Origin of the sequence: Streptomyces galbus, assembly GCF_005280195.1 — a bacterium.
GTDB classification, from domain to species: Bacteria; Actinomycetota; Actinomycetes; order Streptomycetales; family Streptomycetaceae; genus Streptomyces; species Streptomyces galbus.
The window spans coordinates 667,161-722,434 of the sequence record NZ_SZPR01000012.1 but is presented as its reverse complement, the minus strand read 5'-3'; the positions used below and the strand labels follow the sequence as shown (position 1 = coordinate 722,434).

54 protein-coding genes (2 of these 54 cut by a window edge) are annotated in these 55,274 nt (G+C 73.4%); 28 read left to right on the top strand and 26 right to left on the bottom strand.

The features are described from left to right. From E4U92_RS16295 to E4U92_RS16245, 11 genes are all read left to right on the top strand, one after another. Window positions 1-738: the 3' portion of a 3-deoxy-7-phosphoheptulonate synthase gene (locus E4U92_RS16295; protein WP_137301081.1), read on the top strand. 384 nt of this gene lie to the left of the window's left edge; the window shows 738 of its 1,122 coding nt (coding positions 385-1,122); its start codon lies beyond the left edge, outside the window; it ends in the stop codon at window positions 736-738. Window positions 739-794: 56 nt separating this feature from the next. After that, entirely contained in the window at window positions 795-2,213 is a 1,419-nt protein-coding gene (locus E4U92_RS16290; protein WP_137301080.1) for an aldehyde dehydrogenase family protein, read from the top strand. Then, complete coding sequence (locus E4U92_RS16285) at window positions 2,210-3,532, top strand: phenylacetate--CoA ligase family protein (RefSeq protein ID WP_137301079.1); 1,323 nt, start codon at window positions 2,210-2,212, stop codon at window positions 3,530-3,532. Before E4U92_RS16290 ends, E4U92_RS16285 begins: the two co-directional genes overlap by 4 nt. Then, window positions 3,529-5,262 carry a prenyltransferase/squalene oxidase repeat-containing protein gene (locus tag E4U92_RS16280; protein WP_137301078.1) on the top strand — a complete coding sequence of 578 codons (1,734 nt, stop codon included), beginning with the start codon at window positions 3,529-3,531 and terminating at the stop codon, window positions 5,260-5,262. The genes E4U92_RS16285 and E4U92_RS16280 overlap by 4 nt, the downstream gene beginning before the upstream one ends. 105 nt (window positions 5,263-5,367) lie before the next feature. Beyond that, on the top strand, window positions 5,368-5,844 hold the full coding sequence (locus tag E4U92_RS16275; RefSeq protein WP_137301077.1) for a hypothetical protein: 477 nt from the start codon (window positions 5,368-5,370) through the stop codon (window positions 5,842-5,844). Continuing rightward, window positions 5,831-6,106, top strand: a complete 276-nt coding sequence (locus tag E4U92_RS16270) for an acyl carrier protein (RefSeq protein ID WP_137301076.1) — start codon at window positions 5,831-5,833, stop codon at window positions 6,104-6,106. Before E4U92_RS16275 ends, E4U92_RS16270 begins: the two co-directional genes overlap by 14 nt. Further along, complete coding sequence (locus E4U92_RS16265; RefSeq protein WP_137301075.1) at window positions 6,103-7,149, top strand: class I adenylate-forming enzyme family protein; 1,047 nt, start codon at window positions 6,103-6,105, stop codon at window positions 7,147-7,149. The genes E4U92_RS16270 and E4U92_RS16265 overlap by 4 nt, the downstream gene beginning before the upstream one ends. Window positions 7,150-7,176: 27 nt before the next feature. After that, window positions 7,177-7,926 (top strand): SDR family NAD(P)-dependent oxidoreductase, encoded by a 750-nt coding sequence (locus tag E4U92_RS16260; protein ID WP_168725130.1) that lies wholly within the window; start codon window positions 7,177-7,179, stop codon window positions 7,924-7,926. 44 nt (window positions 7,927-7,970) lie between these two features. Beyond that, window positions 7,971-9,023, top strand: a complete 1,053-nt coding sequence (locus E4U92_RS16255; protein ID WP_137301073.1) for an acyl-CoA synthetase family protein — start codon at window positions 7,971-7,973, stop codon at window positions 9,021-9,023. Between the two features lie 35 nt (window positions 9,024-9,058). Further along, window positions 9,059-10,738 (top strand): HAL/PAL/TAL family ammonia-lyase, encoded by a 1,680-nt coding sequence (locus E4U92_RS16250; RefSeq protein WP_137301072.1) that lies wholly within the window; start codon window positions 9,059-9,061, stop codon window positions 10,736-10,738. Between the two features lie 17 nt (window positions 10,739-10,755). Next, window positions 10,756-11,238, top strand: a complete 483-nt coding sequence (locus E4U92_RS16245; protein WP_137301071.1) for an allene oxide cyclase barrel-like domain-containing protein — start codon at window positions 10,756-10,758, stop codon at window positions 11,236-11,238. 70 nt (window positions 11,239-11,308) lie between these two features. Here E4U92_RS16245 and E4U92_RS16240 read toward each other — a convergent pair whose 3' ends face one another. Continuing rightward, window positions 11,309-12,181 carry a helix-turn-helix transcriptional regulator gene (locus tag E4U92_RS16240; protein ID WP_137301070.1) on the bottom strand — a complete coding sequence of 291 codons (873 nt, stop codon included), beginning with the start codon at window positions 12,179-12,181 and terminating at the stop codon, window positions 11,309-11,311. A gap of 178 nt (window positions 12,182-12,359) precedes the next feature. Between E4U92_RS16240 and E4U92_RS16235 the strand changes: the two genes are divergently transcribed. Together E4U92_RS16235 and E4U92_RS16230 are read left to right on the top strand one after the other, a co-directional pair. Next, complete coding sequence (locus E4U92_RS16235; protein ID WP_137301069.1) at window positions 12,360-13,757, top strand: MFS transporter; 1,398 nt, start codon at window positions 12,360-12,362, stop codon at window positions 13,755-13,757. Between the two features lie 238 nt (window positions 13,758-13,995). Next, window positions 13,996-15,591, top strand: a complete 1,596-nt coding sequence (locus E4U92_RS16230; protein WP_137301068.1) for an FAD-dependent monooxygenase — start codon at window positions 13,996-13,998, stop codon at window positions 15,589-15,591. Window positions 15,592-15,658: 67 nt separating this feature from the next. On the opposite strand, the gene E4U92_RS16225 is transcribed toward E4U92_RS16230, so the two are convergent. Next, window positions 15,659-16,723, bottom strand: a complete 1,065-nt coding sequence (locus E4U92_RS16225) for a helix-turn-helix transcriptional regulator (protein WP_137301067.1) — start codon at window positions 16,721-16,723, stop codon at window positions 15,659-15,661. A 228-nt stretch (window positions 16,724-16,951) separates the two neighbouring features. Between E4U92_RS16225 and E4U92_RS16220 the strand changes: the two genes are divergently transcribed. From E4U92_RS16220 to E4U92_RS16210, 3 genes are all read left to right on the top strand, one after another. After that, window positions 16,952-20,965, top strand: coding sequence for a type I polyketide synthase (locus E4U92_RS16220; RefSeq protein ID WP_137301066.1), 4,014 nt, complete (start codon window positions 16,952-16,954; stop codon window positions 20,963-20,965). Window positions 20,966-21,163: 198 nt separating this feature from the next. Beyond that, entirely contained in the window at window positions 21,164-21,793 is a 630-nt protein-coding gene (locus E4U92_RS16215; protein WP_137301065.1) for a TetR/AcrR family transcriptional regulator, read from the top strand. A gap of 166 nt (window positions 21,794-21,959) precedes the next feature. Beyond that, complete coding sequence (locus E4U92_RS16210) at window positions 21,960-22,544, top strand: TerD family protein (protein WP_137301064.1); 585 nt, start codon at window positions 21,960-21,962, stop codon at window positions 22,542-22,544. A 31-nt stretch (window positions 22,545-22,575) separates the two neighbouring features. Here the strand turns inward: E4U92_RS16210 and E4U92_RS16205 are convergent, their stop codons facing one another. Together E4U92_RS16205 and E4U92_RS16200 are read right to left on the bottom strand one after the other, a co-directional pair. After that, entirely contained in the window at window positions 22,576-22,974 is a 399-nt protein-coding gene (locus tag E4U92_RS16205) for a hypothetical protein (RefSeq protein WP_137301063.1), read from the bottom strand. 171 nt (window positions 22,975-23,145) lie between these two features. Next, window positions 23,146-23,733 carry a TetR/AcrR family transcriptional regulator gene (locus E4U92_RS16200; RefSeq protein WP_137301062.1) on the bottom strand — a complete coding sequence of 196 codons (588 nt, stop codon included), beginning with the start codon at window positions 23,731-23,733 and terminating at the stop codon, window positions 23,146-23,148. Window positions 23,734-23,851: 118 nt separating this feature from the next. Here E4U92_RS16200 and E4U92_RS16195 point away from each other — a divergent pair, with 118 nt between their 5' ends. After that, a complete protein-coding gene (locus E4U92_RS16195; RefSeq protein WP_174863881.1) occupies window positions 23,852-24,859 on the top strand; it encodes an NADP-dependent oxidoreductase in 1,008 nt (335 codons plus the stop codon). Between the two features lie 59 nt (window positions 24,860-24,918). On the opposite strand, the gene acs is transcribed toward E4U92_RS16195, so the two are convergent. After that, complete coding sequence (gene acs, locus E4U92_RS16190) at window positions 24,919-26,943, bottom strand: acetate--CoA ligase (protein ID WP_229862093.1); 2,025 nt, start codon at window positions 26,941-26,943, stop codon at window positions 24,919-24,921. Continuing rightward, a complete protein-coding gene (locus tag E4U92_RS16185) occupies window positions 26,940-27,587 on the bottom strand; it encodes an acetate uptake transporter (RefSeq protein ID WP_137301061.1) in 648 nt (215 codons plus the stop codon). Before E4U92_RS16185 ends, acs begins: the two co-directional genes overlap by 4 nt. Window positions 27,588-27,789: 202 nt before the next feature. Between E4U92_RS16185 and uppS the strand changes: the two genes are divergently transcribed. Next, window positions 27,790-28,608, top strand: coding sequence for a polyprenyl diphosphate synthase (uppS, locus tag E4U92_RS16180; protein ID WP_137301060.1), 819 nt, complete (start codon window positions 27,790-27,792; stop codon window positions 28,606-28,608). Between the two features lie 98 nt (window positions 28,609-28,706). Beyond that, complete coding sequence (locus tag E4U92_RS16175) at window positions 28,707-30,119, top strand: oxygenase MpaB family protein (RefSeq protein WP_229862150.1); 1,413 nt, start codon at window positions 28,707-28,709, stop codon at window positions 30,117-30,119. A 57-nt stretch (window positions 30,120-30,176) separates the two neighbouring features. On the opposite strand, the gene E4U92_RS35925 is transcribed toward E4U92_RS16175, so the two are convergent. Both E4U92_RS35925 and E4U92_RS16165 read right to left on the bottom strand, forming a co-directional pair. Further along, a complete protein-coding gene (locus E4U92_RS35925; protein WP_168725129.1) occupies window positions 30,177-30,641 on the bottom strand; it encodes a DUF3566 domain-containing protein in 465 nt (154 codons plus the stop codon). A gap of 441 nt (window positions 30,642-31,082) precedes the next feature. After that, window positions 31,083-31,667: a helix-turn-helix domain-containing protein gene (locus E4U92_RS16165; RefSeq protein WP_137301058.1), complete on the bottom strand. Its 585-nt coding sequence runs from the start codon at window positions 31,665-31,667 to the stop codon at window positions 31,083-31,085. A 175-nt stretch (window positions 31,668-31,842) separates the two neighbouring features. Between E4U92_RS16165 and E4U92_RS16160 the strand changes: the two genes are divergently transcribed. Together E4U92_RS16160 and E4U92_RS16155 are read left to right on the top strand one after the other, a co-directional pair. Continuing rightward, on the top strand, window positions 31,843-32,487 hold the full coding sequence (locus E4U92_RS16160) for an FMN-binding negative transcriptional regulator (protein WP_137301057.1): 645 nt from the start codon (window positions 31,843-31,845) through the stop codon (window positions 32,485-32,487). 65 nt (window positions 32,488-32,552) lie between these two features. Continuing rightward, window positions 32,553-33,260 (top strand): B3/B4 domain-containing protein, encoded by a 708-nt coding sequence (locus E4U92_RS16155; protein ID WP_137301056.1) that lies wholly within the window; start codon window positions 32,553-32,555, stop codon window positions 33,258-33,260. Window positions 33,261-33,303: 43 nt separating this feature from the next. Here the strand turns inward: E4U92_RS16155 and E4U92_RS16150 are convergent, their stop codons facing one another. The 4 genes from E4U92_RS16150 to E4U92_RS16135 form a co-directional block, all read right to left on the bottom strand. Then, on the bottom strand, window positions 33,304-34,086 hold the full coding sequence (locus tag E4U92_RS16150; protein WP_137301055.1) for a DUF899 family protein: 783 nt from the start codon (window positions 34,084-34,086) through the stop codon (window positions 33,304-33,306). Between the two features lie 144 nt (window positions 34,087-34,230). Next, on the bottom strand, window positions 34,231-34,845 hold the full coding sequence (locus tag E4U92_RS16145; protein WP_137301054.1) for a TetR/AcrR family transcriptional regulator: 615 nt from the start codon (window positions 34,843-34,845) through the stop codon (window positions 34,231-34,233). Window positions 34,846-34,876: 31 nt separating this feature from the next. Beyond that, window positions 34,877-35,803: an SDR family NAD(P)-dependent oxidoreductase gene (locus tag E4U92_RS16140; RefSeq protein ID WP_137301053.1), complete on the bottom strand. Its 927-nt coding sequence runs from the start codon at window positions 35,801-35,803 to the stop codon at window positions 34,877-34,879. A 44-nt stretch (window positions 35,804-35,847) separates the two neighbouring features. After that, complete coding sequence (locus tag E4U92_RS16135) at window positions 35,848-36,594, bottom strand: SDR family oxidoreductase (protein ID WP_137301052.1); 747 nt, start codon at window positions 36,592-36,594, stop codon at window positions 35,848-35,850. A 179-nt stretch (window positions 36,595-36,773) separates the two neighbouring features. On the opposite strand from E4U92_RS16135, the gene E4U92_RS16130 reads away from it, so the two are divergent. Then, on the top strand, window positions 36,774-37,226 hold the full coding sequence (locus E4U92_RS16130) for a hypothetical protein (protein ID WP_137301051.1): 453 nt from the start codon (window positions 36,774-36,776) through the stop codon (window positions 37,224-37,226). Between the two features lie 428 nt (window positions 37,227-37,654). Here the strand turns inward: E4U92_RS16130 and E4U92_RS16120 are convergent, their stop codons facing one another. The 5 genes from E4U92_RS16120 to E4U92_RS16100 all read right to left on the bottom strand — a co-directional run bounded on the left by E4U92_RS16120 (window position 37,655) and on the right by E4U92_RS16100 (window position 41,312). Continuing rightward, window positions 37,655-38,737 carry a hypothetical protein gene (locus tag E4U92_RS16120; protein ID WP_137301050.1) on the bottom strand — a complete coding sequence of 361 codons (1,083 nt, stop codon included), beginning with the start codon at window positions 38,735-38,737 and terminating at the stop codon, window positions 37,655-37,657. Between the two features lie 239 nt (window positions 38,738-38,976). Continuing rightward, window positions 38,977-39,225 (bottom strand): DUF5133 domain-containing protein, encoded by a 249-nt coding sequence (locus E4U92_RS16115; protein WP_067238715.1) that lies wholly within the window; start codon window positions 39,223-39,225, stop codon window positions 38,977-38,979. A 425-nt stretch (window positions 39,226-39,650) separates the two neighbouring features. After that, window positions 39,651-39,998: a VOC family protein gene (locus E4U92_RS16110; protein ID WP_137301049.1), complete on the bottom strand. Its 348-nt coding sequence runs from the start codon at window positions 39,996-39,998 to the stop codon at window positions 39,651-39,653. A gap of 131 nt (window positions 39,999-40,129) precedes the next feature. Further along, window positions 40,130-40,855, bottom strand: a complete 726-nt coding sequence (gene lexA, locus E4U92_RS16105) for a transcriptional repressor LexA (protein WP_174863879.1) — start codon at window positions 40,853-40,855, stop codon at window positions 40,130-40,132. Between the two features lie 187 nt (window positions 40,856-41,042). Further along, window positions 41,043-41,312 carry a hypothetical protein gene (locus E4U92_RS16100; protein WP_137301047.1) on the bottom strand — a complete coding sequence of 90 codons (270 nt, stop codon included), beginning with the start codon at window positions 41,310-41,312 and terminating at the stop codon, window positions 41,043-41,045. A 189-nt stretch (window positions 41,313-41,501) separates the two neighbouring features. On the opposite strand from E4U92_RS16100, the gene E4U92_RS16095 reads away from it, so the two are divergent. The 3 genes from E4U92_RS16095 to E4U92_RS16085 all read left to right on the top strand — a co-directional run bounded on the left by E4U92_RS16095 (window position 41,502) and on the right by E4U92_RS16085 (window position 45,880). Beyond that, window positions 41,502-43,019: an MFS transporter gene (locus tag E4U92_RS16095; RefSeq protein WP_137301046.1), complete on the top strand. Its 1,518-nt coding sequence runs from the start codon at window positions 41,502-41,504 to the stop codon at window positions 43,017-43,019. Between the two features lie 159 nt (window positions 43,020-43,178). Continuing rightward, window positions 43,179-44,738 carry a serine/threonine-protein kinase gene (locus tag E4U92_RS16090; RefSeq protein ID WP_137301045.1) on the top strand — a complete coding sequence of 520 codons (1,560 nt, stop codon included), beginning with the start codon at window positions 43,179-43,181 and terminating at the stop codon, window positions 44,736-44,738. A gap of 257 nt (window positions 44,739-44,995) precedes the next feature. Then, window positions 44,996-45,880 carry a hypothetical protein gene (locus E4U92_RS16085; protein ID WP_137301044.1) on the top strand — a complete coding sequence of 295 codons (885 nt, stop codon included), beginning with the start codon at window positions 44,996-44,998 and terminating at the stop codon, window positions 45,878-45,880. 39 nt (window positions 45,881-45,919) lie between these two features. On the opposite strand, the gene E4U92_RS16080 is transcribed toward E4U92_RS16085, so the two are convergent. Together E4U92_RS16080 and E4U92_RS16075 are read right to left on the bottom strand one after the other, a co-directional pair. After that, a complete protein-coding gene (locus E4U92_RS16080; protein ID WP_174863877.1) occupies window positions 45,920-46,708 on the bottom strand; it encodes a thioesterase family protein in 789 nt (262 codons plus the stop codon). 70 nt (window positions 46,709-46,778) lie between these two features. Next, a complete protein-coding gene (locus E4U92_RS16075) occupies window positions 46,779-47,210 on the bottom strand; it encodes an ATP-binding protein (protein ID WP_137301043.1) in 432 nt (143 codons plus the stop codon). A 212-nt stretch (window positions 47,211-47,422) separates the two neighbouring features. Between E4U92_RS16075 and E4U92_RS16070 the strand changes: the two genes are divergently transcribed. Further along, window positions 47,423-47,845: a DUF6003 family protein gene (locus E4U92_RS16070; protein ID WP_137301042.1), complete on the top strand. Its 423-nt coding sequence runs from the start codon at window positions 47,423-47,425 to the stop codon at window positions 47,843-47,845. Window positions 47,846-47,896: 51 nt separating this feature from the next. On the opposite strand, the gene E4U92_RS16065 is transcribed toward E4U92_RS16070, so the two are convergent. The 3 genes from E4U92_RS16065 to E4U92_RS16055 form a co-directional block, all read right to left on the bottom strand. Continuing rightward, entirely contained in the window at window positions 47,897-48,565 is a 669-nt protein-coding gene (locus tag E4U92_RS16065; protein ID WP_137301041.1) for a LamG domain-containing protein, read from the bottom strand. Window positions 48,566-48,719: 154 nt separating this feature from the next. Beyond that, window positions 48,720-49,037, bottom strand: coding sequence for a hypothetical protein (locus tag E4U92_RS16060; protein ID WP_137301040.1), 318 nt, complete (start codon window positions 49,035-49,037; stop codon window positions 48,720-48,722). 68 nt (window positions 49,038-49,105) lie between these two features. Then, window positions 49,106-49,360, bottom strand: coding sequence for a hypothetical protein (locus tag E4U92_RS16055; RefSeq protein ID WP_137301039.1), 255 nt, complete (start codon window positions 49,358-49,360; stop codon window positions 49,106-49,108). A 247-nt stretch (window positions 49,361-49,607) separates the two neighbouring features. Here E4U92_RS16055 and E4U92_RS16050 point away from each other — a divergent pair, with 247 nt between their 5' ends. Beyond that, entirely contained in the window at window positions 49,608-50,522 is a 915-nt protein-coding gene (locus tag E4U92_RS16050) for a DMT family transporter (protein ID WP_137301038.1), read from the top strand. Window positions 50,523-50,537: 15 nt separating this feature from the next. On the opposite strand, the gene E4U92_RS16045 is transcribed toward E4U92_RS16050, so the two are convergent. The 3 genes from E4U92_RS16045 to E4U92_RS16035 form a co-directional block, all read right to left on the bottom strand. Next, the gene (locus E4U92_RS16045; RefSeq protein WP_137301037.1) at window positions 50,538-52,190 is read right to left on the bottom strand and encodes a sigma-70 family RNA polymerase sigma factor; all 1,653 of its coding nucleotides are present in this window, start codon (window positions 52,188-52,190) and stop codon (window positions 50,538-50,540) included. 508 nt (window positions 52,191-52,698) lie between these two features. Continuing rightward, the gene (locus E4U92_RS16040) at window positions 52,699-53,589 is read right to left on the bottom strand and encodes an SDR family oxidoreductase (RefSeq protein WP_137301036.1); all 891 of its coding nucleotides are present in this window, start codon (window positions 53,587-53,589) and stop codon (window positions 52,699-52,701) included. A 108-nt stretch (window positions 53,590-53,697) separates the two neighbouring features. Then, window positions 53,698-54,357 (bottom strand): CBS domain-containing protein, encoded by a 660-nt coding sequence (locus tag E4U92_RS16035; protein ID WP_137301035.1) that lies wholly within the window; start codon window positions 54,355-54,357, stop codon window positions 53,698-53,700. A gap of 208 nt (window positions 54,358-54,565) precedes the next feature. Between E4U92_RS16035 and E4U92_RS16030 the strand changes: the two genes are divergently transcribed. Further along, a complete protein-coding gene (locus tag E4U92_RS16030; RefSeq protein ID WP_137301034.1) occupies window positions 54,566-54,991 on the top strand; it encodes an iron chaperone in 426 nt (141 codons plus the stop codon). A gap of 25 nt (window positions 54,992-55,016) precedes the next feature. On the opposite strand, the gene E4U92_RS16025 is transcribed toward E4U92_RS16030, so the two are convergent. Next, window positions 55,017-55,274, bottom strand: the 3' end of a protein-coding gene (locus E4U92_RS16025; protein ID WP_137301033.1) for a SpoIIE family protein phosphatase. 2,205 nt of this gene lie beyond the right edge of the window; the window shows 258 of its 2,463 coding nt (coding positions 2,206-2,463); the start codon falls outside the window, past its right edge; the stop codon is at window positions 55,017-55,019.

Below are 55,274 nucleotides of genomic sequence, written 5' to 3'. Positions count from 1 at the left end.
GCGCTCGACGGCACCCTGGACCTCGACCGGGGGCTGCGCGCGTCCCGGGCGCTCATGCTGGAGATTGCCGAACTGGGGCTGCCCATCGCGACGGAGTGGCTCAGCCCAGCCGCTCCGGCGTACCTGGCCGACCTGATCTCCTGGGGCGCCATCGGCGCGCGGACCGTGGAGAGCCAGGTGCACCGGCAGCTGGCCAGCGGCCTGCCGATGCCCGTCGGTATGAAGAACGGCAGCGGCGGGTCGCTGTCGGTGGCCGTGGACGCCGTCCGGTCGGCCGCCCGGCCCCATGCCTACTTGGGCCTCGGCCGGGACGGCAGGGCGGCCGTCGTCCGCACCAGCGGCAACCCCGACTGCCATGTGGTGCTGCGGGGCGCCACTGGCCGGCCCAACTACCGCCCCGAGGACGTGCGCGAGGCGGCCCGGTTGCTGGCCGCGGCCGCGCTGCCGACCGGTGTGGTCATCGACGCCAGCCACGGCAACAGCGGCAAGGACCACGTGCGGCAGGCGGTGGTCGCGCGGGAGATCGGCGATCAGGTCGCGGCCGGGGACACCGACATCCGCGGGGTGATGCTCGAAGGCTTCCTGGTGCCCGGACGCCAGGAACCGGGAGCCGAGGAGGCCGTGTTCGGCCAGAGCATCACCGACGCCTGCATGGGGTGGGAGACCACGGCCGACGTCCTGCATGACCTGGCGGTCGCGTCGCGCCGGCGCCGCGCGGCGCGGGGCCGCAGGCCCTGACCCGCCTGCCTCCGCCCTCACGTCGCCACTCGCCGAAAGGAAACAGGAGAGCGAGCATGCTGGACATACCCGCGCTGGGTCCGTCGGGGCCCTACCGGACGCGGAACCGCACGACCGTCGCGGACGCCTCGGGCGTTCCGGCCCTGGAGCTGGCACTGGTCCCCGGGCTGGTCGTCTCGCACTGGATGGACCAGTTGCGCGAACAGTCGCCGCTGCCCGTGGCGGAGACGGCGGACGCGCTCAGGCGGGCGGCCGACCTCTTCGAGGCCGAGGACGTCCTCGGAGACGGGCTGGACGCCCACGAGCGGCGGATCGCGCAGCTGACGGGCACCCCGCTCGCGGTCGTCCGCGACTGCGACGCGCTCATCACGAACACGCTGCGCGACGTGGGACGGGCACCGTCGGCGGCCCGGCCCGCGGGCTGCGCCCCGGCCGGCGTCCCGGTGTCGGAGGCGCCGGCCGAGGGTGCCGTCTGGTGCCGCACCGGCGACGTCTTCGCCGTGCACGCGGCGGGCAACAGCCCCGGCGTCCACGCGATGTGGCTGGAGGCACTGGCACTCGGCTACCGGGTCGTCGTCCGCCCCTCCCAGCGTGACCCGCTCACCCCCTTCCGCCTGGTCACGGCACTGCGCGGTGCGGGGGTGCCGCCGACGCAGCTGGTCCTGGTGCCCTGTGACCACGCGACGGCGGACCTCGTCGTCGAGCGCGCCGACCGCGCGCTGGTCTACGGCGGTCAGGACGTGGTGGACAAGTACGGCGGCCGCGCCGACGTTCGGTTGCAGGGGCCGGGCCGTTCGAAGCTGGTGGTGACCGCCGGGGCGGATCGCGGCGCCGCGCTGGACCTCGCCGTCGCGGGCGCGCTGTACCACGCGGGCACCGCCTGCACCGCCACGACGGGCGTGCTGGTCGAAGAGGACCCCGCCGGCTTCGCCGCCGAACTGGCCGCCGTCCTCGGCAAGGTGGCCGCGGCCCCGCCCGTGGACGAGGAGGCCGTACTGCCGTGCATGCCGCGGGCCGCGGCGGAGCGGCTGACGTCGGCGGTCCTCGGCCGGGCCGAGGACGCGGTCGTCCACCTGGCGCCGCGGGCCGAACCGCTCGACGGCGCGGGAGCCCTGACGGCGGTGACGCCCGCGGTGGTGGAACTGCCGTCGCCGCGGCACCCCTCGCTGTCGTACGAGATGCCGTTCCCCTGCGTGTGGGTCGCCCCCTTCGAGCGCGCCGCCGTGGACGTGCTCGACGGCTCGCTGGTGCTGTCGCTGCTCACCGAGGACCGGGAGCTGGTCTCGGCGGCCACCGCACTGACGCGGGTCTCCAACGTCTACCTGGGCCGGCCGACGTCGTGGACGCACCCGGACGTCCCGCACGACGGGTTCCTCGGCGAGTTCCTGATGCGCGCCAAGGGATCGGCCCGCAACGCCCCGCTGCCGGAGCGCGCCGGCGCCCCGGCCCGTCCGCGATCGAGGAGTGACGTATGAAGATCAAGTCCCGGAGCGACCTCGAGCACCTGGAGCAGATACAGCGTGAGGTGACCGCTCACCGCGGTGCCGCGTCCGACGAGGCGTTCTACACCGCGAAGCTTGCCGAGGTGTGGCAGCGTGCCGCGCGCACCGCCGCCTACCCCTCCCTCGGGCCGTTCTCGATGCGCGCGTTCCTGGACCTGCCCGTGACGTCCAAGGACGATCTGAAGGCCCGGCCGCTGGAGTACCTGCGGGTGCCGGTCGGTCAGGGGCTGAAGTACTACCAGACCACGGGTACGACGGGGACCCCCACGCCCACGCCCCGCACGGCCAAGGACATGATCGCCAACACCGTGTCCGTCGCGGAAGCCTGGCGTCCGCTGCTGGCGGACCAAGGTCACCGCGCCCTGATCCTGCTGCCCTCGGACATCGTGCCGGTCGCGGATCTGATGGTCGGGGTCTGCGAGTTCCTCGACATCCCGCATGTGAAGGCTTATCCGTACACGACGGGGATCTCCGACTGGGACCGCATCATCGCGCTGTGGGAGGTGTTCCGGCCGACCGTCGTGTTCGTGGCGCCCGGTGTGCTGCTGCAGTTCTCGCAGATCCTGAAGCGGCGGGGCCTGCTCCACGAGCTGCGCCGGCCGGTCGAACGCCTCATGCTGCTCGGCGAGGTGAGCACCCCCGAGCTGCGGGCCATGGTCGGGCGCTGGTGGGACGCCCGCGCCTGTGACGCGAGTTACGGCAGCACCGAGAGCGGCACCCTCGCGGCATGCTGCGCCCGAGACCGGCTGCACCTGCTGCGCCGCGCGAACTACTTCGAGATCGCCGGCGAGGGCGGCGTCGTGCCCGCCGAGGCGGGGCGTGAGGGCCGGCTCGTCGTCACCCCGCTCAACAACGACGCCCGCCCGCTCCTGCGCCTCGACATGGGTGACGAGGTGTCCGTGACCGACCGGTGCCCCTGTGGTGCCGACGGCCCGGTGGTGACGGTGCACGGCCGGGGCAGTGACGGCACCGCCATCAAGAGCAGCCGCGTCCGCACCCGGGACCTGGAGGGCATCGTCTACGCCGACCACGACGTGCTCGGATACCTCATCGAGGTGGACGGGCGCGGCGCCTGGGCCAGGCTGCTGCTGGAGCGGGACCCCGGTGCCGACCGCGCCGGCGAGCCCGCACGGCAGGAGCTGATCCAGCACCGTACGGACGAGCGCCTCGGCTTCCGCTGGGACGAGGTGCGGTTCGTCAACCGGCTGCCGGTCACGACGAAGAGCGGCGGCTCCCAGAAGAGCTGGAAGCGCTCGAACATCAGGGTCGTCGACGAGGTGGTTCCGGCATGAACCACGACGTGCTGCTGAGGTCGTCCGGGGTGGTCTCCGGCGAGTCCGACCTGTGGTGCACCTACGCGGCGGTCCGCACGCTCTCCTGGCTCGGCCGGACCGGCGACCTGCCCTCCCCCGAGACCGTCGCCGGGTTCCTCGCCTCGCGGCGAAACACCGACGGCGGGTTCGCGTGGTCGGCCGGCATGACCTCCGACGCCTGGGCCACCTACTACTGCACGCAGGCGCTGGCCGAGCTCCCGGCCGACGTCCGCGGAACGACGGGCGAGGCGAGTTCGGCCTGGGTGTGGAGCACCCTGCACGCGGACGGCGGGTTCGCGATGACGCCCGGTCAGACCTCCGACGTGTGGGCGACGTACTACGCCGTACGCACCCTGGTGGAGATCTACGGCGAGCGGCCGCCCGAGGCGCTGTTCGACTGGCTTGCGGCGCTGCAGGCCGAGGACGGCGGGCTGGCGTGGAGCCCGGCCCACGCGAAGAACGGCACGTCCGATGTCCGGGCCTGTTACTACGCCGTCACCGCGTGGAGCACCGCCACCGGCGGGCGCGGGCCGCTGCCGTGGAACCGGGAGCGGCTCACCGCGTGGATCCGGGCCCGGCAGAGCACGGCCGGCGGCTTCACGTTCCAGGCAGGCGACACGACCGACTGCCTGTGGGCGACGTTCCGGGCCACCGGTGCGCTGGCTCGCCTCGGCGAGCGTCCCCGGGACCCGGAGGGCTGCGTCGCGTGGATCCGTCAGCGGCTGCACCCGGACGGTTCGTTCACCCGGTGGCCGGGCTATCCGGTGCCGGACGTGTGGGCCGCGTTCTGCGCGGTCGGTGCTCTGCGGGAGCTGGGCACCGACCTCGACGAAGTGGCGGACGGGGTGGTGCGTACGGTGCTGTCCTTCCGGACGCCGCAGGGAGGCTTCACCTACCGCGCACCCGGGTTCGCCTCGGACGTGCTGACGACCTCCGCCCACCTGCTGGCGGGCCGTTTCACGGACGCCGGGGCACGCGACGCGCTGCGGTGGACGGAGAGCTGCGTCCTGCCGAACGAAAGCGGCGTCATGTATATGCCCGGTCGGGGCAGTGAGGTGCGGTGCACTCTGTGGGCACTGTCCGCCGGGGCGTTCCGGGACGACGCGCCGGCCCGTGCCGCGGTCGCCGACTGGCTCACCGATGCCATCCAGAACCCCGACGGAGGGTTCGGCTACTGGGAGGGCCGCGCGTCGGACATGGTGTCGACGTGCGCGGCCGCGGAGGTCCTGCGCTTGACCACCGGCGAGCCCCCCGCGGCCGCCCTGCACGGCATCGCCGGCTACGTGGCCTCGTGCGAGACGGAACCCGGCCGGTACGCCAACGTCCCCGGCGGCCGGTCCACGCTGCGCGCCACTCTCCAGGGGCTCAGGGCGCTGCACCGGGCCACCGACAGTGCCGACGGCGCCCGGGTCGCCGACGCGCTCGCCCGGCACCGGGTCCGCGGCGGCGGGTTCGCCAACGAGGGCAACCGCGTCCCCGACCTGCTGAGCACCTACGAGGCCGTGCTGACGGCGGACGTGTTCGGCTTGCCGCTCGACGCCGGCCACCTCGCGGCGTTCCTGGACAGCGTGCGCACGGCGGACGCCGGGTTCGCCTGGACCCCCCTGATGGCCACGAGCGGCGGTCCGCTCGCGGACTGCCTGGGACGGCGCCTGGAGCTACGGCTGTCGTCGGCACGGCACGCGCTGCCGCCGCTGGCCCTGTCCTGAGGAACACCCGTCGCGACAGGCCGGGACCGTCGTGACAGACCGGCAGGATCCCGTCGTCACAGGGCCGGACCCGGTGACGGCCCGTATCTCGAAAGGCGCCGAACCTTGCCCACCATCGAAGTGTCCAGTACCCCGCTGACCCCCTCGGCCCGGCTGCGGGCCGCCGTGCGCCTCACCAGGTGGCTGGCCGCGCACGGCTCGCGGGCCGCGCACGTCGTGGTCACGTTCCGGACCGTGGAACCGATGGCGTACTTCTGCGGTGGGGTGCCGCTGACGACCTACGCGGACACCGCCGCGGACGGCGCGACCGCCGACGGCACCGGCGAGAGCGCCACCGTTCGGTGGGCGTCCGTCGTGTGCCGCGTCCATCCCGACCGCGACCATGCCTACCGGGCGGAGCTGGCCGAGGAGATCCGGGAGGCGCTCGGTCTCGACGGGGACGGCGCCCACCTGACGGTCCGCTTCGAACCCACCCAGCCCGAGCGGGTGTTCTACCTGGACTCGGGGTCGATGACGAGCGGCGGCCCGGCGGCGCCGGCCGGCCGCGCCCAGCAGAAGGGAATCGATCATGCCCACCACTGACCTCACCCAGATCCACGACCGGGTCCGGACGGTGCTGGAGAAGCGCTTCGGCGACGCCGCCCGCGCCCTCGCCCCGGACGCCGAACTGTCCGCCGCGCTGCCGGGCTTCGACAGCCTCGCCGCTCTGGAGTACGTCAGCGCCGTGGAAAGCGAGTTCGGCATCGAAGTCGACTTCGTCGCGGACGACGTGCGCTACTGGTTCAGCACCCTCGACCGCACCGCCACGTACCTGCGCGAGCGGATCGAGGACCAGGCGGCATGACGGCGACCGCCGGCACCGCCTCCCCCTCCGCTGCACCGCGCGGCGCGCTCGGCTTCGAGACCTCCGGCAGCACGGGTGCCGCGCGCCGCTGGTTCCGGCTCCCCGAGCAGATGGAACGCGAGGTCGAGCTGATCGGCGGGCGGCTGGTCGGCCCCGTCGACCACGTGGTCAGCTACGCTCCGCCGCGGCACTTGTTCGGTGCGCTCTTCGGTGAGTGGCTGCCGCGCCGGGCCGGGGCGCGCGTCCACCAGGCGTGGGCCGATCCGTTCGCGCCGCTGCCCGTCTCGCCGGGAGAGCGGGTGCTGGTCGTCTGTGTCCCGATGGCCTGGGAGCTGCTGCACCGCGCCTGGCCGGCGCTGGAGCGGGCCGCCTCGGTCGTCGCCCTGCACAGCTCGGCGGCACCGCCGCCCACGGCCCACGGGCTGATCCGGCGCGCCGCCGGGCGGCTACGGGCCCACGAGATCTTGGGTTCGACCGAGACCGGGGGCATCGCCCACCGGCCGCTGGGGCCCGAGCCGGACGACGGAGGCTGGCAGGCCTTTCCCGACGTGACCTTGCTCCGCGACGCCGGCGCACCGGCCGACGGCACGGAGGACTTGGTGGTCCGCGGCCCGCGGCTGGCCCGCCCGGCCGTCACGCGCCGGCCGCCGGACCGGTGGGCCACCGGCGACCTGGTGCGGTTCACCGGCCCGCGCACGTTCCGCCTCGTCGGCCGCAGCGGCTCCCTGCTCAAGGTGAACGGGAGGCGGGTCCACCTCACCCGGGTCGAGGAGCGGCTGCGGGCCGCTCTGCCGGGCACGGAGTGCGTGGCCCTGCCGCTGCCCGGCGACCCGCTCGCCGGGGAGGGATACGCCGTCTTCTGGGCCCGCCGCGGCGGCCGGGCCGGCGTGGCGGAGATCAGGGCGGCCCTGCGGGACTTTCCCGCTCCGTCGACGGTGGTGGAACTGGCGGCGGTGCCGAGGACCGCCACTGGTAAACCCGATCACCGGTCGTTGGTGGCCGCGCTCGAACGGCTGCCCTCCGGACCTCGTCGCACCCGCTGATCGTGTCAGTACGTCGAAGGAATCACTGTGTCCAGGTTGATCGTGGTGACCGGTGCGAGCGCCGGCATCGGCAAGGCCACGGCGAAGCGGTTCGCCGAGAACAAGGACAAGGTGCTGCTGGTCGCCAGGGGCGAGCAGCGGCTGCACCGGGCGGCCGAGGAGATCACGTCGGACGTGCCGGGCGCGGACGTCGAACCGCTCGCCCTCGACATGTCCGACGCCGGGGCGGCGCACGCCCTGCGCGAGCGGGTCGGGGCGGCGGGGCTGCCTCCCGGCGCGCTGCTGTGCTGCGCGGGAGCGGTTCCCGCATCGGGCGGCGAGGACGTCTCTTCAGTGCTGACGGAGTGGCAGGAGGCGTACCGCTCGAACGTCCTGACGTCCGTCATGGCCGTGGAGAGTCTGCTGCCGCTGATGGCGGACGGCGGCAGCATCGTGCTCTACAGCTCCATCGCCGCCTACCGGGGCTCCGGCGGGACGGGGGCGTACGGCGCCGCCAAGGCGGCCCTGCACTCGTACGTCCATGTCCTCGCGACGCGTCTCGGGCAGCGCGGCATCAACGTCAACGCGATCGCGCCGGGTTATGTGGCGGGCACCGACCTGTTCGGCGACGGCTTGCCCGGTGCCCGGGAGTCGATGCTCGTCCGGCAGACCGCGCTGGGACGTGCGGGTGACCCGGCGGACATCGCCGAACTGGGCTTCTACCTCTGCTCGCCGGGCGGCGCCTACGTCACCTCGCAGATCCTCCAGATCAACGGCGGCTCGCAGCACGGCGTGTGAGCCCCCCTCATCGTCACCTCCGACCGAGAAGGCAGGCAGCAACCATGAACGCCCGTGAACAGGCGGACGCCCACGTCCGCGCCATGATGCGCTGGCACTTCGACCCGGCCACGGGATCCCGCTTCTGGCTGGAGCGCCGGGACCGGCTGGGGTTCGACCCGGTCGAGGACGTGCGGTGCGTCGACGACCTGCTGAGGTTCCCCAACCTGGTCGACGAGCTGCGGGACGTGCCGGTCGAGGACCTCCTCCCGCGCGGCCTGGACGCGACGGAGAAGGTGTTCGCCGTGTACGAGAGCGGCGGCACCACCGGCGCCCCCAAGCGGTTCGTGATGTTCGAAAGCTGGTTCGACCAGTACATGGCCTGGGAGAACGCTCACTACCCCGACGACGGTCAGGGTCACACCCTCGCCGTGGCCCCCAGCGGTCCCCACATGCTCGGCGAGTACTCCCGGAGGATCGCGCAGGCCAGGGGCGGGATCCGGTTCTCCATCGACCTGGACCCCCGCTGGGTGAAGCGGCTCATCGCCGCGGGTGACACCGCCGGCGCCGCCGCCTACGTCGATCACCTCGTCGACCAGGCCGAACTCGTCCTGCGGTCGCAGGACATCGCCTTCCTCATCACGACGCCGCCGCTGCTGACCCGGCTGGCGGAACGGGCCCCGGTCCGCGAGCTGATCCAGGAGAAGGTGCGCCTGATCATCTGGACCGGAGCGCACATGGATCCCGACACGCTGGACTACCTGTCCACGGAGCTGTTCCCCAAGGTGCGGTTCCGCGGGTCCTACGGCAGCACTTCCGTCCTGAGCGGCACGGTGCAGCGTCCCGACCCGGAGGGCGCGGGTGACGCGGTCTTCGACTCGTACGCCCCCTTCGTCTTCTATCGCGTGGTCGACCCCTCCTCGGGGCGGCCTGTCGAGTTCGGCGCGGAAGGGGCCGTCGTCATGAACTACCTGACGAAGTACGGCCTCGTGCCCAACAGCCTCGAACGCGACAGGGCCACGCGGGTGCCCAGCCCCACGGGCGTCGGGGACTCCCTGCGCGACATCCACCCGGTGGCCGAGGCGGGCGGCCGCAAGCTCATCGAAGGCGTCTACTAGGCACCGCCCAGCCGGTGCCGGGAGGAGCAGGACACATGACGCACGGGCCCACGGCCGGGCACCTCGAACTCGACGGGTCCGGCCTGTCGCCCCTCGCGGTCGCCGCGGTGGCGCGCCGCGGCGGCGCGGAGAGCCGGGTGACGGTCGGCGCCGCGGCCACCGAACGGATGCGGGCCTCCGTCGACCTCAAGGACGCGCTGCTGGAAGAGGAGATACCCGTCTACGGCGTCACCACGGGATTCGGGGACAGCTGTGTCCGGCAGATCGCACCGGACAAGGCGCACGAGCTCCAGCGCAACCTCGTGCTGTACCACCTCAATGGTGTGGGGCCGGTGGCCACTCCCGCGGTGGCCCGGGCCACCATGATCATCAGGGCGAACGCGCTGGCGAAGGGGGTCTCGGCGGTCCGTCCACAGGTGGTGTCCACGCTGCTGGAGTGTCTGCACCGGGACATCCTGCCGCTCATCCCCGAGCGCGGTTCGGTCGGTGCCAGCGGTGACCTCGTACCGCTGTGCTACCTGGCCGCGGCGCTGATCGGCGAGGGCCGGGTGCTGCACCGGGGCACCGTGCGCCCGGCGGCGGACGCGCTGCGCGAGGAGGGCATCGAGCCGCTGCGGCTCGCGCCCAAGGAGGGCATCGCCCTGATCAACGGGACGTCCTTCGCCGCCGCGTACGCCGTGCTCGCGGCGTGGGACGCGCGGGAGCTGGCGTTCGTCGCCGAACTCGCGACAGCCATGACGGTCGAGGCGCTGGGCGGCAACGCGTCTGCCTTCCACCCCTTCGTGCACGGCAGCAAGCCGCACCCGGGACAGGTGCGGTCCGCGGAGGTCGTCCGGACGCTGCTGGACGGCTCCCGGCTCGCCACGTCCTTCGAGAACATCCTGGTGCGCCGGCGACGGCTGGAGGGACGCAGCTGCGTCCGGCTCGACGAGCGGGTCCAGGACCGGTACTCGGTGCGCTGCGCGCCGCAGATCATCGGCATCGCCCGGGACACGCTCGCCTGGGCGGAGGACTGGCTCACCACCGAGATCAATTCCGCCAGCGACAACCCCCTGTTCGATGCCGACGGTGGCGGTCTCCACCTCGGCGGCAATTTCTACGCGGGCCATGTCGGACAGGCCATGGACAGCCTGAAGACGGCGGTGGCCGGCCTCGCCAACCTCCTCGACCGGCAGCTCGCGCTCGTCGTGGACGAGAAGTACAACGAGGGTCTGCCGCCCAATCTGGTGGCCGCGCGGACGCCGGACCATTCCGGGGCGGGCTTGCACCACGGGTTCAAGGGGATGCAGATCGCCGCGTCGGCGGTGACCGCCGAGGCCCTCAAACAGACCGGGCCGGTCTCCGTGTTCTCGCGGTCCACGGAGGCGCACAACCAGGACATCGTCAGCATGGGCACCATCTCGGCCCGTGAGGCGCGCACCATCAACGGCCTGGTCCGCGACGTCGCGGCCATCCATCTGCTGGCGCTCGCCCAGGCGCTCGATCTGCGGGGCGTCGGGCAGGCCTCGCCGGCCGTCCGGGCGGTGCACCGGCTCATCCGCGAGCACAGCGCGTTCGTCTGTCGTGACCGGCGGCTGGACGAGGACATCGTCGCGGTCGCCGACCTGATCGAGACCGGGGAACTGCGGCGGGCCGCCGGTCTCGACGACGAGGAGTTCGCCGGTCCCGTCGGGACCGGTGCGGCCCGCCGGACCGATCACACCGCTCTCACCTGATCAGGAGTTGAAAACCCATGTCTCTTCCTGTGCGCAGGACACGCCTCGCCCTGTTCGCCGCCGTCGGCACCGGGGTGCTGGCGCTGGGCCTGTCCTCCCTGCCGGCGTCTTCCGCGCAGGCCAGGTCCGAGAAGGTCATCGAGCTGGCCGTGGGCAATGACGGCGTGGTGCAGACCGACGTCGGCGCTCCGGGGGTCAGCGTCGGGGACGAGTTCGTGTACGCCGACAAGCTGTTCCGGGACGGCGAGCAGGTCGGCGAGGACGGCAGTTCCTGCCAGGTGACCAAGGTGGACGGCCCGAAGACCGTCACCAACTGCGTGCTGTCGGTCCGGCTGCCGGAGGGCCAGCTCACCGCCCAGTCGCTGTGGGTCAAGGGCACGGACACCGTACGGATGGCCATCACCGGGGGCACCGGCGCCTACCGCGGCGCCACCGGTGAACTCACCTGCCTCGACATCCAGACCCCGCACGAGACCTACCGCATCTCGCTGGACGGGTGAGCGGGTTGCGGCCGGTACCGGTGGCGCTACCGCTGGTCCCGCCCCGCGCGGGCCGCGTCCTGACGACCGGTCAGTCCGCCGGACGGCCCGTGTCCGCCGTTTCCGTCACGTCGGCCATGTCCAGCAGCAGCAGCGCGTCGTGGTCCGGGGTACCCGGTACCGCCTGGTAGGAGACCAGACGCTGGCCGTCCGTGCGGAGGATGTCCATCACCTCGTAGCCGAGGCACATCGAGCCGACCTCCGGGTGCTGGAAATGCTTCTGGCCGCCGCCCCGCGTCTGCACCTCGTACCGCTCCCAGAGGCGGGCGAACTCCGGGCTCTTGACGACGAGTTCGCCCACGAGCTGGGCCAGCTCCGGCAGGTCCGGCTCGGCGCCCGAGATGGCCCGCAGGTGGGCGGCGCTGTGCGCCGCCATCGTCTCCCACTCGCGGTACAGCCTGCGGGCCATGGGGTGCAGGAACATGTAGCGGGTGAGGTTGCGACGCTCGGGCGGCCAGTCGGTGAGGCCGGGGAACAGGCGCAGCCCGGGCCGGTTGGCGGCCAGCAGGTCGTTGGTACGGCTCACCACGTACGCCGGCGACGGGCGCAGGGCCTCCAGCATGGTGCGGACCGACGGGCGTACCGTGCGGCTCGGTCCGGGGGACGGGGCCGGTGCCTGGCCCGCCGCGAGGGCGACCAGTTCGTGCAGTCGGCGCAGCGCCTCGGGGGACAGCCGCAGGGCCTCGGCGAGGGCACTGACCACGGCGGGCGAGGGCCGGGTCTCGCGGCCCCGCTCCAGCCGCGTGTAGTAGTCGACGCTGACCCCGGCCAGCGTCGCCAGCTCCTCGCGGCGGAGCCCCGGAGTGCGGCGGGTGCCCGTTCCCGCGGGCAGGCCCACGTCCTGCGGACGGAGCTGCCCGCGCCGGGCACGGAGGAAACGACCCAGTTCCGTTCCTTCGCTCATCCGACCAGTATCACAGGCCGTGACGCGCTGAGGGAGGCCGTGCCAAGGCCAGGAACGGCGCTCCCCCGCACGGCCCGGCCTGCCTGCCGGCGCGCGCGCCGAGCACTCTGGTGACGATGCCACCACGATGCCACGTATATGTCCTGACAAACTTCGCAGCAGTAAGGAGCAGTGCGCGATGAGCGTGACGAAGGCAGGTACCGGCGCCCGGCCAGAGGAGCGGGAGGCCCCGCGGGCGGGCGGGCAGGCAGGCTCCGCCACCGCGGCCCTGACCGCCGCCGTCCTCGGCTTCTTCGTGATCACTCTGGACGTCTCCGGTGTCAACGTGGCCCTGCCCGCCGTCGGGCGCGACCTCGGCGGCTCGCTGTCCGGGCTCCAGTGGGTCGCGGACAGTTACACCCTGATGTTCGCGGCGCTGATGCTCTCCGCCGGCGCCCTCTCGGACGCGGTCGGCGCGCGGCGGGCGTACGCCTGGGGGCTCGGTCTGTTCACCCTCGCCTCGCTCGCCTGCGGGCTGGCGCCGACGGTCGGGGCGCTGACGGCGGCGCGGGTGGTGCAGGGCAGCGCGGCGGCGGTGATGGTGCCCGCCTCGCTGGCGCTGATCCGGCAGGCGTTTCCCGATCCGGACGAGCGGGCGCGCGGCATCGCCCTGTGGACGGTGGGCGGCGCCGTGGCCATCGCCGCGGGCCCCGTGCTGGGCGGGCTGCTCACCACGGAGTGGAACTGGCGCACGGTGTTCTTCCTGAACGTGCCCGCCGGGCTGGCCGCCCTGGCGACGCTGGCGCGCGCGGCCCGCTCCGCCCGGCAGCCTGTGGTGTTCGACCTGCCCGGGCAGGTGACGGCGGTCCTGGCGCTCGCCGCGCTCACCTTCGCCGTGATCGAGGGCGGGCACCACGGGCTGACCACCACCGTGCTGTCCGCGGCCGCGGTCGCGGTGGTGGCCGGGGTGGCCTTCACCGCCGTCGAGGCGCGGCGGCGCGCACCGATGCTGCCGCTGGAGCTGTTCCGGCAGCGCGGCGTCAGCGTGCCGGTCGTCGCGGGGTTCGCCTGCAACGCCGCGTTCTACGGCGGGGTGTTCGTGCTGAGCCTCTACTTCCAGGAGCAGCGCGGGCAGTCGGCGTTCTCCGCCGGGCTGATGTTCGTGCCGATGGCGGTGATCACCGCGCACTTCAACTACTTCTCCCCCAAGGGGGTCTCCCGTTTCGGACCGCGGTCCGTGGTCGTCGCGGGGCTGCTGACCGGCGCGGTGGGCTGCGGCGGGCTGGCTGCCGTCGGCACGGGCACGCCCTGGTGGGTGACCGCCGCGCTGATGATCCCGCTGGGGATCGGCGGCGCCCTGGCCATGCCGGCGCTGACCTCGCTGATGCTCGACAGTGTCGCGGCTGAGCGGGCCGGTACGGCCGCCGCGCTGCTCAACACCAGCCGGCAGGCCGGCGGGGCTCTCAGCATCGCCGTGTTCGGTGCCCTCCTCGCGGGTGACTTCGCCCGCGGCATGGCGGAGAGCCTCGCGCTCGCCGCCTGCCTGCTGGTGGCCAACGCGCTGGGCGCGGCCGCGCTGCTGCCGCGCCGCCGGTAATGCCGCGCCCTCGGCGAAAAGCTACCGCGCGCCGGTACATTCCGGCCCGCGCGATATCGCCCGTCGGATACCGGGCGCGGGTTTCTCTTTCCACTGCCGGTAATTCCTTGTCCTGACTCACCGATGCAGGAACCTGCCCGACAAGTTGCTGCACTCCCGGGACGGTGGCCCGCTGCCCCGACACGTCGTCAAGCTGGTCGCCGAGTCCTTTTCCCGGATCAGCCGAAAGGCAGATGCCATGTCAGTCCAGCGAGTTCCCGTCCTTGTCGTCGGGGGTGCCTACACCGGGCTCACCACTGCGCTGAGCCTCGCCGCGCGCGGTGTGCGCCCCCTGCTGGTGGAGCGGCGGCCCACCGTCTCCACCCTGCCGAAAGCGTGGGGGCTCAACACGCGTTCGCAGGAACTGCTCAACACGCTGCCCGGCGTGGCGCGCCGGATCCGTGTCGCCGTCGCCGGTACGCAGTGGCCCCGTATGAGCCACGGCCTCTCCCTGGCCGACCCCGGGCGCCGCTACCTGGATCCGCCGGAAGGGCCCGACCCGAGCGAGCTGTCCGCCGTACCGCCGCTGGCCTGGATATCCCAGGCGCAGGTGGAGGAGATCCTCCGGGTCAGCGCCGAGGAGGCCGGCGCGGACATCCGACTCGGCACCGAGATGACGTCCCTCGTCCAGGACGACGACAAGGTCACCGCGACGCTGCGGGAAGCCGCCACCGGACGCACGTACTCGGTCGAGGCGGACTACCTGGTGGCGGCCGACGGCAACATGAGTCCGACGCGGGACATGCTCGGCGTCGCCGTCGAAGGCAGCGGCGTCATCGGCCACATGTACATCATCACGTTCGAGGCCGATCTGACACGCTACGTGAAAAAGGGCGCGGTCGAGGTCATCGGAATGCCCGGCAGCGGATCCAGTTTCATTCTGGACGGGTCCGACCGGCATACCCTGTGGGTCGATTACTTCCCCGAACGGGGTGAGACACCACAGGACTTCTCCGAGGAACGCTGCCTCGAACGGATCCGCCGGGCCATCGGCGATCCGGAGATCGACGTCACCTTCGTCAACGCCCGTTTCTTTCCCATCAATCACAAAATGGCGGAGCGGTTCCGCGAGGGCCGCGTCTTCCTGGCCGGTGACTCGGCACACGCCTGCCCGCCCAACGGGGGGCAGGGCGGCAACCTCGCCATCCAGGACGCCTACGACCTGTCCTGGCGGCTCGCCCTCGTGCTGACCGGTCAGGCGGGCCCCGCCCTGCTGGACACGTACGAGACCGAGCGGCGCCCGCTCATCGACATCACGTTGCGCCGTGAGGTCGAGCTGGCGAAGATCTCCGAGGGACGGGTGCCGGCCAGCTACAACCCGGCCGACCCGAACGCCCCGGTCCCCATGCCCAAGGAGTTCCTCGGCTTCCGGTGCCACTCGGTGGCGGTCCGCACCGAGGCCGGCGACGACGGCAGCCTCCAGGAGGATCCGTGGCACCCCACCGGCCGTCCGGGCGGGCGCGCCCCGCACGTGCCGCTGAGCGACGGGCTGCGGGAGTTCTCCACCCACGACCTGTTCGGCCGGGGATTCGTGCTGCTGGCCGGGTACGAGGCGCCCGAGTGGGTCACAGCCGCGGAGCGGGCCGCCCGTCGGCTGGGGATCACCCTCACCGCGTACCGTCTGGGTGACCGGTTCAACGACAGCGACGACCTGTGGTGCCGGCGGTACGGCGTCGGGCCGAGCGGGGCTTCGCTGGTCCGGCCCGATGCCGTTGTGGCCTGGCGCAGCAGGGGGGCTGCGGACGATCCGCAGGCCGAGCTGGAGGCCGCCCTCAGCGCGGTGCTGGCCCGCTGACCGCGGCGTGCCGCACCCGCCTGTGCCCCGCGGCACCTCGGCGCTCCCGGGGCACAGGCGGGGCGGCTCACGCCGCGGTGTGATCCCCGACGGGCTCCTCACCGGTCGGGCGCACGGCCCCGTCGCCGGTCATGAGCATGCGGTCGCGCACCATCCACCCTGCCTGGAACCGGCTGTGCGCGCCCAGTTCGTCGAACAGTTCGGCGATGTATTTCCGGCAGGTCCGCACGCCGATCCCCATCCGCCGGGCGATCACTTCGTCCTTGTAGCCGGCGGCGAGCAGCTGGACGATCGCGCTCTTCGTCTCCTGGGTCAGCGACTCGGGGATGCGCTTGTGGCCCCCCGCGCACTGGAAAGGCGCGCTCGTCGCCCAGGCGCTCACCACGGTGTGCACGATGAAATCGACCAGGGCGGGGTGCTTCACGAGGTGTGCCCCGGCCGTCTCCTCGCCCTCCAGCAGGACGGCCACGGAGCGGTCGAAGACGAGCAGTGCGGGCAGGGAGACCGCCGTGGTGCGCACCTCGCCGCCGGACGCCGCGATCCGCTCCACGCAGTCGCGCACTTCCGCGTCGTAGCGGGACAGGTGGGGAAGCAGTACCCGTAAGCTGACGTCCGGGCCGACCGGTGCGCAGTCCCGGCAGACGACGTCCCGGGCGAAGTCCGGCGTACCCCGCCCCAGGGGCTGCACGGCGAGTACCTCCTCGGTGCACCCCGAGGCGTAGTCCCTCAGCGCATCACGGATGTCGGCCGCGTCCTCGACCGTCACCACGGAGCCCAGGCCCGCGTCGTGCGCTCCCTCGCCGCACAGGCCGGACAGGCCGGACAGGGCGTCGAGCTGGTGACGGAGCTGCTCCAGCTGGGCCTGCCACACGTCGATGGCGCCCGAGAGCGGCTTGGCGTACTGGAGCCGGACCGTCTCCGGGTGCACCGCTGTCCAGGCGCTGCCGCCCTGTGCCCCGAAGCGCGCGAGTCGCATCTTCCGCAGCCGCGACAGCACGCGCTCGGTGCGGCCCGGTCCCCAGCCGAGACTCCGGGACAGTCTTTCCAGGCTGGCACCCCCCGTGGTCGCGAGGAACCGATAGGCCGTCCACTCCTCGTCCCCGATGAGCGGAACGATCTGGCCGATGTCCACAGCATTCCCCTCCTGCCTCTTCGGCTATCGCAATGCAAGAATAGACATGGACTCAAGTTTGGATGCAAGTAGAACTTTAGGCAGGACCTCCAGGCCGCCACAGTGACGCAGGGGTGGAGAAAGGGGACGTATCGACCACTAGGCCGGTCGAACAATGGGCCTTGGTGTATTTTTGGATCGCTCTTGACGATCAGCCTGTTCAGCCCTGCATGAAGCCTGGAGTTCTCCATGCACGCACAGGAGTTACCGCCCGCCCCCGTCGCGATCGTCGGCATGGGGTGCCGCTTCCCGGGGATCGGGAGCGTGGACGAGCTGTGGGAGGTGCTCGTCGCCAACACCGAGACCGTCACCCCCGTCCCACCCGACCGTTTCGATGTCGGCGCGTACTACGACCCGGCCCCCATGACCCCCGGCCGGACGGTGTCCCGGCACGGCGGCTTCCTCGCCGATCCGTTCGGCTTCGACGCGTCGTTCTTCGGCATCTCCCCCGTCGAAGCACGCTCCATGGACCCCCAGCAGCGGCTCCTGCTGCACGTCGTGTGGGAGGCCCTGGAGTCGGCCGGGATACGTCCCTCGCTGCTGGCGGGCAGCCGGGGCGGCGTCTTCGTCGGGCAGGCCACGGCCGAGCACGCGGACACCGACCCCCGACCTCACGCACCCGATGTCCGCGGCATGGTGGGCAGCCGGCTGCGCGCCGTCACCGCCGGCCGTGTCTCCCACGCTCTCGACCTGCGCGGACCGAGCGTGGTCCTGGACACCGCCTGTTCCTCCTCGCTGGTCGCCGTGCACGCGGCCCGGCAGAGCCTGCTCACCGGCGAGAGCGACCTGTGCATCGCCGCCGGGGTCAACCTGATCATGTCCCCGCACGACGCGGTCGCCTACTCGCAGGGCGACATGCTCTCCCCCGGCGGCCGCTGCCGGTTCGGCGACGCCCGCGCCGACGGGTTCGTCCGCAGCGAGGGCGTCGGCGCGGTCGTGCTCAAACGGCTCGACGACGCCCTCAGGGACGGCGACCCCGTGCACGCGGTGGTGTTGGGCAGCGCGGTCACCAACGACGGCGCCGCGAGCGGGCTGCTGGTCCGTCCGTCCGTTGCGGGCCAGGCCGACGCGCTGCACCAGGCTTGTGCGGCCGCCGGCGTCAAGCCCTGCGAACTCGACTACGTGGAGGCACACGGAACCGGGACCCAGGTCGGGGATGCGGTGGAACTCCAGGCACTCGCCGAGTCGGCGGGCAGCGGCCGGCCCGCGGACCGGCCGCTGCTGACCGGGTCCGTCAAGACCAACATCGGTCACTGCGAGGCCGCCGCCGGCATCGCCGGACTGATCAAGGCGGCACTCGTCCTGCGGCACGGGATCGTCCCCGCTTCACTGCACCTCGACGAGGAACACGGCCTGCTCGCCCAGGACGGCTTCCCCGTGCGCGTGGTGACCCGCAATCAGCCCCTCGAGCGGGCGGCTGCGGACACGCTGATCGGCATCACCTCCTTGGGGCTGTCCGGCACCAACGCCCATGTGGTCGTCGGCGGCCACGCCGACCCGCCCGCCGGTTCCCGTCCCCGCACGGACCCGGACGCCGGTCCCCACCTGCTGGTGCTCAGCGCGCGGACGGCCGGCTCCCTGCGCCGCCTGGCCCGGGCCTACGCGCACTACCTCGGCCCCGCCGGGCCCGGACGCGGGCTGCCGCTCGGCGACATCTGCTCCGCCGCGGCCACCGGACGCGACGCCCATCCCCACCGGCTGTGGGTGGTGGGCCAGGACCATGACACCTTGGCGCGGCGGCTGTCCGCGCTCGCCGACGGGGAGACGATCCCGGACGGCGGTATCGCCGAGGCGGGCCTGTCCGACGACAGGCGCCTCGTCTTCGTCTTCTCCGGGCAGGGTTCGCAGTGGGCGGGCATGGGCCGGGCTCTGTACCGCGCGTCCTGCGCGTTCCGGGAGGCGCTGGACGCGTGCGACGAGGCGGTGCGCGAGGAACTGGGCTGGTCGGTCCGGGACCGGCTGCTGGCCGAGGACGCGGAACTGCCCACAGACGTGAGCACCGTCCAACCCGCCCTGTGGGCCGTGCAGGTGGCGCTCGCCGCCGCCCTGCGTGCCCGCGGACTGGAGCCGGATCTGTGCCTGGGACACAGCATGGGCGAGGTCGCGGCCGCCCACGTCTCGGGCGCCCTGTCCCTGCGGGACGCGGCCGCGGTGATCTGCCGGCGCAGCAAGCTGATGCATCGCACGGCCGGTCAGGGCGCGATGCTCGCCGTGGAACTGCCGGCCACCGAGGCACAACGTCGCATCGAAGAATACGGCGACGCCGTGTGCGTGGCGGCCGAGAACGCCCCCACCAGCACCGTCCTGGCGGGCGACCCCGGCGCACTCGCCGCCCTCCAGCGGGACCTGGAGCAGCGGCAGGTCCTGTGCCGCGCCGTGAAAGTGAACGTCGCCTCGCACTCGCCGCAGATGGACGCCCTCCGCGAGGACCTGCTGCGCGAACTGGCCGGCCTCTCCCCCCGCCCTGGCACCACCGCCATGGTCTCCACCGTGCACGGCGCCCCGGTCGCGGGCACCGAGCTGACGGCCGCGTACTGGATGGAGAACCTGCGCAGCCCGGTGCGGTTCGCCGACACCGTCCGTACGGTGGCTCACGCGGAGGACAGCGTCTTCCTGGAGGTCGGCCCGCACCCGGTGCTGGTCACCGCCGTGGCCGACACGCTCGCCGCCGACCAGGCCGAGGCCGTCGTGGCCTCGCTGCGCCGGGGATGCGACGAGCCGGCCGAACTGGCGCGGGCGACGGGCCGCGTCTTCGCGCACGGCGGCCGGGTGGACTGGCACCGGTGGCACGGCGGCGGCCCGCGGCACGTGCCGTCGCTGCCCACCTACGCCTGGGACGCCGTACAGTACCGCCGTGCGGCAGCGGCCCTCTCGGCCAGGCACGGCTCCGCGGCCCCGCGCGTCCGTCACATCGACCTCGCGGCCTGGGGCGGGGGCACCGGCCGGGACAGCATGCTGACGGTCCGCGGCGTCGCGCCGGTACCCCCCGTCGTCCCTCTCGCGGCCCTGCTCGAAACGGCTCAAGAGGCTGATCCGGGGGCGGAGTTCGAGCTGCGGGACGTGCGGCTGGGCGACACGCCCCTGCTCGCGGAGGCCGCCGACCGCACGACCCTGCGGGTGACCGTGGACGGGCCGCACGGCGACGGTCACCTGTCAACCGGGACAGCAACCGTGCACGCCTTGCTCCGGGACGGCCCCGCCCCCGTCTTCTGCGCCACGGCGGGACTCGTGCGGACGGCGAGCGGGGACGCGGACCGTAGGGCCGGCGATGCCCTCGACGCGGCCCTGGCCCGCTGCCGAGACTATGTGGGGGCGGAGGCCTTCCTCACGCTCGCCCGGCGCCACGGGGTGGAAATCGGCGAGCCCTTGCGCGCCGTACAGCATCTCTGGCGGCGCAACGGCGAGGCCGTGGCCCGTGTACGGCTGCCCCGCCCGCTGGGCCGTCTCGGCTGGGAGGCGGGCCTGTTGCCCCTGCTTGCGGCCTGCGAGCTGCCGGGGGCCGCCGACCGTCCCCTCGTCCCCGTCTCCTTCGACGCGGTCCGCCTCCACGCGGAACCGGAACCGGACTTCTGGAGCCTGAGCACCGTGCGCCCCGGTACCGCCCCGGACGCTGTCCTGGCCGACGTCCTGCTGCTCGCCCCGGACGGGCGGGTCCTCGCGGTCTTCTCCGGCATCCGTCTGCGGCGGCCGGTACCGGCCGCCCCGGCTCAGACGCCCCTGGCACGCATACCCGAGCTGGTGTCGGCGCTCGCCGGCCCCTACGTGCGGCCGCTCACCGGAGCGGTCAAGAAGGTCGCTGCTCCCTTCGGCACCGGCCTCCTCGGCGAACTCCTGCGCCCGGCGGCCCGGTTCGGCACCACGCCGTCCGCCGCGTCCCCGGCCCCGCCCGCGACGGCACCCGCCTCCACCCCCTCGTCACCCGCCGAGGACACTCCCGCCGAACGCCGGGCCCGCGTCGGGGACGCCGCCGAGGCGCTGCTCGACCACGCGGCGGACCTGCTCGGCATGCCGGCATCGACCGTCGACGAGCGGCGCTCACTCCGCGAGCTCGGCCTGGACTCCCTCATGGCCTCCCAGTTGCGGCAGCGCCTGCGCCGCAGCCACGGTGTCGAGATCAGCGCCGGGCGGCTCCTGGGCGCGGAGAGTCTCGCCATCCTGCGCGCGAGCCTGACGAACGACGACGCGGGCCCGGACGGCGGGTGACGACCACATGGCGGCTCCGTTTCCCGCATCGTGCGCAGCGCCTAAACTTGCACTGTGGTATATAAATCACAGTCGGGCCGGCAGTGCGCAGGACAGGATGCCGCCGTCCCCCACGGCGCCGACCGGCCCAGGACCGACTCCCCCGCCCGGGCCGTGCGCCCGGGCGGGGAGCACTCACATGTTCACAGGAGGGACGGAATGGACTCGCGCGCGACGATGCCGCAGGCCGGCCGCCGGGAACGCAACAAGCAGCGAGTCAGGGAGCGCCTCTACTCGGCTGCGGTCGAGCTCTTCATGGAGAAGGGGTACGAGAACACCTCGATCAACGAGATCGCTGACCGCGCCGATGTGGCGAGGGGGACGTTCTTCAACTACTTCCAGCGCAAGGAAGACATCATCACCGCCTGGGGAGAGAGGAGGCGTGGCGCGCTGGTGACAGCCCTGGAGCAGAGCGGCGCGCTCACCCCCGACTCGGTCGCGCAGCTGCGGCAGTGCATGGCGATCCTCGTCCGCATCAACCAGGAAGAGCCGCACCTGACGGCGGCCATGCTCACGGCCTGGGTGAAGGCTGGGCGGCCCATACTCGAAGAGCCGTACGTGGCCCAGGTGTTCGCCGAGATCGTCGACCGGGGGATGAGCCGCGGGGAACTGAACCCGGGCATGTCCCCGCTCGGCGTCGGCAACGTCCTGCGCGACGTCTACCTCGGAGCCCTGTACCGGTGGGCCCACCGCCCGTCGGAAGGGAGCAGCTCGGCCCTCGCCGACGAACTCCAGCAGATTCTGCGCCTTCTCCTGGACGGCATGGCCTCGACCGCGACGGCTTCCTAGACCTCGCGCCGCCCCACGGGTCCGGGCCGCGGGCTCCCGCGCCCAGCCGGCGGTGAGCATGCCCTCGCGCGAGCTCTGCTCGTTCTGAGACCCGTCTCGTGGAACCGCGAAGGCACCCGGCACACTCTGCGTGTTGTAGTCCCTTCGACACAAGGATGCACCACGCATGATCACCCTCACCAAGGAAGACGGTCCGGCGGACCTGGACGGAGTGACCCATCTGTCCCTGGGCGTTTCCTGGGACCCCACCGCCGGCAGCAGCGGCGGGATGCTCGGCAAGTTGCGCCGCAAGAGCGGCACGGACCTCGACCTGATCGCCATCGCCCTGCAGGGCCAGGACCCGGTGCGCCTCGCAGGTCTCGACTCGCTCGACCCGATGGGCAACGGCTCGTTGGTCCACAGCGGCGACAACCAGACCGGGCACGGGGACGGTGACGACGAGACGGTGACCGTCGAGTTCGCCCGTGTACCCCCCAACATCACGTCGATCGTGTTCATAGCCGCCGCCTACAAGAAGGGCAGTTCGTTCCAGAAGGCGCGCAACGTCAGCTTCAAGGTCTACGACGCGACCGGAGGCAGCTCCCAACAGGTCGCCGACATCTGGCCGAGCCTGCTCACCCAGGACAACGGCTGCGCCGTGGCCAAGGTGCTGCGGGTGGACGGCACGTGGAAGCTCACAGTGATCAACACGACGGGCAAGATCAAGCAGGGCGACGAGCACGCGCTGATGCGTTTCGCCACCAGCAAGTAGGCCGTTCGGGCGGGGGACACGACGGTGGGTCTCACGATCCGGGAGGCTGCACGGGCGCCGGCTGGACGCCGGGGAGGAGAGCGCGGAGGGACTGCCAGCGGGGAGAACGGACCAGGGCGGTGGCATCGGCGGTGGTGGAGCGGTTCACGGTGGTCGAGCACGACCGGCCGGTGAACACGGCCCCCGAGTCGGCGACCTGCAGCTCCTGGACGACGGCGGCGAGCACCGGGAGCAGGGCACCGCTGCCGCCCAGACCCAGGACGAGTGCACCCCACTGCACGGCGTCCGTGGAGCGGCTGCCCGGTGGGGGCGGGCCCTGCCTCATCCGGTCGATGCCGTCGAGGTCCAGCTCACTCAACTCGGCGATCAGGTTCTGCAGTTGCTCCTCGGCGTAATCCTCGTCGCCGTCGCCTGTGTCGAGTACGAGCACTACCGGAATCGGTCCGGTCCCCATGACGCCACCCCCGTTCAGCCACACTTCGAGGGAACTCCGGCGACGCCGAGCCCGAGGGGGGACTGGTCCGAAAAGATCCGATGGTCACGGTTGCGCACGCGCGGGCCCTGCCCGCCCGAGCGGCGTCAGTCGTCTCCCCCCTGACGCTCAGCCCGGCAGACGGACGATCGGAGACACGCCCTGGCCGTCCGCGCCCGTCAGCACCGCCCCCGCCACCAGATCGAACAGGCGGTCGGCCCGGGGGGCCAGGGAGGGCTGGTCGCCCAGCCAGGCGAGCATGGCGATCAGGGCGAACAGGTCCTCGCCGTCGATGTCCTCGCGCGCCGCGCCCGCGGCCTGGGCGCGGTGCAGCAGGCGGGCGCCGGCCGCGCGCAGGGTGACGCACGAGGCGTGCAGCGCGGAGTCGGGGTCCTTGATGGCGGCGGCCATCAGCACGGTCGCGCCCCGGTACTCCGTCGTCCACGCCACGCAGTCGCGCAGCCACGACACGAGGGCGTCCTCGGGCGAGGCCGACGTCTCCAGCTCGCCCGCCTTCGCGGTCATCTCGTCGAAGCCGGTGCGCAGCAGCGCGTCGAGCAGTGCCTCGCGTGTCGGGAAGTGGCGCAGCAGGGTCGCGAGGCCGACGTCGGCCCGGCGTGCGATGTCCCGCAGCGACACCTCAACCCCCTGTTCGGCGAGGGCGCCGCCCGCCACGGCGAGCAGGTGGTCGCGGTTCTTCCTGGCGTCGGCGCGCATCGCCCCTCGGCCTCCCTTGCCATCCGGATCAGTGGTCCATATATTCGGATCAGTGGTTCACTTATGTGGACCGCCGCTCCGGATGAGCGTATCCCCGTGCCCCCTGCAGGAGAAAACGATGTCGACACGCACCATGAAGGCCGTCCGGCTCCACGCGCACGGCGGCCCCGACGTGCTGCGGTACGAGAACGCGCCCGTCCCGGAGCCCGGTCCGGGTGAGGTGCTCGTGCGGGTGTACGCGGCGGCCGTCAATCCCCCGGACCGGCTCCTGCGCGACGGGCTGACCAGCGTGCCCGGCGCGGACGTGACGGTCACCCTGCCCGCCATCCCGGGGACCGACGTGTCGGGTGTCGTCGAGGCCCTGGGCCCGGACGTGGACCGCTTCGCCGTGGGCGACGAGGTGTTCGGCCTGCTGCGCTTCCCCAGCTTCGCGGGCAGCGCGTACGCCGAGTACGTGGCCGCACCCGCCGCAGACCTGGCCCGTAAGCCCGCCGGCATCGACCACGTGCACGCCGCCGGGGTGCCCATGGCCGGGCTGACGGCGTGGCAGTTCCTGATCGAGGTGGGGCACGACCACCCCTCCCCCTTCCAGGACGCGCCGCACCGCCCGGTGCGGCTCGACGCCGGCACGACCGTGCTCGTCAACGGCGCCGCAGGCGGCGTGGGGCACTTCGCCGTGCAACTGGCGAAGTGGAGGGGCGCACGGGTGGTCGCGGTGGCGTCGGGCGGACACGAGTCGTTCCTGCGCGACCTCGGCGCCGACCGGTTCCTCGACTACACCCAGGAGCGTGCCGAGGACGTCGTGCGCGACGTCGACCTCGTGCTCGACGCGGTGGGCGGCCCGGACAGCCGGCGTTTCCTGCGCACGCTCAAGCGCGGCGGCTCCCTGTTCCCCGTCCTGCCCGGGGTGTTCGACGAGGCCGAGGTCGCCGGGCTCGGCGTGACGGTCTCGAGCGCCCAGGTCCGCTCGAACGGTGCGCAATTGGCCGAGCTGGGAAGCCTGTTGGACGCGGGCACGGTCCGCGTGGCGATCGACAGCACGTACGCGCTCGAGGACGCCCGGGCGGCGCACGAGCGCTTCGCCCGGGGTCACCTCCGCGGCAAGATCGTCCTCACGGCCGCCTGAACACCTCCCGCCGGTCCTGCGCCCCCTCACCGTCCTCGACCCCGCCGCGCCCGACGGTCCTACGCCTCCTCGCCCCCGTCGCCTCCGCCCGCGCCCCCCGACGGCAGCCGCTCCCGGATCTCGTCCATCACCGCGGAGTCCGTGAGCGTCGTGACGTCGCCGAGGGCGCGGTTCTCGGCCACGTCCCGCAGCAGACGGCGCATGATCTTGCCGGAGCGGGTCTTGGGGAGCTCCGCGACCAGCAGGATCTGGCGGGGCCTGGCGATCGGGCCGATCTCCTTGGCGACGTGGGAGCGCAGTGCGGCGGCCACCTCGTCCGCGTCGGCCGGGCCGCCGGCGCCCGGCTCGCCCCCGTCGCCGCGCAGGATGACGAAGGCCACGACACCCTGCCCGGTCGTCGGGTCGGCCGCGCCCACCACCGCCGCCTCGGCGACCCGGGGATGGGACACGAGCGCGGACTCCACCTCCGTGGTGGAGATGCGGTGCCCGGAGACGTTCATGACGTCGTCGACCCGGCCCAGCAGCCAGATGTCGCCGTCCTCGTCCTTCTTGGCGCCGTCCCCGGCGAAGTACGTCCCCGGGAAGCGCGACCAGTACGTGTCGACGTACCGCTGTTCGTCGCCCCAGACGGTGCGCAGCATCCCCGGCCACGGCTCGGTCAGGACCAGGTAGCCGCCGGCGCCGTCGGGCACGGGTGTGCCGGTGTCGTCGACGACGTCGGCCGCGATGCCCGGCAGGGGGCGCAGCGCCGAGCCCGGCTTGCACACGCTCACCCCGGGCAGCGGGCTGATCATCTGGGCGCCGGTCTCGGTCTGCCACCAGGTGTCCACGACCGGACAGCGGTCGGAGCCGATGTGCCGGCGGTACCAGATCCACGCCTCCGGGTTGATCGGCTCACCGACCGAGCCCAGCAGGCGCAGCGACGACAGGTCGAACTGGGCGGGGACGTCGGTGCCCCACTTCATGAAGGTGCGGATCGCGGTCGGCGCGCAGTAGAGGATCGACACGCGGTACTTCTCGATCAGTTCCCACCAGCGGCCGCGGTGCGGGGTGTCCGGTGTCCCCTCGTACATCACGGAGGTGACGCCGTTGGCCAGCGGGCCGTAGACGATGTAGGAGTGGCCGGTGACCCAGCCGATGTCCGCCGCCGTCCAGAACACGTCCCGGTCGGGCTTGACGTCGAACACCGCCCAGTGCGACCAGGCGACCTGGGTGAGGTAGCCGCCGGTGGTGTGCAGGATGCCCTTGGGACGGGCGGTCGTACCCGAGGTGTACATGATGTACAGCGGGTGTTCGCTGTCGAACGCCTCGGCCTCGTGCTCGGCGGGCTGGGCGTCCACCAGGTCGTGCCACCACACGTCCCGCCCGTCGGTCCAGTCGACCTCCTGTCCGGTGCGGCGGACGACGAGCACGCTGCGGACGTCGGGGCACTCCCGCAGCGCCTCGTCGACCGCGGGTTTCAGCGCCGAGGGCTTCCCCCGTCGGTAGCCGCCGTCGGCCGTGATCACCACGTGCGCGTCGCAGTCGAGGATGCGGCTGCGCAGCGCGTCGGCGGAGAAGCCGCCGAAGACGACGGTGTGCGGGGCGCCGATACGGGCGCAGGCCAGCATGGCGACGACCGTCTCCGGGATCATCGGCAGGTAGAGGGCCACCCGGTCGCCGGCGCGCACGCCGAGCGACCGCAGCGCGTTGGCCGCCCGGCAGACCTCGGCCGTCAGCTGCGCGTAGGTGATCGTGCGGGTGTCGCCGGGCTCGCCCTCCCAGTGGAAGGCGACCCGCTCCCCGAGGCCCGCCGCCACGTGCCGGTCCAGGCAGTTGTACGCCGCGTTCAGGCGCCCGCCGGTGAACCAGCGGGCGAACGGGGCGCGGCTCCAGTCGAGCACCTCGTCGAAGGGCCGGGCCCACTCCAGCCGGCGGGCCGCCTCCGCCCAGAAGGCCAGGCGGTCGGCGTCGGCGCGTGCGTAGTCCGCCGCGGTGGCGTTGGCCGCGTCGGCCAGCTCCGCGGGCGGCGGGAACCGCCGCTCCTCGTGGAGCAGGTTGGAGAGCGTCTCGCCACCGGAGCCGGTCATGCCCGAGCCGGTCATGCGTGGGCTCCGAAAGGTCCGTGGTGGTGCGTGCGGCGCGAGCGCAGGTGCTCGCCGAGGTTCGGGAAGACCGGCACGACGGCACGCCTGTAGGTGGAGTTGGTGACGCCCGCGAAGGAGGCGTACCAGGCGCACACGGCCGTGATGAGACCGAGCCAGCCGCCGGCCTTCACGGTGTTGGGCGACTGCGCGAACTCGGCGGCGCACAGCACGACGAACGTCGCGGACAGCATGACGAACACGGCCAGGATCGCCCCGGTCGTACGGGTCGCGGCGACCGTCATGTAGACCGTGAAGACGGCCCACACCAGCAGGAACAGCCCCGTGGCCTGGTGCGCGGTGGACGCCGGCAGGCCGGGCGCGACGAACTTCGCGTAGGCGGCGTACGACAGCCAGAAGGCGCCGAAGGAGCCGAACGCGGTGGCCCCGAAGGTGTTGCCCTTGCGGAACTCCCACATGGCGGCGAGGAGTTGGGCGAGTCCGCCGTAGAAGAGCGCGAGCGGCAGGACGACGGCCGCCAGCCGCTGGTCGGTGATGAGGTGCGCGTTGAACGTACTGAGGACGAACGTCGTCGCGGCGAAGGCGGCGAGGCCGAGGGGGCCGGGGTCGCCGATGGTTCCTTGGTCGGTGGTCGGGGTGCTCATGACGCCTCCTCCTGTGATCCAGGTCACAAGACGATCGACTCCATTGTAGGCACCACCTAGCCGCGCCGAGGTCTCCCCGTACAGACGTGCGAAGGGTGAACTGTCCTCGGCGGGACCGACTGCCCCGTCCGGCGCTGGCACCCTGGGAGGAGTGGCCGCAGCACGGCCGTGAGCTGCGGTGTCGTCGTCATGGGGGGCGGACATGAGTGTGCGCGGGACGCCTCGGCACGTCGCCTGCGTCATGGACGGCAACGGGCGGTGGGCCGCCCAGCGGTCCTTGCCCCGGACGTCGGGGCACCGGGCCGCCGAGGCCGCGGTGATCGACGTGATCGAGGCGGCCCGGTCGGCCGGCGTCGGATGGCTCAGCCTGTACGCGTTCTCCACCGAGAACTGGAGCCGTCCCAGCACGGAGGTCGGCTTCCTCATGCAACTGGTGCGCCGCGTCGTCCGCAAGCACGCGGCCCTGCTGCACGCGCGTGGCATCCGCTGCCGCTTCCTCGGGGTCGGCGACCCACGGGTGCCCGGCGCGCTGGCGCGGGACTTCGCCGACCTGATGACCCTCACGCGGGACAACCGGGGCATGACGCTGACCGTCGCCTTCGACCACGGCGGGCGCCGGGACATCGTGGAGGCCGCACGGTCCCTGATCCGCAGCGGCGTCCCGGCCGACGCCGTGACCGAGGAGAGCTTCGCCGCGCACCTGCCCTTCCCCGACACCCCCGACGTCGACCTCGTCATCAGGACCTCCGGCGAACAGCGCATCTCCAACTTCATGCTCTGGCAGGTCGCCTACGCCGAGTGGGTCTTCCCGCAGGTGCTGTGGCCGGACTTCCGCGCCGCGCACTTCCTCGACTGCCTGCACGCCTACCAGCGCCGCGAACGCCGCTTCGGCGGTGTCCTGCCCGCCCAGAGCCAGGGTCCGGTCCGCAGCCAGGGCGAGGGGCCCGGCCGCGGCCGGAACCCGCACCCCACCCCGGAGCAGCCCTCCTACCAGCACCAGAACGGAGCAGACCGCACGTGACCCACGCAGACGACGGTTCCCTCGACAGCCCCGGTGCCGACCCGACGGACCACGACGGCGGACCGTCACGGCCCGGCGCCCAGGAGGCGACGCACCCGCTGTTCGGACCCGGCTCGGAGTTCCACGAGTTCTTCCACGACCCGCGCTGGGCCCTGGCCATGATCCGGGCGACGGTCCTGGAGGCCGCGCACCCGCAGGTCGGCGCCGCCCTGATCGACAACTCCACGTTCGTCACGCACCCCTGGCGCCGGCTGCGCAACACCCTCGTGAGCCTGCAGCGCATGTGGGGCTCCGACGAGCAGGCCCGGCAGCGCGAGGCGCAACGGCTCAACCGCCTGCACGCCCGGATGAGCGGCGCCGACGACCGGCACCGCCCCTACGACGCGATGGACCCCGCCGTGCGGGCGTGGGTGGTCGCCACCCTGTTCGAGAGCACGGTGACGATGTGCCGGCTCAGCGGCCAGCCCCTCGAACAGGACGTGATGGAGCGCCTGTACGAGGAGTTCCGGGGGTTCCTCGCCGCGCTGGAGGGGCACGCCGACCACCTCCCCGTCTCGCTCACCGACTTCTGGCGCTACTACGACCGGGTCGTCGAGGAGGAGCTGGAGAACACGGAGGCGATGCGCATCGTCCTGTACAAGCTGTTCGACCACCTCCCCGCCCCGGCCCTGCTGAACGGACTGCCCACGCTGTGGGCGGCGGGACGTGCCCTCGTCGGGCCGGTCATCGGAGCGGTCACCGTGGCGTCGCTGCCCGAGCCCTTCCGCCGGCGCGCCGGACTGCCCGAACTTCCCGGCGCCCCGACCCTCATGCAGGGCGCCTACCTGGCCGCCGGGCTGGCCCGCGTGCTGCCCGAGGGCTGGCGCAGGCCGGAGGCCATCACCGATCTGCTCGCCCTCTCCCCCGGCAGCGACGACCCGCGCGCCCGCACCGTCACCGCGCTGCGCGACGCGATGCACCGGGCCGGCGCCCTCATCCGGCTCATCAGCCCGCTGTCCCCCGAGCCGGAGCCGGCCGCGGCGGACAGCGGGCCGCGGCGCGGCGCGGAGGAGTTCTTCGCCGAGGTGCTCGACCAGACCGGCAACGGTTACCTCGACTGGCCCGACCTCGCCGCCATGGCCCGCGAGCTGTCCACCCGCCTGGACCTGGACGAACCCGAGGAGAACCGGCTCTACGACGCCTTCGCCGCCTGGTGGCGGGAACTGCAGGCCGCCCTCGACACCGACGGCGACGGCCGGGTGAGCGCCCAAGAGTACGCGGCCGCCGTACCGTCCCTGGCGGGGCCCGCCCTGATCAAGGTGGCCGAGGTCCTCTTCGACGTCACCGACAAGGACGGCAACCAGACCATCGACGCGGAGGAGTACCGCGCCCTGTTCCGCACCGCCTTCCACCGCGACACGGCGGCGACCGGGACGACGTACACGCGCAGCGCGTTCGTCAAGGACTTCGTGTCCTTCATGACCGGCCGCCGCCGCTCGTCACCGTACGACCCGCTGCTCGCCCAGGCGTGACGCCGGGCGCCGGCCTCGTCGGGGAGCCCGCCACGGCGAGCCCCGCGGGGCCGGCCGTCAGTGCTCGGCGCCCTGGACGCCCGCCACCTGCCGTACCTGGACGCCGGCGGGAGCGGCCGGCCGCAGGCGGACGGCGGCGCACCGGTGCAGGGCGGCACGCAGGCGCCGGTACTCCCGCAGGGCCGTGACCTCCACGACGCTGGGCCCCGCGCTGTCCCGCACCCTCAGGTGCACTCCCCCGGTGATGCGGGAGGAGAGGTTGTAGAAGAAGGCGGCGACGGTGGCCAGGGCGGTCCCGAGGACCACCTCCACCGTGAGGGTGACGGCGAGGAAGGTCAGTCCCCAGACGGGCGAAGGTCCCGCCTCCGGCTGGGGGTTCAGGAAGTCGATCACCACCCAGGTGAGCGAGGCGGCCACCGCCAGGCACACGCCCAGGGCGAGACAGACCAGGGCGCTGGTGGCCGCCACCGACCACAGGTCGACCTGCGTGAGCTGCCGGCCGGGCTGGGAGGAGTGGGCCATCGCTCCGGCCGGCGGCGGAGCGGGCAGGGCCGCTTGCTGGACAGGCGCCGGGGCGGCCGGAGGGGCGGTGTCGGGGACCATCACCCGGACGGGCGGGGCGACTTGGGCCGACCGGGCGACCTGGGCCGGAGGGACGACCCGGGCCGCCGGTGGAGCCGGGGCCGCCGTGCCGGGCGGCTGTTGGCCGCCGTGGGGGGAGGGCCGGGCGCCGGATCCTTTCGGCTGCCTGCGCGTGTTCCTACCGCGGGCGCTCTTGGCGCGGCCCATGCCGGTCTCCTCCCGTGTCGACGACCCAGCCCGACCTGTTCACCGGTGGGACGCTTCGACGGTAGGTGCGCGGGTCGGGTCCCGCATCCCGGGCCACGCACCGTCGGCCCCGGTCCACTGTGTGGGCCGGCGACTGACCGGGCGCCCGCGCACCGCGCCCGTCGGCGAGGCGGCTCAGGCCGCGGAGCCGGGTCCCGGTGGCAGGTGGACCGTCATGACGAGGTGACAGGTCTCCGTGCCCGCGCCGCGGTACGTGTGGGACGTACTGCCGTCGAAGGTGGCCGTCTGCCCCGCCTCCACGGTGTGCTCCGCGGCGTCGACGAGCAGGGTCATCCGGCCGGCGGTCACACTGACGGTCTCCACCACCCCGGCCTGGTGCGGGTGGCTCGGGTACTCCTCGCCCGGCTCCAGCCGCCAGCGCCACACCTCGACCGGGGCCGGCCCCGAGGTGGTGAGCATCAGCCGCGCCTCGCTCCCCCGCTGCCCCGTCCACAGCGGCGCCACGGCGTCCGCGGCCACCACCCGTACGCGCCCCTCGGGCGGACCCTGCATGAGGGCGGACACCGAGATGCCGAGGGTGTCGGCCAGCCGGACGAGGGTGGCCAGGTTGGGGTTGCCCTGGGCTTTCTCCAGCGCCACCAGCGCGCCCTTGCTGACCTGGGCCCGCCGGCCCAGTTCCTCCAGCGACAGCCCCGCCCGCAGGCGCGCCGCCCGGACGTTGTGCGCGACCGTCCGCAGCGCCGCGGCAGTCTCCGCCACCTGGTCTCCCTCCTGACACGTGGATCACGTGAGATCACATCGAGCACGTCGATCAGATCCATCGATCGTTCCACTGGACCGCCCGGTCGTTTGATTGACAGAGGGTGGTCGTTTTGTTGTACGGTCCGGTCGTTCGGATGGATCGTAAGGGATGGACGGTACGGAGGAGCACGGCATGCTGGTTCACCCCTGGGACGCGAGCCTGGACGACGCCGAGTGGCAGCGCTGGATCGCCGCCGGCCACGACTTCGGGCTGCTCGTCGTCAACGGGACGCCCGGCCGGCCGCCCCACACCGTGCCCACCCACTTCGCCTCCGAGGGGCGCCGGCTCCTCGTGCACCTCGCCCGGCCCAACCCCGTCTGGGCGGCGATCGAGCGCGACCCGGACGTCGCCCTGACGGTCATCGGCGACTACGCCTTCGTCCCCGGCCCCTGGCGTGCCCCGGCCGGGACCCCGCCCGCCGAGGGCGTGCCGACCAGCTATTACACGGCCGTCCGGTTCACCTGCCGCGCCCGCATCGTCGACGACCCGCAGGACAAGGCCGACCTGCTGCGCCGTCAGCTCGCCCACTTCCAGCCGGACGGCGACCACGCCGCCGTCGCCGCGGACCGGCCGCCGTACGGGCGCATGCTGTCCGGCATCCGCGGGCTGCGGCTGGACGTCACCGACGTCCAGGCCAAGTTCAAGTACGACGACCACAAGCCCGTCGAGCACCGCACGGCCGTCGCCGGCCACCTCACCGCCCGCGACCAGGGCCTCGACGCGCCCGCCGCCCGCCAGCAGCTCCGGCGCCTGGACCGTATCGGCCGCTGGACCTGACATTCCCGGCGCGCCCCGCTCGCACCCTGACACCCCCGACCCGCACGGAAACGGACCTCCCCGCCATGCCTGCCTTCCGCCTCGGCACCGCCGTCGCCGACGCCTTCCCCGGCACCCTCGTCGCCCTCGTCACCGCGACCGGCCTGCGCGGCCGGGAACCCTGGCCCCTGACCACCGCCGCCGTGGCGGACCTGGAACAGCGCCTGGCCGACGGCACCTGGGCCCCCGCCGACGAGACCGACCCCCGCATCGAGGCCTGGCACACCGCCTACCGCTCCTTCGGCACCAATCCGCGACGCGTCCGGCCCAGCGTCGACGCGCTCGGCCGCCGTCTCGCCAAGAGGGGGTCGCTGCCGCGCATCAACCCGGCCGTCGACTCCTACAACGCCGTCTCCGTCCGGCACGGCCTGCCCGCGGGCGCGTTCGACCTCGACCGGGTGGCGGGCGACGTCGACATCCGGCCCGCGGACGGCACCGAGGCGTTCACCCCGCTCGGCGAACCCGACACCGTGGAGCACCCCAAGCCCGGCGAGGTCGTCTACGCCGACGCCGACGGTGTCCTCACCCGCCACTGGAACCACCGCGACGCCCACCGCACCCGGGTCACCGAGGACTCCACCCACGTGGTCTTCGCCCTGGAGACCCTGCACGCCGAGCGCGACGGCGACCTTCTGGGGGCCGCGGCCGAGGAGCTGCGGGCCCTGCTCGCCCCGCACGCCGCACACACGGCCGTGCACCACCTGGACCCGGCCCGGCCGGAGGTCCTCGTCTGACCGGCCGGGCGGCGTCCCCGGAGGTCCGGCCCGGTCCCGGCGGTCAGCGGTGGGGTCCCCGGCGGCCCAGGGTGTCGACCGGACCCGCCCCGGGGCGCGTCCACTGCGGTACCGGGCGGCTGGTCGGGCCCCAGGTGGCGTTGCCGTCGGCGTCCGAACGCCAGTACCAGCACGGCTTGTTGCCCTCCGGCCAGCCCTCGGGGTTGTCCTCCCACGCCTCGCCGCGGCCGTACGGCGTCATGTCGAGCAGGCCGAAGGTCGCGCTGAACGCCTCGTTGCCGCGGCCGGTCGTGGAGTAGGTGAGGAACGTCCGGTCGCCGTCCCGCAGGAAGCAGGAGACGTACCCCATGTCGCCGCCGACCGGCGGGGGCACGTCGCGCACCGAGTACCAGGGCTGGGTGTAGCCCATGAACGCGACGAACGGCGCCACCTCCTCCCAGCGGCCGGTGGTCAGGACGGCGAACGACACCCCGCGGGCGTTGAGGTAGACGGCGTCCTTGAGGTGCCAGGCGGCGTTGGTGCAGCCTTCGCACTGGCCCTGGTGCGGGGCGCCGTCGTGCCACATGTGCTGGTAGACCACCAGCTCGTCCCGTCCCTGGAACAGGTCGAGGAACGGCACCGGTCCGTCGGCCCCGACGACCTCGACGCTCCCGTCGAACTCCACCATCGGCAGCCGCCGCCGGGCCGCGGCGATGGCGTCCCCCTCCCTCGTGTGCGCCTTCTCCCGTACCAGCAGTTCCTCCCGCGCGGCCCGCCAGGTGGCGATGTCCACCACGGGCGGACGCCCGGGCAGCGCGCTGGTCGAGGGGTCCGGGGTGGTCGTCATGGTGTCCTCCGGGAGGTCGGCTGCGGGCGGCGTCGTGCACCGTCCCTACGACGGTCACGGGTAGGGACTCCCGGGCCGACCGGAATTCATCGCCGGCGTGCGCGCCGATCGGGCCTCAGGCGCGGCGATGCCGTCGAGCGCGCCTCAGGTGCCCGCGATGCCGTCGAAGAGGTTGCCGACCAGGCTGGTGACGAACGCGTCCGTCACCGGTTCGTCCGGGATCAGGATGCGGTGGTAGACCGCGCCCCACAGCTGGTCGACCAGGACCTGCACGTCGACGTCCGCCCTGATCTGGCCCTGCTCCCTGGCCCTGGCCAGGCGTTCCCCCGCCAGGCGCCGCCGTTCGGAGGAGTACAGGGCGCGGAAGGCGGTGGCCAGGTCCTCGTCGGTCTGGGACTGGCCCACCAGCTCGGTCACCACGCGGCCGGCCGGGGTCGTGGTCATGATCCGCACGAAGGCGCGGAGCTGGTGGAGGAGGTCGGCGCGTATGTCGCCGGTGTCCTCGAAGGCGAGGGTCTGTTCGACGGCGTGGAAGTAGCCGTCGAGCGCGAGGGCGCCCTTGGAGGGCCACCACTTGTGGAGCGTGGTCTTGCTGACACCGGACAGACGGGCCACCCGCTCGAACGTCAGGCCAACGATCCCCTCGGTCAGGAGCACCTCCCCGACCGCGCGGAACACGTCCGCGCGGACCTCGTCGGCCGGGCGGCGCCCCCGCCCGCGGGCCGGGCGCTCGTCGGCGCCCTCGGCCTGCTTCGTCACGGTGTCCTCCTCGCTCGTGTGCCGGGCCGGATCAGTCTAGGAAGCCCTGCGGCGCCTCCGGTGCGGGGGCGGTCCTGACGTGCAGGAGCTCGCCGAAGCCGAGCCGGGTGACGAAGTCCTCCTGGGCGCGGCGCAGGACCTCGTTGACCTCCTCGACCCCTGCCCGGCTGAAGTCGACGACCGTGCGGAAGGGCCGGGTTCCGGCCGGGAGGGCCAGAACGCGGACGATCTCCTCGGCGACGGCCCGCGGGTGCGCGTCGACGCCGGGCGGGAACAGCCCCTCCGTGGCCTTCTCGTTGCGGGCCACCAGCGGGTCCAAGGCGGCGTAGGCGCGGGTGCGTTCGTCGTCGCGGGCGCGGTCGGCGTTCGGGAAGTGCTCGGTGCCCTGGGTGAAGGGGCCCGGCATGACGACGGTGGTCTCGATGCCGAGCTGTCCGACCTCGTACGCGGTGACCTGGGCCAGGGCGTCCGCGGCGAACTTGGAGGCGACGTACGGGCCGAGGAACGGCGGTACGACCACCGAGGTCGTGCTGCCGACGTAGACGAGGGTGCCGGAGCGGCGCGAGCGCAGGTGGGGCAGGGCGGCGCGGTTGACGCGCTGGATGCCGAGGACGTTGATGTCGAGGAGGCGCTGGATGTCCTCGGGGGTGAACGCCTCGACGTAACCGACGTACAGGTGACCGGCGTTGTGGACGACGGTGTCGAGCCGGCCGGCCTCGTCCAGGACGGTCGCGACGGCGGCCTCGGCCGACGCCTCGGACTGGACGTCGAGTTCCACGACGCGCAGGTCGTGGCCCTCGCGGCGGCCGAGGGCGAGGAGTTCCTCCGCGCGGGCGGCGTTGCGGCCGCGCACGTCGCGCATGCTGGCGTAGACGGTGTGGCCGGCCGCGGCGAGGGCGCGGGCGGTGAGGTTGCCGATGCCGGTGGCGGCGCCGGTGATGAGGACGACGGATGACATGGGGGTCCCTCCGGACGTACGGGTGGGGGTGCGGGCGGCGGGGGTCAGGCGAGGCCGCCGTTGGTGAACAGGACCTGGCCGTTGACCCAGCGGGCGGGACCGGCGAGGAAGGACACCGACTCGGCCACGTCCCGGGGCTCGCCGAGGCGCTCCAGCGGCGCGGCCTTGGAGAAGGCGGCGACCGTCGCCTCGTCCTTGCCCTCCAGGAAGAGCGGGGTGGCGATCGGCCCGGGCGCGACCGTGTTGACGGTGATGTCCCGGCCGCGCAGCTCCCGCGCGAGGATCAGCGTGAGGCCCTCGACGGCGGACTTGCTCGCGACGTAGCCGCCGTAGGTGGGCAGTTGGGTGCGGGTGACGGAGGTGGAGACGTTGATGACGGCGCCGCCGTCGCGCAGCCGGCGGGCGGCCTGCTGGGAGACCACGAAGGTGCCGCGGACGTTGGTGCGGATCATCCGGTCCAGGTCGTCGAGGTCCAGGGTGGCGACCGGCGCCAGGACCATGATCCCGGCGGTGTTCACCACCACGTCGATCCCGCCGAACGCCGCCTCGACGGCGTCGAACGCGACCTCCATCGCCTTCTCGTCGGCCACGTCGCCGGTCACCGCGACGGCCCGGCCGCCCGCGGCGGTGATCTCCTCGACGAGGGCTTCGGCCCTGCCCTTGTTCCCGGCGTAGTGCACGGCGACGGCCAAGCCGTCCGCCGCGAGCCGCTCGACGACGGCCCGGCCGATGCCGCCGGAACCGCCGGTGACGAGGGCGACGCGACGGGGGGTGCTGGGTGCGGTGGTCATGGGAGTCCCCTTCCGGAGCTAGATATGAACGCTGAGTCCATATAAGCATAATATGAACGCCGCGTCCATATCTATCGGGACGGGAATGCGGATTCGCCTCCATCCGCGCCCGCCCGGAACCGGACGGGCCCCGCGCGGCATCATGACCACCGGACACACCGCACGCCCACGGGGGAATCATGAACAGCCGCGCCACCGCCATCGCGCTCACCGCCGCCGCACTCCTCGCGCTGACCGCCTGCTCGTCCTCCGACGACGACGCGGCACCGGCCAGTGACAGCGGGACACCCGTGGCGGAGCCCACGGTGAGCGTGCCGGCCGCGCACGAGAACGACGACCTCCAGGCCGCGATCGCCGTCTACACCGCGTCCTACTTCTCCGGCGACGCCGACACGGCGTACGGCATGCTCTCCGAGCGCTGCCAGGGCACGACGACGCCCGCGTCCTACAAGGCGGTCGTGAACAAGGCGGCCGCGGACTACGGCCCCGACCACCGGGCGACGGACGTGCGGGCGAAGGTCTCCGGCGCTCGGGCGCAGGTCAGCTACAAGGTGAGCGGTCTGCCGAAGTACGACCAGCGGGACCAGCCGTGGACCCTGGAGGGCGACACCTGGCGCTACGACGCCTGCTGACCCCCGGCCCCGCGGGCGGGCCGCTCACCCGTGACGCGGCGGCGCCGCAGCACGTCGCCCACCCCTCCGAACGGCACCCCCGACGGAACCTGCCACGACGGCACTTGACGCTCACTTCACCTTTCCGGCCCACACTTCCCTCGCTCACCCGTCCCCCGCTCAGTGTCACGGTCGCGGCCCGGCGTGCCGGTGATCCCGGTCGCGAGGCGGTAGGCGACGGTGACGTCGTCGTAGTCGTGGCCCGCCTCGACCGGGCGGGGCAGGCGCGACCGCTCGCTGCGGCTCGTCGACGTCCGGTCCCCGGTGCCGGGGAAACGGACGTCGGTCGACGGTTCCTCCTCGAAGCGCAGCCGGTCGGCACGGACCGTCGACGCGAACGCGATGTCCCAGGCCGCCGGCTCCGGTGGCCGGGCCGCGGCGTCCGCCGTTCAGGGCGGCTCGCCGGCTTCCCCGGTGGCCCGGCGGCGGCGCGGGCGCGGAGGGAGCTTCCCGTCCTCGGTGCGCTTGCGGCGCGGGCGCGTGCCGCTCTCCCCGCGCGGGGCGTCATCCGGCTGCTCGGCCGCGGCCTCGGGGGCCGTTCTCCGCCCGGCCAGCTCCGACCGACGGCGTGCGGGGCCGCCCGCCGTCCTGCGTGCCGGCTTCCTGGTGGTGCCGACGGCTTCCGCGCCGACCGTCCCGGCAGCGGCCGCGGAGGTGCCGGCCACGTCACCGGTCACGCGCCCCGCCTCGCCGCCGACGTCCCCGACGGTCCGCCGCGCGGCAGCACCCACGTCACCGACGGCGCGGCCCGCGCCCCCACCGACCTCCTCGACGGTGCGCCCGGCGCCGGCGCCCACGTCCCGGACCGCACGGCCGGCGCCACCGCCGACGTCCTCGACCGCACGGCCCGCGCCCCGGCCGACGTCCACGGCCGCCGAGCCGACGCCGTGACCGACGTCCTGTACGGCTGCTCCGGCACCCCGGCCCACGTCCTGGACCGCGACCCCGGCGCCGCGGCCCACGTCCTGCACCGCCGCCCCCGCACCCGTGCCCAGTTCACCGACGGCCAGACGGGCTCCGCTGCCGACGTCCCGCACCGCGGAGCCCACCCCGCGGGCCAGCTCGTGCAGGATCTCGGGGTTGCGGTCGAGCGTGGTGAGCACCCGGTTGATGATCGTCGCGACGTTGTCCAGGCGGACCCTGAGCTGGGCCTGCGCCTCCACGCCCGAGATGCCGAGGTGGACGCGGCCGAGCGAGACGTCGGCACCCACGTTGAGTCTGAGCAGGTCCAGCACCTCGGCCTGGAGGGAGACGTGGGCACGCAGGTCCTCGACGTCGAGGTCGATCTCGTCGACCTTCAGCAGGGGGACGTCGAGGAAGACGTCGGGATCCGCACGAAGGGCCGCGGCGTCCGCCGCGTCGATGTCCTCGTCGTACACGCCCTCATCCTCGTCGTACCCCGGCTCGGCCTCCTCGTCGTACGGCTCGGGCTCCGTGGGCTCCTGCCCTGTGTCCTCGGCGTTGTCGTGCATCACCGCACCCTTGCGATCGAACCGGGCCTTTCGGATCATTCTGGTCCGGCGCGGATCACCTGGCGCGTCGGCTGGATGGGACTCCCGCGGAGTCGGTACCGGTGCCGGCGCCGGCGCCGGCGCCGGCGCCCGGGAGAGTAGCCACCGCGGGTCCCCCTCCAGAAGGGCCGACACGGCCGCACACGCGGAAGCCGCGCCGTGGGCATCCCCACGGCGCGGCCTCGGCATGCGGTGCGCGGTTACGCCGCCAGCGTCTCCTCCTCCTGGGTGACAGCGCTGCGGCGGTTGACGCAGTACCGGTCGAGCAGCGCGTCGGCCGCCGCCAGCGCGTCGTCGGCCGTGCGGGCACCGGTCATCACACACAGCGTGTAGGTCGCGTCCTCCAGCACACGGCTCGTGTCACCCGTGGGGCGCCGGTCGTGCTCGATTCGCGCCTGGGCGAACCGAGCCAGCGCAGCACGGAGTTCCTTCTCGGCCGGAAGCAGCATGACCATCCCTCTCCCCTGCAAACACCTCGCCCGCCGGCCCTGAACTCCCACCAGGAGCAGGCCGTAGCGGTGGACATCCGCGGCCACCGCGTTGGCGCCGAACAACGCCGGGCACACTGGTACGCCTGCCCGCAGTTCACAGTCGTATACCGAAGACTTTTGGCCTTTCGGCGATCATTCTCGGCCGTCGGAGCCAGGCGCGGGGTCGACCGGGTCACTCCCGCACGGTTCGGCGTGACGGTGCCGGTCCGGACATGGCAGTGGGCGTGCCGTCGAGCTCGGGGGGAGGTTCACGTCGGCACACCCACAGGAGGGAGACGTGCACAGGAACACGTCCCTCCCCGACGGGGCGCCTGCCCCGTGCGCAGGGCGGCATGCTGGGCCGCACGGGTGAACAAACCGGGGGCGAGTGCGGGAGGGAGCGTTCAGCGGTGGCCCAGTACGTTGATCACCCGCCCGTTCGGGTCGCGGACGAAGAAGCGGCGCACCCCCCACTCCTCGTCCTGCAGCGGGTGCACGATCTCCGCGCCCGCCTCCCGCACGGCCGCGTAGGCCGCGTCGACGTCGTCCACCTCGACGCTCATGTCCGGGACCACCGGGGCCGTCCGGTCGTACGCCATGAAGCTCACCTGGGCCGCCGGCTGGCTCGGGGAGGCGAGCGTGGTGATCCAGCCGAGGTCCATGACCTCCTCGAAGCCGAGCAGGCCGTAGAAGGCGCGGCTCTCCTGCGCGGCGTCGGACGAGATGGTGGGCACGACACGGCGAACGGCCATCGACGGCTCCTCCTCGGACGAAGGCAACAGCTACGGCAACACCGATCACAACCGGCAACGACAACGGCAACGGCTGGAGTTGTGGCTATGGCTGGCGCCACGGCCTCCGGCGCGGGAAGGCCGCCCCCGTGTCACAGCACCCGCAGCACTCCGACCACCTTGCCCAGGATGCGAGCCTCGTCGCCGGGGATCGGGTCGTAGGCCGGGTTGCGGGGCATCAGCCAGACCCTGCCCTCCTGGCGGCGCAGCACCTTGACCGTGGCCTCGTCCTCCAGCAGGGCCGCGACGATGTCCCCCTGGTCGGCGCTGTCCTGGCGTCGTACGGTCACGATGTCGCCGTCGCAGATCGCCGCCTCGATCATGCTGTCACCGGAGACGGTCAGCGCGAAGAACTCTCCCTCGCCGACGAGTTGGCGGGGCAGCGGGTAGACGTCCTCGACCATCTCCTCGGCGAGCAGCGGCACACCGGCGGCGATCCGGCCCACGAGGGGCACGTCCACGGCCGACGTCCGCCGCGGCTGCTCGGCCGCGCGCACGGCCGGCTCCGGCAGGCCGGACAGCTCCGAGAGGTCGGTCAGGTCGGCGAGTTCCGCCTCGCGGACGCGGTAGGCGCGCGGGCGGTGCGGATCGCGGTACAGGACTTCCTTGCGTTCGAGCACCATCAACTGGTGGGCGACGGAGGAGGTGCTGGCCAGGCCCACGGCCTGGCCGATCTCGCGCATCGACGGCGGGTACCCCTGCCGCTGCACCGTGGCCGTGATGAACCGGACGATGTCCTGCTGCCGAGCGGTCAGCCGACCCTCGACAGGCCGGATGCCCGGCGGCCGCCCACGGCGTACCGGCGCGTTGTTCTCCATTTCGGGCACCTCCATACAAGATCTCGCCGAGTGTGACCTTAGCCTGCCTCCCTCCACAAATGGAACACCGATTCGACCAGAGGGGTCGCGCACGGGCTGCCGCGGCCCCAGCAGACGGCGGTGGCAGCTCCGTTGACGAGAGGGAAGGCCCCGACTCGCACTCGGCCGTCCGCGGTGTCGGCGTCCGTCAGCGGTGTCCCTGGGTGCGCCAGGCCGCTCGCCGGTGTCCCCGGGTACGCCGAACGGGTCGGCGGGCGCCCCCGATCCGCTCGGCGGCCCACGCCGTGCCGTGCCGTACGCCCGCGCCCGCAGCGCGGCGCAGCCTGGTCCGCAGTGACGGCCAGGTCGGCGGCAGGGGCAGCCGCGTCCGCCGCGCGTGCGTCTTCCAGTCCTCGTAGAGGCCGGGTGCGAACACCGCGGCGAGCAGCAGCAGGGGGATCACCACAGCGGATATCAACGCAGCACGTCCTTCCCGGTCGCTCGGTGTCATGAGTGGCCCGCGGCCGCGGCGCCTGTTCCCTGTATAGAGGCACGGGAAGTGCCCAGCCACCGCGCGGACCGCGGCCGTCGGCCCGGCTCCGGGTGTGTGCCGCTGCCCCGCGGGGGAACCTGGTCGCCGGGTCCGAACCCGGTGAGAGGAGCAGGTGTGAGCACGTCGACGGCATCGGGGGACGGTGGGCAGCCCGGCGCCCGGAACGACGACCACGAGCCCGACCCGCGTCGGTGGCGGGCCCTCTGGGTCACGCTGGTGGCGGGGTTCATGAGCCTGCTCGACGTCACGATCGTGGCGGTCGCCCTGCCCACCGTCCAGCGCGACCTGCACGCGTCCCCGGCACAGGTGCAGTGGGTGGTGTCGGGGTACGCCCTGAGCTTCGCCCTCGCGCTCGTCACCGCGGGACGCCTCGGCGACGCCCTGGACCGGCGCCGCATCTTCCTGCTCGCGCTGAGCGGGTTCGTGCTCTTCAGCGCGGCCTGCGGAGCGGCTCCCAGCATCACGCTGCTCGTGGTGGCGCGCCTCGCCCAGGGCCTGGCGGCCGGTTTCATGGCCCCGCAGAACTCGGCGCTCATCCAGCAGATGTTCCGCGGCGCCGAACGCGGCCGCGCCTTCGGCTTCTTCGGCGCCACGGTCGGCGTCTCCTCCGCCGTGGGCCCCCTGGCCGGCGGCGCCATCCTGGCGCTGGCCTCGGGCCCCCAGGGCTGGCGGTGGATCTTCTACGTCAACCTGCCGATCGGCATCCTCGCCGTGCTGCTCGGCCGTCGCCTGCTGCCCCGGACGCAGCGCTCGGGCCGGGGACACGTGGACGTGCCCGGCATCGTCCTGCTGGGCCTCGGTGTGCTCGCGCTGATGTACCCGCTGGTGCAGGCCGAGTCCGGCGGCCTCGGGGGCCTGTGGTGGCTGTTCCTCGTCGGCGCCGGGCTCCTCGCCGCCTTCGTGTGGTGGCAGCGGCGCCTGGTCGCCCGGGACACCCAGCCCCTGCTCGACCCGCGGCTGTTCACCACCGTGCGCGGCTACGCCGTCGGGGCGGGCGTCGGCACCCTGTACTTCATCGGCTTCAGCGGCGTCTGGCTGGTCTTCGCGCTCTTCTACCAGCACGGGCTCGGCTTCTCACCGCTGCGCTCGGGCCTCGCGGTGACCCCCTTCGCCCTCGGGTCCGCGTGCGCCGCGGTGATCGCGGGCCGGCTGGTCGACCGGTTCGGCCGGCTGCTGACCGTGGGCGGCCTGTCCGGGGTGATCCTCGGCCTGGGCGGCACCGCGCTGCTGCTCCGCCTCGCGCCGCTGGACACCGCCCCCTGGATCGCCGCCCCGGTCCTGTTCGTCGGCGGTCTGGGCAGCGGCTGCGTGGTCTCGCCCAACATCACCATGACCCTGCGCGACGTCCCCGTGCGCATGGCGGGCGCGGCGGGCGGTGCCCTGCAGACCGGGCAGCGGCTCGGCGCGGCCGTCGGCACCGCCGCGCTGCCCGGCCTCTTCTACGTCGTCCTGGGCCACGGCCACGACTACCGCGGGGCCCTCGTCACCGCGTTGTGCGCCGCCCTCGTCGGCATGGCGGCCTCGCTGGCGCTCGCGACGTACGACTGGCTGCACGACCGGCGCGCGCACACCTCCCGCGGTCCCTGTCCGGACGAATTCGCGCACAGCCCGGTGCACGCCCGCCACTCCTGACCCCGCCCCCGGCTCGGGCGCGCCGCTGGTCGTGGACGCGTGTGCGGGCAACCGGCGCCCGAACCGGGGTACTCCCGCGACTCCCGGGTACGCGTGGAGGAACGCCCCCCTCCCCTTGGGCGCCGTCCGACGCCCCCCTGCGACGCAGTAGGAGATGACATGAGGCTCCGCCAGTCCGCCTGGAGTTCCGAGCGAGTGCTGGCGGGGCGGTATCGCCTGGACGCGCTCATCGGCTCGGGCGGGGCCGCCGACGTCCACCGCGGTTTCGACGACCGGCTGAAGCGGCCGGTGGCCGTCAAGATCTTCCGCACCGGCACCGACGTCGACATGGAGGAGCGGTTCCACAACGAGGCGCTCATCCTGGCGCGGCTGCACCACCCCGGCCTGGTCACCGTCTACGACGCGGGACGCCACCAGGGCACCGCCTTCCTGGTCATGCAGCTGATAGAAGGTCCCACGCTCAAGGACCGCATCGCCGCCGGCCCCCTCTCCCCCGCCGAGACCGTGATCCTCGGCGCCGGTCTCGCCGAGGCGCTGGACCACGCCCACGCCGCCGGGATCGTGCACCGCGACGTCAAGCCGTCGAACATCATCCTGGACCCCTCCGGCCGGCCCCACCTCACCGACTTCGGCATCTCCCGGCTCCTCGACTCCACGTCCCGCACGGCGACCGGAGCGCTCATCGGCACCGCCGCCTACCTCGCCCCCGAGCAGGTCCTCGGGCGCCAGGTGGGCCCGGCGGCCGACGTCTACGCCCTCGGACTGGTCCTCCTCGAGTGCCTCACCAGCCGCCTGGAGTACGACGGGGTCCCGCTGGAGTCGGCGATCGCGCGCCTGCACCGCGAGCCGGTGCTCCCCGCCGACCTGCCGGACGAACTGGCTTCCCTGATACGGGAGATGACCTGCCTGGACGAGCGCGACCGCCCGTCGGCCCATGCCTGCGCCCGGCGACTGGCCGGCCTGGCCGACACCCTCGGCCCCGTGGCCGCCCCGGCTGCGGCCGGCCTGACGAGCGTGGTCCCCCGCGGCACGGCGGGGTCCGACCCCCAGCCCACCCACCACGACGGTCCGCCGGCCGCGGGAGCCGCCGTGGCGGCGCTCGCGGCCGGGGCCTCGACACCCGCGGGGGTGACCACGTCCGGGCGCACGCGACGGCGGCTGCTGACCGTCGGCGGAACCGCCGCGGTCGCCACCGTCATGGCCGCCACGCTCGCCGTCACCGCGGGTTCCTCGGACCAGACGTCCGGTGACCGCGCGTCCCACACGGACGGCCGTTCCGCCGCCGGGACCAACGCCCCGGCCACACCGGAGGCCAGGACCGGGACGGGCCGCGCCGAGCCGAGCGACGCCGCTCCCGCCGCCGACTCCTCCGGCACCTCCGGCTCCTTCCGCTCCACGGGCTCCTCGGGCTCCTCCAGCACACGGCTGCGTGACGCCCGCCTCGACGAGGGGGCCCGCGTCCCCGGCGCCCGTCCGAGCAACGACCACGCCACCGGCGCCGCGTCCCACGGCAAGGACAAGGGCAAGGACAAGCCGCCGACACCCCCCGGCCGGGGCGCCACGCGCGGCACGACGCACGCCCCGGCCACCGGGACCCCCGACACCTCCACGCCCAGCGAGTCCACGCCCAGCACGTCGCAGTCCCCGGACACGCCGCCCGGCCAGCAGGACGGGTCCGGGCAGGCCCAGGACGTCACCCGGGTGAAGAAGGACAAGTAACTCGCCTCTCCCTCCACAACTTGCCGTGCTGTCCAGCGAGTTGGTGCGTCCGCCTGCGCTTCTTGCGAGGTCGGGACGCCCGAAAGGGAACCAACTGCTCCGCCGATGCGTACTATCGCTTCCCACGGCACACGGCACCCGTCAGGTCGCCCTCCGCCGCAACGACAGCCACGAGACACTCAACGCCTCGTCGACTCACCGAGTTTTCAGCGGTCCGGGCGGACACTGCCGGCCGAGGCCGCGGAGAGGTCAGCGCCATGTCCGAGAACACCACGGCCACCACCGAACTGGCATCCCAGTACGCGTCGCAGGTGACCACCGACCTCGAGCGCAACGTCGAGGAACAGGCCCGCCTCAGCGCCGAGATCGCCGCGCTGCAGGAGCAGTTGACCACGCTCCAGCACGACCACACCGTGCTCGTGAACCTGCAGCAGGCCCTCGGCCTCGCCCCGTCCGCCCCCGCCGGACCGACCGCCACGCCCGCGGTGCCCGCGCCCCGCACGAAGGCGTCCGCCGCGGCGGAGACCGCGAAGAAGCCGCGGGCCAAGAAGGCGTCGGCCGCCGCCGACCGCACCAAGAACACCAAGTCCCCGTCCGCCACGGCTTCTTCCACGGCGGCCAGGACGACCAAGGCGAGCGCGACGACCAAGTCCGCCGCGGGCAAGACCGCCAAGTCCCCCGCGTCGACGGCGTCCACCACGGACCAGGCCACCAAGTCCCCCGCGTCCAGCGCGTCCACGGCCGGCAAGCGGGCCAAGGCCCCCGCCGCCACGCCCGCCAAGAGCTCGGCGCCCGCCAAGAACCGGAAGCCGGCCGCCGCCCCCGCGGACCGGCCGACGCTGGTCGACCTGGTCCGGGAACACCTCGCCGAGCAGTCCGAGCCCCGCTCCGCGGCCGAGATCGCCGCCACCCTCGGGCGCGCCCACACCGACCGTGCCGTCAAGCCCACCGTGGTGCGCACCACGCTGGAGGGGCTCGTCGCCAAGGGCCAGGCGCAGCGCACCCGTCAGGGCCGCTCGGTGTTCTACACCACCCCCGACGCCCCCGAGCAGCGGACCGGGCAGGACCGGCCGGCCGAGCAGTCCGACCAGGCGGACCGCACCCCGGCGACCACCGAGTCCCGCACCGAGGACGCCGCCTGAGGAGGGCCGGGGCCTGAGGGGCGTACCACGTACGGTCGTTCAGCCGCGCTCGGCCACGTACAGGCTCTGGGTGCCGCGGCCGAGCGGGCCCCGGGTGTCGTGCAGGGCGGACTCGGCGAGGCCGACGCCCCCGCCGTCCACCATCGTCCGGGCGTCCAGGCACACCCACTCGCCCTCGGGGTGGCGGTGCAGGGTCACGGTGAGGTCGGCGTTGACGAAGACGTAGCGGTGGAAGTCGAGTGCGGCGCTCACGCCGTTGCCGGAGTCGGCCGCGGTCAGCACCCGGCTGAGCGGGGCGATCTCCTCCCCCGCGACCAGGGGCACGCGCATCCGCATCCACGCGGTGGCCGGGCCGGTCTCCAGGAAGGAGCCGGTGGCGAAGCGCACCTCCATGGCGGTGTGGTAGCCCTGCTCCCACGGCACCGGGAAGAACCCGGCCGGGGAGGCGTCCTCGGGTCCGGGCACCTCGGGGGCCGGGGACACGTCCGGCACCGAGCCGGGCACGGCGCGCATCGACAGGGCCGTGGCCCGCATGACCTCGTCGCCGCCGTCGGGGGTCAGCGCGACCTCCACCAGTTCGACGCTGCGCCCGGAACGCAGCACCCTCCGGGACACGCTCAGCGGCCGCAGCGGTACCGGCCGCATGATCTCGTACGTCAGCCGTGCGACCCGCAGGTCCGGCCGCGGCGCGACGGCCAGGCCGAGCAGTGCGGCGGGCGGTCCGGCGTGCTGGGCGTCGGCGTCCCAGGGGCCCCGGGTGTACCCGGTGGGCAGGAACCTGACGTCGTCCGCACGCTCGTAGAACGCCTCGGCGTCCGACACCGGCATGGCTGGCCCTCCTCGCGGCAGGATGCACGTGGGGGCCATGTTACTGAGCGCTTGCTCATCCGTGCGGTGCCTAGCGGTCCGCCAGCGCGATGCGCACGGTGATGCGCTTGCCGACCGGCTCGCGCTGCGCCTCGAACCCCTCGGCGACCGCCATCACGATCTCCAGGCCGTGCTGCCCGACGCGTCCGACGTCGGCCGCTCTGGCCACCGGGAGCACCGGCTCGGAGTCCCACACCATGATTTCGACGGTGTCCCCGGCGAGCCGCAGGTCCAGCAGGACCGGTCCCGGCGCGTACTTCCGGGCGTTGGTGACCAGCTCGCTGACCACCAGCTGCGACACGTCGACGGCCCGCTGCGAGACCGGCACCCCGTGTTCGTCCCGCATGCGGGCGAGGAAGTCCGCGGCCAGACGGCGGGACTGCGCGATGCAGCTCCCGTCGCCCTCCAGGACCAACGTGGTCTGTTTCGTCGTCACATACGGCGCCGCGTCGTCCTCGCCCATGGGCGCAGGTTCCACTGCGGTCGCCTCAGCTACCCCGTTCACACCAGTCGCTTACCCGCGATCCCCCGCAGCAGACCTACGAGTTTCCGGACCCGCCCCGGACGCCGCGCCGGGACGCGGGGTCGCCCGTCCGGGTCATGCAGGACCAGGCCGTTTGCGGGTAGAGGGAGGGCGTTGGACCGCCCAGAACTTCTCCCGTGAGGAACCGAGGAATGACCGATGACGCCTACCTCGCCCTGCTGACCGGTCCGGGCGCGACGCTCGGCGTGCCGCCGGCGGCGGTCGGCGAGCTGGCCTTCATGGACACGCCCGCGGTACGCGCGTGGCTCGACGCCCAGGGGGTCACCCCGACGTCCCCCGAGCTGCGCCTGCTGCCCCCGGAGCAGACGGCCGCGCTCCCGGAGGACGCCGAGCGGCTGCCCGTGCCCCTCGGGGACGAGGAGTTGAGCCGCCTGCGCCACGAGACGGCACCGCAGGACGTGGCCCGGCTGGAGGAGGAGCTGCTGGCCTACCGCGACTGCGCGGACGGCCGTGAGGCGCTCCTGGCCCGCGCGGTCGCCGCCGGCGTGCCGCCGTACCGCATCGCCGAGCTGACCGGCGAGGACCTGGCCGCGGTGGAGGCCGTGGCCGGCTGACACCCCGGAAGTCTCACCGGGGCCCCGTCCCGTCCCGCTCCCGCGTCTCCGTCAGACGGACGGCCGTTTCTGCGGCCGCCGCACGACCAGGCTCTCCACCGTGTACGACAGCTCGGTGGCGGAGGCGTCGGGAGGCGGGTGGTAACGGCCCGCGCACACCGAGAGATTGACGATGAGGTGGGCGTGCCAGTCGCGTCCCACGCCGCGTCCGTCGGAGAAGACCGGTGCGCCGTTCAGCGTCCAGACCACGTCGCTCCGGCCGAAGGTGACGCCGAGGTCGACGAGGCCACCGGGGCGGACCTCCTCGTCGCGGACGTACTCGCCCGCCTGCCGCACGTGGTTGGTGAGTTCGAGCAGGTCGGGGTTGTCCGGGTGGTACTCGAACAGGTCGACCTCGTTGTCGCCGTCGCGCCAGGTCCAGATCGCCGGCCAGGCGCCGAGGCCGACGGGCAGGCGCACCCGGGCCTCCAGCCGGTCCCCCGTGCGGACCTCGAAGCCTTCGGCGCTGCCCTCCGTGGTGAGCAGGCCGGTGTCCCACAGGCCGTCGGCGCGGCGCGTGGCGCGGAACGTCCCGGTGCGGCTGTGGTCGGGGGCGTCGGTCAGGTGGTCGAGCTTGTTGTCACCCGGGTTGGTCGGGCCGCCGTTCGGATAGGCCCAGGAGCGCCCCGCGACCCACTGGTGCTCGGACGCGAAATCGGCGGTGAAGACGACCTGCCACACCGTGGCCCCCTCGCTGGACGGGAACGTCCTCGGACAGGGCGGTTCTCCCCGCGCGCGTGCGGTCCATGCGGCGGGCACGGGACGGCGGGCGTCTTTCACGCGTGTGAGTGAGGCGCCCTTCACCCCTGTGAGTGAAGGGCGCCGGGCCTCGGGGTCAGCCCTCCGAGTCGATGCCCGTGACCGCCGCCGGCCCCAGGGGGGCGCGGGAGGCGTCCAGGCCCACGGAGCTCAGCGCGGAGGCGGCGATGCGCTTGGCCTCACGCTCGGCCTCGGGGCCGCTGCTCGCGTCGACGGTCAGGCGCAGGGTGAAGGTGTCGTCGTCGTTCACGGTGAGGACGTCGAGGTCTTCCTCGTTCCCCAGGTGGGTGCGGTGCGGGTCCTCCGGGCGCAGCGCCCGGGCCAGCTCCGTCCGTGTGTCCGGCTCGGCCCCGCCCGTGAACGTCCCGGGCACCGAGATGACGTACGTCGTCATGGCATTCCTCCCTCGGTTCTCCACGCGCCTACCCCGCACCGGCCGCGCGATCCCCGGAAGCCGGGACCCTACGGCCGTTCGGCGGGTGCGCTCGCCGCGACGCCCGCGACGCCCGCGGCGCTCTCGGCCGTACGGCGTGCCGTGGCCTCCCACAGGCACCAGGTGGACCAGAGCAGCAGGACGAGGAAGGCGGCCAGCAGGACGAGCAGGACCACCGTCTGCCGCGCCGACCCCTCACCCCAGACGGTGCTCAGCAGCAGGCTGAGGGTCCAGGCGAGCACGCCGCCGGCGTACACGGCCCTGAGCTGTCGCAACTGAGTCACCGAACGCATCGTCACCCCTCCGAGCACAATTGCCACGCGTTCCTCTGCCCGTACCCCCGCCGGGCCGCTTCACCGCACCACATTCCGGACGGATTCCGCGCGGGATCCGGCCACCCGCCCCGACGCGGTGGCCCGGCCGCTCCGATCGCGTCGCGTGGCCCGTCGCCAGACCATGGCAGGAGGAGGCACCGCCGGCGTCCCGCACCCAGCCGGCGTCGTCCGTACGCCGAACCGGGAGGTGGCCCCCGTGCAGGCCCTGCTCTCCGTGGTCTTCGCCCTCGGGGCGGCCTTCAGCAACGCCCTGGCGACGGTGCTGCAGCGCAAGGCCGCGCTGACCGTGCCGCGGTCCCAGGGGCTGCGCGTGGGGCTGCTGTTCGACCTGCTGCGGCGGCCCGTCTGGCTGGGCGGCATGCTCGCGGTGGTCGGCGCTGCCGTCTGCCAGGCCGTGGCGCTGGCGACCGGGCCGCTGACCGTCGTGCAGCCGTTGTTCGTGCTGGAGCTGCCGCTCGCCCTGATGATCGCCACCGTCCTGCTGCACCGGCGCCTGCCGCCCCGCGGCTGGGTGGCCGTGACGGCGGTGGTGGCCGGTCTGGCGGTCGCGCTCGCCGCGGCCTCCCCGCACGGCAACCTCACCCAGGTGGCCCCGCACCGCTGGGTCCTGGCGCTCGCCGTGTCCCTGGGCGCGGTCGTGGCCCTGTCCCTGGCGGCGCTGCGACGGCCCGAGGGGCGGGCACGGGCCGCCTGTCTCGGAGCGGCGACCGCGATCTGCTACGCGGTGACCGCGGCCCTGATGAAGGCGTCCACGCACACCCTCGACGAGGACGGGATCGTCGCGTTCTTCACCGCCTGGGAGACGTACGCCTTCGCCGCGGCCGGGGTGTGCGCGCTGTTCCTGCTGGAGAACGCCATGCAGGCCGGACCGCTGGTCGCCTCCCAGCCCGCGCTCACCCTCGGCGACGCGGCGGTGAGCCTCGCCCTCGGCATCACCCTGTACGAGGAGGAGGTCCGCTCCGGCTGGTGGCTGCTGCCCCAACTGGTCGGGGTGGTCCTGATCGCGGCCGGCGTCCTGGCGCTGTCCCGCATCCCGCTCACCCGGACCCTGGTGGCGCCGGACGAGTCCGCGCGCGACACGCGCGTCCCTCCCGACGACGCCGGACGCTGACGGGAGGAGGCGCGGTCACATCCTGGTGCCGAAGTCCTGGGTCCAGTACGGGCCGCCGTCGCCCTGGTGGACGCCCACGCCGAGGTTCTTGAAGGCGCAGTTGAGGATGTTGGCGCGGTGGCCGGGGCTGTTCATCCACGACGTCATCACCGACCGGGCCGTCTGCTGTCCCTTGGCTATGTTCTCGCCGTACGTCGACCAGCGGTACCCGGCGGCGGTGATGCGGCGGCCGGGGTCGGCGCCGTCCGGGTTCACGTGGTCGAAGAAGTCGCGCCCGGCCATGTCGTCGGAGTGGGCCTGCGCGGCGTCGCGCAGCCGGTCGTTCTGCGTGAGCGGGGCGCAGCCCGCCGTCCTGCGCTCCTGGTTGACCAGGGCGAGCACCTGGCCGGCGACGTCCGAGGAGGCCGCCGGGGCCGCGGCGCGCGGGCTCGCGGCGGCGCTCTTCGGCGTGACCGGCCGGGCCGGGGTGGGGGTGGGACGGGTGGTCCGGGCGCTCGGGCTGGGGCTCGCGCTGGGGGACGGGGAGGCCGAGCGGGAGGGACGGGCGGACGGGGAGGGGGACGCCGAGGCGTCGGAGCCGGGGGCGGGGGTGGGCGGCTGCGACGCCGGGGATATCTCCGCGCCGCGCGCCGCGGTCGGCTCCTCGGTCCCCTCCCCCGGCTGGGTCAGGACGTAGGTCAGGCCGCCGCCCGCCAGGCAGGCCGCCACGACCGCTCCGCCGACCGCCCGTCGTCGGGTACGGCGTCTGCGCCGGGCCGCGCTGCGCGTCAGGTTCCGGTCCGCGCCGGCGTGGGCGTCCGGCCGCGAGGACACCAGGGGTTCTGGGTCACCGGTCGGCGGCACCACGGACCCGGCGGGCACCAGGGTGTCCGTGGCCGTGCGGACGCGTTCCAGGAGCAGCGGCGAGGCGGCGACCAGCGCGAGGCCCGCCAGCAGCCCCTCGGCGGGCACCAGCCCGCTCCACAGGCCCGAGCAGCGGGCGCAGCCGCGGGCGTGCCGGGCGATGCGCTTGCGCCACAGCGCGGAGGGACGGCCGTCCCAGCCGGCGAGCGTGGTGTGCAGGTCGGGGCACGGGGGCTGGGCGTCCAGGGCGCGTACGACCACTCGTGCGGCCTCCAGCTGGGCCTTCATCCGCTGGACGCGGACCGCCGTGTGCTCCGGGGTGAGTTCGAGGGCCGCGGCCACCTCGGCGCGGGTGAGTTCGCCGGCGGTCTCCAGCCACCACAGCGACAGCAGCGCCCGGTCGGTGGGCTCCAGCCAGCGCGTGGCGCGTGCCGTCTCCTGCCGCTGGCCGGACAGCTGCAGCCGCACGATGGTCAGGTCGACGAAGTCGGCCCCCGGGTCGGCGACGTCCCAGGCGTCCTCCACGGGCCCGGCGGCGGGGGTGCGGCCCTGCCAGTGGGCGCGCACCTGGTTCATCACGATGGCCACCAGCCAGGGGCGGAAGCTCTCGGGGGCGCGCAGGGTGTCCAGGGAGCCGAGGGCGCGGAGCATGCTCTCCTGGACGACGTCGTCGACGTCCACCGAGCCGTTGAGCGCCCGGCCCACGATGTTGTAGACGAGCGGGAGGTACGCGCCGACGAGCGCGTCCTGGGCCGCCTGGTCGCCCGTCCGCGCGGCGTTCACCAGTGCCGCCGTGTCCGTGCTGCTCGTCTGCGCTGACCTCATGTGCCGTTTCCCTGTCGTCGACGCCGAATGGTGCTTGTCCGTCGTAGGGGAGATCCCTGAGGGAGCACCGCATAACGGTTTTTCGGCAGAGCGTTCGACGACAGGGGAACCGCATCGGCGTCCCGCGCGCAAGGAGGGGGATCACACCGGGGGCCGTCCGGTGGACGCGCGCGGGCCGGTCGCGTCCGTTCGAGTGGGGTCGGGGCCGGGACAGAAGCGGGGTGGGCGGGACGGGCGTTGAGGTGTCGTTGGGCACGACCATCCACCGCTGTCGGAAGGACCACCACGATGCGACGTACCGCTCTGCTCGCCCTCTGCGCCCTCATCTCCGCCGGGGCGACCGGCTTCTTCGCCACCAGCGCGCTGCGCAACCGCTGAGACGGCCGTCCGCCGCCCGTCCGCCGACCACCGCTCGCCGGCTGCTGTCCGGTCGGCCGGCGAGGGGTGGCGGGGCGGGGGCGGCGGGCCGTCCGCGGGGAGTGCCGGTGTACGGCACGGGGTGCCGGTGCTACGGCAGGGGGGTGCCGCCGGTCGCGTTGAGGACCTCGGCCGTGACGAAGCTCGCCTCCTGCGAGGCGAGGTAGACGTAGGCGGGGGCCAGTTCGGCCGGCTGGGCCGGACGTCCGAGGGGGCTCTGCTTGCCGAACTCGGACGTGTCGGGCATGGTCGCCGGGATCAGGGGCGTCCACACGGGGCCGGGGGCCACGGCGTTGACGCGGATGCCGCGCTCGGCGACCATCTGGGCCATGCCCTGGGTGAAGGTCACGATCGCGCCCTTGGTCATCGCGTAGTCCAGCAGGTGCGGGCTGGGCTTGTACGCCTGCACCGACGTGGTGTTGATGACGCTGCCGCCCTCGGGGATGTGCGGCAGGGCGAACTTGGTGAGCCAGAACATGCCGTACAGGTTGGTCCGCAGGACGCGGTCGAACTGCTCGGTGGTGATGGCCTCGATGCCGTCCGGCTGGGACATCTGGTAGGCCGCGTTGTTCACCAGGACGTCGATGTGCCCGAACTCCTCGACCGCCCGGTCGATCAGGGCACGGCAGTTGGCCTCCTCGCGGATGTCGCAGGAGACGGCGACGGCCTTGCGTCCCGCCTCCTGCACCAGGCGGGTCGTCTCGCGGGCGTCCTCCGCCTCCTCGTCGAGGTGGGTGAACAGGACGTCGGCGCCCTCCCGGGCGAAGGCGAGCGCGACGGCGCGGCCGATGCCGGAGTCGCCGCCGGTGATGACCGTCTTGCGGCCCTCCAGCCGGCCGGAGCCGCGGTAGGAGTCCTCACCGTGGTCCGGCGGCGGGTCCATGGGCCCGGTCCAGCCCGGATGCGGCTGCTCCTGGGAGGCGAAGTCCGGCTGGGGGTGCTGTGTCGTCGGGTCCTGCTGAGCGTGCTGCTCGTCGCCCACGTCGGCCTCCTGGTCTGATCGTGCGGTGTTCGGCTCGACGGGTTCCCTGATCGCCCCGGTCGAAAGCCCCCTTCACCCACGTGGACCGCACCGGCCGCCGTGGAGCGCTCAGGGGCGCACCTCGCCGTCCGTCTCCGGGTCCGGCACCGGGCGGAACTCCACGGCCACCACGCCGTCGACGGCCCCGCACAGTTCCTCCAGCTCGGCCACCGACACCCCCGGGGAGAGGCGGCCGCTGAGGACCACCTGGCCGTTCGTGACGTCCACCTGCACGGCCGAGGGCGCCTCGCCGAGCGTCTTGACCAGCACCTCCTCGACGATCTCGGTGCGGATGGCTTGGTCGGTGCGCAGGAAGATGCGCAGCAGGTCGCTGCGGCTGACCACGCCGATCAGCCGCTGCTCCTCGTCGACGACGAGCAGCCGCTTCACGCCGTGCCGGGCCATGACCCGGGCGGCGTCGACGACGCTCCAGTCCTCGTACGCGCAGACCGGCGGGGAGGTCATCAGGCCGGCGGCGTCGACGGCCGACATCTTCGCGGGTGGCGGTGCGCCGCCGGCACCGGTCACGGCCGCCTCCTGCCGGCCCCACATCTTGTGCAGCAGGTCGGCCTCCGAGACGACGCCCACGGGGCGGTCCGCCGCGTCCACCACCGGCACCGCCGTGATGTCGTACTCCAGCAGCAGGTGGGCGATCTCCTTGAACGGCGTACCGGCCTGGACCCGGACGACCGCGCTGCTCATCACGTCGCGCACCGTCTGGTGGTTCATCACGGGGCTGCCTCTCTGCTCACCGGCCACGACCGGTCGGCCGCGCACACCGCCGCCCTCGTCCTCACAACGAACGAGCACCCGGGAAGTGCGCCCGCCGCCGCCCGTCCGGCCGACCCGTCAGTTTCGGAGAAGCCGGCGCCCGCCGTCGCCCCCTACGCTCGGGGCAACCCCATCGGGGGACGGTCCGGCGAGCGGGAGACGTGCGATGGGTGAGACGGGGTTCACGGCCGAGGAGCGCGCCGCCCTGAAGGAGCGGGCACGGGAGACGAGGGGGGCGCGCCGTGGGGCCGGGAAGGCGGACGCGGAGAAGGAGGTGCTGGCGAAGATCGCCGAGATGGAGGACGGCGACCGTGCGCTGGCCGAGCGGGTGCACGCCCTGGTCACCGGTGCCGCGCCGCAGCTCGCCCCGAAGCTCTGGTACGGGATGCCGGCGTACGCCAGGGACGGCAAGGTGGTCTGTTTCTTCCAGTGCTCGGCGAAGTTCAAGGCCCGCTACTCCACGCTCGGCTTCAACGACGCGGCCCGGCTCGACGACGGCGCGATGTGGCCGACCGCGTTCGCGCTGACCGCCGACCTGACCCCCGAGGACGAGGCGCTCGTCTCCGAACTGGTGCGGCGGGCGGCGGGCTGACGACGACCGGCCCGCGGGGCGCCGTTCACGGGATCTCCTGCTCGGCCCAGATGACTTTGCCGGTGGCGGTGTAGCGCGCCCCCCAGCGGTGGGCGAGCTGGGCCACCAGGAACAGGCCCCGGCCGCCCTCGTCCGTGGAGCGGGCGTGCCGCAGGCGGGGTGCGGTGCTGCTCGCGTCGGAGACCTCGCACGTCAGGCGGGAGTCGCGCAACAGCCGTAGCCGCACGGGGGGTTCGGCGTAGCGGATGGCGTTGGTGACCAGTTCGCTGACGATGAGCTCGGT

Excerpts from the sequence above, each read along its gene's own strand:
- E4U92_RS16290 (WP_137301080.1), top strand. The coding sequence starts at position 795 with ATGCTGGACATACCCGCGCTGGGTCCGTCGGGGCCCTACCGGACGCGG.
- E4U92_RS16285 (WP_137301079.1), top strand. The coding sequence starts at position 2,210 with ATGAAGATCAAGTCCCGGAGCGACCTCGAGCACCTGGAGCAGATACAG.
- E4U92_RS16280 (WP_137301078.1), top strand. The coding sequence starts at position 3,529 with ATGAACCACGACGTGCTGCTGAGGTCGTCCGGGGTGGTCTCCGGCGAG.
- E4U92_RS16270 (WP_137301076.1), top strand. The coding sequence starts at position 5,831 with ATGCCCACCACTGACCTCACCCAGATCCACGACCGGGTCCGGACGGTG.
- E4U92_RS16265 (WP_137301075.1), top strand. The coding sequence starts at position 6,103 with ATGACGGCGACCGCCGGCACCGCCTCCCCCTCCGCTGCACCGCGCGGC.
- E4U92_RS16255 (WP_137301073.1), top strand. The coding sequence starts at position 7,971 with ATGAACGCCCGTGAACAGGCGGACGCCCACGTCCGCGCCATGATGCGC.
- E4U92_RS16250 (WP_137301072.1), top strand. The coding sequence starts at position 9,059 with ATGACGCACGGGCCCACGGCCGGGCACCTCGAACTCGACGGGTCCGGC.
- E4U92_RS16245 (WP_137301071.1), top strand. The coding sequence starts at position 10,756 with ATGTCTCTTCCTGTGCGCAGGACACGCCTCGCCCTGTTCGCCGCCGTC.
- E4U92_RS16240 (WP_137301070.1), bottom strand. The coding sequence starts at position 12,181 with ATGAGCGAAGGAACGGAACTGGGTCGTTTCCTCCGTGCCCGGCGCGGG.
- E4U92_RS16235 (WP_137301069.1), top strand. The coding sequence starts at position 12,360 with ATGAGCGTGACGAAGGCAGGTACCGGCGCCCGGCCAGAGGAGCGGGAG.
- E4U92_RS16230 (WP_137301068.1), top strand. The coding sequence starts at position 13,996 with ATGTCAGTCCAGCGAGTTCCCGTCCTTGTCGTCGGGGGTGCCTACACC.
- E4U92_RS16220 (WP_137301066.1), top strand. The coding sequence starts at position 16,952 with ATGCACGCACAGGAGTTACCGCCCGCCCCCGTCGCGATCGTCGGCATG.
- E4U92_RS16215 (WP_137301065.1), top strand. The coding sequence starts at position 21,164 with ATGGACTCGCGCGCGACGATGCCGCAGGCCGGCCGCCGGGAACGCAAC.
- E4U92_RS16210 (WP_137301064.1), top strand. The coding sequence starts at position 21,960 with ATGATCACCCTCACCAAGGAAGACGGTCCGGCGGACCTGGACGGAGTG.
- E4U92_RS16200 (WP_137301062.1), bottom strand. The coding sequence starts at position 23,733 with ATGCGCGCCGACGCCAGGAAGAACCGCGACCACCTGCTCGCCGTGGCG.
- E4U92_RS16195 (WP_174863881.1), top strand. The coding sequence starts at position 23,852 with ATGTCGACACGCACCATGAAGGCCGTCCGGCTCCACGCGCACGGCGGC.
- acs (WP_229862093.1), bottom strand. The coding sequence starts at position 26,943 with ATGACCGGCTCGGGCATGACCGGCTCCGGTGGCGAGACGCTCTCCAAC.
- E4U92_RS16185 (WP_137301061.1), bottom strand. The coding sequence starts at position 27,587 with ATGAGCACCCCGACCACCGACCAAGGAACCATCGGCGACCCCGGCCCC.
- uppS (WP_137301060.1), top strand. The coding sequence starts at position 27,790 with ATGAGTGTGCGCGGGACGCCTCGGCACGTCGCCTGCGTCATGGACGGC.
- E4U92_RS35925 (WP_168725129.1), bottom strand. The coding sequence starts at position 30,641 with ATGGCCCACTCCTCCCAGCCCGGCCGGCAGCTCACGCAGGTCGACCTG.
- E4U92_RS16160 (WP_137301057.1), top strand. The coding sequence starts at position 31,843 with ATGCTGGTTCACCCCTGGGACGCGAGCCTGGACGACGCCGAGTGGCAG.
- E4U92_RS16155 (WP_137301056.1), top strand. The coding sequence starts at position 32,553 with ATGCCTGCCTTCCGCCTCGGCACCGCCGTCGCCGACGCCTTCCCCGGC.
- E4U92_RS16150 (WP_137301055.1), bottom strand. The coding sequence starts at position 34,086 with ATGACGACCACCCCGGACCCCTCGACCAGCGCGCTGCCCGGGCGTCCG.
- E4U92_RS16140 (WP_137301053.1), bottom strand. The coding sequence starts at position 35,803 with ATGTCATCCGTCGTCCTCATCACCGGCGCCGCCACCGGCATCGGCAAC.
- E4U92_RS16135 (WP_137301052.1), bottom strand. The coding sequence starts at position 36,594 with ATGACCACCGCACCCAGCACCCCCCGTCGCGTCGCCCTCGTCACCGGC.
- E4U92_RS16130 (WP_137301051.1), top strand. The coding sequence starts at position 36,774 with ATGAACAGCCGCGCCACCGCCATCGCGCTCACCGCCGCCGCACTCCTC.
- E4U92_RS16120 (WP_137301050.1), bottom strand. The coding sequence starts at position 38,737 with ATGCACGACAACGCCGAGGACACAGGGCAGGAGCCCACGGAGCCCGAG.
- E4U92_RS16115 (WP_067238715.1), bottom strand. The coding sequence starts at position 39,225 with ATGCTGCTTCCGGCCGAGAAGGAACTCCGTGCTGCGCTGGCTCGGTTC.
- E4U92_RS16110 (WP_137301049.1), bottom strand. The coding sequence starts at position 39,998 with ATGGCCGTTCGCCGTGTCGTGCCCACCATCTCGTCCGACGCCGCGCAG.
- lexA (WP_174863879.1), bottom strand. The coding sequence starts at position 40,855 with ATGGAGAACAACGCGCCGGTACGCCGTGGGCGGCCGCCGGGCATCCGG.
- E4U92_RS16090 (WP_137301045.1), top strand. The coding sequence starts at position 43,179 with ATGAGGCTCCGCCAGTCCGCCTGGAGTTCCGAGCGAGTGCTGGCGGGG.
- E4U92_RS16085 (WP_137301044.1), top strand. The coding sequence starts at position 44,996 with ATGTCCGAGAACACCACGGCCACCACCGAACTGGCATCCCAGTACGCG.
- E4U92_RS16080 (WP_174863877.1), bottom strand. The coding sequence starts at position 46,708 with ATGCCGGTGTCGGACGCCGAGGCGTTCTACGAGCGTGCGGACGACGTC.
- E4U92_RS16075 (WP_137301043.1), bottom strand. The coding sequence starts at position 47,210 with ATGGGCGAGGACGACGCGGCGCCGTATGTGACGACGAAACAGACCACG.
- E4U92_RS16070 (WP_137301042.1), top strand. The coding sequence starts at position 47,423 with ATGACCGATGACGCCTACCTCGCCCTGCTGACCGGTCCGGGCGCGACG.
- E4U92_RS16060 (WP_137301040.1), bottom strand. The coding sequence starts at position 49,037 with ATGACGACGTACGTCATCTCGGTGCCCGGGACGTTCACGGGCGGGGCC.
- E4U92_RS16045 (WP_137301037.1), bottom strand. The coding sequence starts at position 52,190 with ATGAGGTCAGCGCAGACGAGCAGCACGGACACGGCGGCACTGGTGAAC.
- E4U92_RS16035 (WP_137301035.1), bottom strand. The coding sequence starts at position 54,357 with ATGAACCACCAGACGGTGCGCGACGTGATGAGCAGCGCGGTCGTCCGG.
- E4U92_RS16030 (WP_137301034.1), top strand. The coding sequence starts at position 54,566 with ATGGGTGAGACGGGGTTCACGGCCGAGGAGCGCGCCGCCCTGAAGGAG.